This is a genomic window from Corynebacterium sp. ACRQJ (genome assembly GCF_022346045.1).
Taxonomy (GTDB): Bacteria; Actinomycetota; Actinomycetes; order Mycobacteriales; family Mycobacteriaceae; genus Corynebacterium; species Corynebacterium evansiae.
In genome coordinates this window covers 1-54,744 of sequence record NZ_JAKRMT010000015.1, presented here as the reverse complement: position 1 = coordinate 54,744, position 54,744 = coordinate 1, and the positions used below count along the sequence as shown (strand labels likewise).

At 62.7% G+C, this 54,744-nt stretch carries 44 protein-coding genes, 1 tRNA gene, 1 rRNA gene and 1 pseudogene; 24 read left to right on the top strand and 23 right to left on the bottom strand.

Annotated elements, in window-relative coordinates:
- Positions 1-171: 171 nt before the first annotated feature.
- The 6 genes from rrf to MHX52_RS08405 all read left to right on the top strand — a co-directional run bounded on the left by rrf (position 172) and on the right by MHX52_RS08405 (position 7,090).
- Positions 172-289 (top strand): 5S ribosomal RNA (rrf, locus tag MHX52_RS08430).
- Positions 290-490: 201 nt separating this feature from the next.
- Entirely contained in the window at positions 491-1,243 is a 753-nt protein-coding gene (locus MHX52_RS08425) for an ABC transporter ATP-binding protein (protein WP_239317663.1), read from the top strand.
- Between the two features lie 2 nt (positions 1,244-1,245).
- Entirely contained in the window at positions 1,246-3,885 is a 2,640-nt protein-coding gene (locus MHX52_RS08420) for an ABC transporter permease (protein ID WP_239317660.1), read from the top strand.
- Between the two features lie 41 nt (positions 3,886-3,926).
- Positions 3,927-4,913 carry an alpha/beta hydrolase gene (locus MHX52_RS08415; protein WP_239317657.1) on the top strand — a complete coding sequence of 329 codons (987 nt, stop codon included), beginning with the start codon at positions 3,927-3,929 and terminating at the stop codon, positions 4,911-4,913.
- 45 nt (positions 4,914-4,958) lie between these two features.
- Positions 4,959-6,233 carry an NRAMP family divalent metal transporter gene (locus tag MHX52_RS08410; protein ID WP_370642237.1) on the top strand — a complete coding sequence of 425 codons (1,275 nt, stop codon included), beginning with the start codon at positions 4,959-4,961 and terminating at the stop codon, positions 6,231-6,233.
- A gap of 41 nt (positions 6,234-6,274) precedes the next feature.
- Complete coding sequence (locus MHX52_RS08405; RefSeq protein WP_239317653.1) at positions 6,275-7,090, top strand: putative hydro-lyase; 816 nt, start codon at positions 6,275-6,277, stop codon at positions 7,088-7,090.
- 35 nt (positions 7,091-7,125) lie between these two features.
- Here MHX52_RS08405 and MHX52_RS08400 read toward each other — a convergent pair whose 3' ends face one another.
- The 6 genes from MHX52_RS08400 to MHX52_RS08375 form a co-directional block, all read right to left on the bottom strand.
- Entirely contained in the window at positions 7,126-7,770 is a 645-nt protein-coding gene (locus MHX52_RS08400) for a GntR family transcriptional regulator (protein WP_035005225.1), read from the bottom strand.
- Between the two features lie 14 nt (positions 7,771-7,784).
- Complete coding sequence (locus MHX52_RS08395; RefSeq protein ID WP_239317652.1) at positions 7,785-9,611, bottom strand: biotin carboxylase N-terminal domain-containing protein; 1,827 nt, start codon at positions 9,609-9,611, stop codon at positions 7,785-7,787.
- A 52-nt stretch (positions 9,612-9,663) separates the two neighbouring features.
- Positions 9,664-11,268, bottom strand: coding sequence for a 5-oxoprolinase/urea amidolyase family protein (locus MHX52_RS08390; protein ID WP_239317651.1), 1,605 nt, complete (start codon positions 11,266-11,268; stop codon positions 9,664-9,666).
- Positions 11,265-12,041 (bottom strand): LamB/YcsF family protein, encoded by a 777-nt coding sequence (locus tag MHX52_RS08385; RefSeq protein WP_239317649.1) that lies wholly within the window; start codon positions 12,039-12,041, stop codon positions 11,265-11,267. The genes MHX52_RS08390 and MHX52_RS08385 overlap by 4 nt, the downstream gene beginning before the upstream one ends.
- 138 nt (positions 12,042-12,179) lie before the next feature.
- Positions 12,180-12,935 carry a DUF3239 domain-containing protein gene (locus tag MHX52_RS08380; protein ID WP_239317647.1) on the bottom strand — a complete coding sequence of 252 codons (756 nt, stop codon included), beginning with the start codon at positions 12,933-12,935 and terminating at the stop codon, positions 12,180-12,182.
- Positions 12,936-12,968: 33 nt separating this feature from the next.
- On the bottom strand, positions 12,969-14,615 hold the full coding sequence (locus MHX52_RS08375) for a DNA repair helicase XPB (protein WP_239317645.1): 1,647 nt from the start codon (positions 14,613-14,615) through the stop codon (positions 12,969-12,971).
- 114 nt (positions 14,616-14,729) lie between these two features.
- On the opposite strand from MHX52_RS08375, the gene MHX52_RS08370 reads away from it, so the two are divergent.
- From MHX52_RS08370 to pbp2m, 3 genes are all read left to right on the top strand, one after another.
- Entirely contained in the window at positions 14,730-15,590 is an 861-nt protein-coding gene (locus MHX52_RS08370; RefSeq protein ID WP_012360809.1) for a LysR family transcriptional regulator, read from the top strand.
- The gene (locus MHX52_RS08365; protein WP_035009578.1) at positions 15,587-16,417 is read left to right on the top strand and encodes a serine hydrolase; all 831 of its coding nucleotides are present in this window, start codon (positions 15,587-15,589) and stop codon (positions 16,415-16,417) included. Before MHX52_RS08370 ends, MHX52_RS08365 begins: the two co-directional genes overlap by 4 nt.
- Before the next feature lie 113 nt (positions 16,418-16,530).
- Entirely contained in the window at positions 16,531-18,312 is a 1,782-nt protein-coding gene (pbp2m, locus tag MHX52_RS08360; RefSeq protein ID WP_011273099.1) for a penicillin-binding protein PBP2M, read from the top strand.
- A 16-nt stretch (positions 18,313-18,328) separates the two neighbouring features.
- On the opposite strand, the gene MHX52_RS08355 is transcribed toward pbp2m, so the two are convergent.
- The 3 genes and pseudogenes from MHX52_RS08355 to MHX52_RS08345 all read right to left on the bottom strand — a co-directional run bounded on the left by MHX52_RS08355 (position 18,329) and on the right by MHX52_RS08345 (position 22,627).
- A complete protein-coding gene (locus MHX52_RS08355) occupies positions 18,329-18,823 on the bottom strand; it encodes a hypothetical protein (protein ID WP_239317643.1) in 495 nt (164 codons plus the stop codon).
- 27 nt (positions 18,824-18,850) lie between these two features.
- Positions 18,851-19,908 (bottom strand): annotated as a pseudogene (locus MHX52_RS08350) (helicase-associated domain-containing protein); the annotation flags it as partial.
- 124 nt (positions 19,909-20,032) lie between these two features.
- Complete coding sequence (locus MHX52_RS08345) at positions 20,033-22,627, bottom strand: helicase-associated domain-containing protein (RefSeq protein ID WP_239317640.1); 2,595 nt, start codon at positions 22,625-22,627, stop codon at positions 20,033-20,035.
- 180 nt (positions 22,628-22,807) lie between these two features.
- Here MHX52_RS08345 and MHX52_RS08340 point away from each other — a divergent pair, with 180 nt between their 5' ends.
- Positions 22,808-22,996, top strand: a complete 189-nt coding sequence (locus MHX52_RS08340) for a hypothetical protein (protein ID WP_005294448.1) — start codon at positions 22,808-22,810, stop codon at positions 22,994-22,996.
- 188 nt (positions 22,997-23,184) lie between these two features.
- Here MHX52_RS08340 and MHX52_RS08335 read toward each other — a convergent pair whose 3' ends face one another.
- Positions 23,185-23,811 (bottom strand): resuscitation-promoting factor Rpf1 domain-containing protein, encoded by a 627-nt coding sequence (locus MHX52_RS08335; RefSeq protein ID WP_035005122.1) that lies wholly within the window; start codon positions 23,809-23,811, stop codon positions 23,185-23,187.
- 428 nt (positions 23,812-24,239) lie between these two features.
- On the opposite strand from MHX52_RS08335, the gene MHX52_RS08330 reads away from it, so the two are divergent.
- On the top strand, positions 24,240-24,623 hold the full coding sequence (locus tag MHX52_RS08330; protein ID WP_034986981.1) for a cold-shock protein: 384 nt from the start codon (positions 24,240-24,242) through the stop codon (positions 24,621-24,623).
- 81 nt (positions 24,624-24,704) lie between these two features.
- On the opposite strand, the gene MHX52_RS08325 is transcribed toward MHX52_RS08330, so the two are convergent.
- Both MHX52_RS08325 and MHX52_RS08320 read right to left on the bottom strand, forming a co-directional pair.
- Entirely contained in the window at positions 24,705-25,298 is a 594-nt protein-coding gene (locus MHX52_RS08325; RefSeq protein ID WP_239317637.1) for a DUF2771 domain-containing protein, read from the bottom strand.
- Positions 25,299-25,332: 34 nt separating this feature from the next.
- Complete coding sequence (locus MHX52_RS08320; protein WP_239317634.1) at positions 25,333-26,118, bottom strand: glutaminyl-peptide cyclotransferase; 786 nt, start codon at positions 26,116-26,118, stop codon at positions 25,333-25,335.
- Between the two features lie 135 nt (positions 26,119-26,253).
- Here MHX52_RS08320 and MHX52_RS08315 point away from each other — a divergent pair, with 135 nt between their 5' ends.
- The 3 genes from MHX52_RS08315 (at position 26,254) to MHX52_RS08305 (ending at position 29,549) form a co-directional block, all read left to right on the top strand.
- Positions 26,254-26,997, top strand: a complete 744-nt coding sequence (locus MHX52_RS08315; protein ID WP_065422286.1) for a DUF3027 domain-containing protein — start codon at positions 26,254-26,256, stop codon at positions 26,995-26,997.
- 174 nt (positions 26,998-27,171) lie between these two features.
- Entirely contained in the window at positions 27,172-28,665 is a 1,494-nt protein-coding gene (locus MHX52_RS08310) for an NCS2 family permease (protein ID WP_035005113.1), read from the top strand.
- 2 nt (positions 28,666-28,667) lie between these two features.
- Complete coding sequence (locus MHX52_RS08305; RefSeq protein WP_049049626.1) at positions 28,668-29,549, top strand: RNA methyltransferase; 882 nt, start codon at positions 28,668-28,670, stop codon at positions 29,547-29,549.
- 8 nt (positions 29,550-29,557) lie between these two features.
- Here the strand turns inward: MHX52_RS08305 and MHX52_RS08300 are convergent, their stop codons facing one another.
- The 3 genes from MHX52_RS08300 to serC form a co-directional block, all read right to left on the bottom strand.
- The gene (locus MHX52_RS08300; RefSeq protein ID WP_070487205.1) at positions 29,558-30,472 is read right to left on the bottom strand and encodes a hypothetical protein; all 915 of its coding nucleotides are present in this window, start codon (positions 30,470-30,472) and stop codon (positions 29,558-29,560) included.
- Positions 30,473-30,493: 21 nt separating this feature from the next.
- Positions 30,494-31,678, bottom strand: coding sequence for a septation protein SepH (gene sepH, locus MHX52_RS08295; protein ID WP_239317631.1), 1,185 nt, complete (start codon positions 31,676-31,678; stop codon positions 30,494-30,496).
- Between the two features lie 136 nt (positions 31,679-31,814).
- The gene (serC, locus tag MHX52_RS08290) at positions 31,815-32,972 is read right to left on the bottom strand and encodes a phosphoserine transaminase (protein ID WP_239317629.1); all 1,158 of its coding nucleotides are present in this window, start codon (positions 32,970-32,972) and stop codon (positions 31,815-31,817) included.
- A 361-nt stretch (positions 32,973-33,333) separates the two neighbouring features.
- Between serC and MHX52_RS08285 the strand changes: the two genes are divergently transcribed.
- The gene (locus tag MHX52_RS08285; protein ID WP_239202095.1) at positions 33,334-34,611 is read left to right on the top strand and encodes a citrate synthase; all 1,278 of its coding nucleotides are present in this window, start codon (positions 33,334-33,336) and stop codon (positions 34,609-34,611) included.
- Positions 34,612-34,730: 119 nt separating this feature from the next.
- Positions 34,731-35,090 (top strand): FKBP-type peptidyl-prolyl cis-trans isomerase, encoded by a 360-nt coding sequence (locus MHX52_RS08280; RefSeq protein WP_035005105.1) that lies wholly within the window; start codon positions 34,731-34,733, stop codon positions 35,088-35,090.
- Between the two features lie 4 nt (positions 35,091-35,094).
- Here the strand turns inward: MHX52_RS08280 and MHX52_RS08275 are convergent, their stop codons facing one another.
- Together MHX52_RS08275 and MHX52_RS08270 are read right to left on the bottom strand one after the other, a co-directional pair.
- Complete coding sequence (locus tag MHX52_RS08275; protein WP_035005103.1) at positions 35,095-36,315, bottom strand: ABC transporter permease; 1,221 nt, start codon at positions 36,313-36,315, stop codon at positions 35,095-35,097.
- A complete protein-coding gene (locus tag MHX52_RS08270; RefSeq protein WP_239317627.1) occupies positions 36,312-37,193 on the bottom strand; it encodes an ABC transporter ATP-binding protein in 882 nt (293 codons plus the stop codon). The genes MHX52_RS08275 and MHX52_RS08270 overlap by 4 nt, the downstream gene beginning before the upstream one ends.
- A 147-nt stretch (positions 37,194-37,340) precedes the next feature.
- Here MHX52_RS08270 and MHX52_RS08265 point away from each other — a divergent pair, with 147 nt between their 5' ends.
- Positions 37,341-38,198 carry an aldo/keto reductase gene (locus tag MHX52_RS08265; RefSeq protein ID WP_239317625.1) on the top strand — a complete coding sequence of 286 codons (858 nt, stop codon included), beginning with the start codon at positions 37,341-37,343 and terminating at the stop codon, positions 38,196-38,198.
- A gap of 67 nt (positions 38,199-38,265) precedes the next feature.
- Entirely contained in the window at positions 38,266-39,078 is an 813-nt protein-coding gene (locus MHX52_RS08260; protein ID WP_239317624.1) for an enoyl-CoA hydratase, read from the top strand.
- A gap of 12 nt (positions 39,079-39,090) precedes the next feature.
- On the opposite strand, the gene MHX52_RS08255 is transcribed toward MHX52_RS08260, so the two are convergent.
- Positions 39,091-40,620 (bottom strand): hypothetical protein, encoded by a 1,530-nt coding sequence (locus MHX52_RS08255; protein ID WP_035005094.1) that lies wholly within the window; start codon positions 40,618-40,620, stop codon positions 39,091-39,093.
- 166 nt (positions 40,621-40,786) lie between these two features.
- On the opposite strand from MHX52_RS08255, the gene MHX52_RS08250 reads away from it, so the two are divergent.
- The 4 genes from MHX52_RS08250 (at position 40,787) to glnA (ending at position 44,296) form a co-directional block, all read left to right on the top strand.
- Positions 40,787-40,859 (top strand) — tRNA-Arg (locus tag MHX52_RS08250).
- Positions 40,860-40,912: 53 nt separating this feature from the next.
- Complete coding sequence (locus MHX52_RS08245; RefSeq protein ID WP_070487198.1) at positions 40,913-41,377, top strand: hypothetical protein; 465 nt, start codon at positions 40,913-40,915, stop codon at positions 41,375-41,377.
- Positions 41,378-41,683: 306 nt separating this feature from the next.
- Positions 41,684-42,844 carry a tyramine oxidase subunit B gene (locus MHX52_RS08240; RefSeq protein ID WP_239317622.1) on the top strand — a complete coding sequence of 387 codons (1,161 nt, stop codon included), beginning with the start codon at positions 41,684-41,686 and terminating at the stop codon, positions 42,842-42,844.
- Positions 42,845-42,859: 15 nt separating this feature from the next.
- Positions 42,860-44,296, top strand: a complete 1,437-nt coding sequence (gene glnA / locus MHX52_RS08235) for a type I glutamate--ammonia ligase (RefSeq protein WP_035005088.1) — start codon at positions 42,860-42,862, stop codon at positions 44,294-44,296.
- Between the two features lie 56 nt (positions 44,297-44,352).
- Here glnA and MHX52_RS08230 read toward each other — a convergent pair whose 3' ends face one another.
- The 5 genes from MHX52_RS08230 to MHX52_RS08210 form a co-directional block, all read right to left on the bottom strand.
- Positions 44,353-45,057 carry a dihydrofolate reductase gene (locus MHX52_RS08230; protein WP_070487196.1) on the bottom strand — a complete coding sequence of 235 codons (705 nt, stop codon included), beginning with the start codon at positions 45,055-45,057 and terminating at the stop codon, positions 44,353-44,355.
- On the bottom strand, positions 45,058-45,879 hold the full coding sequence (locus MHX52_RS08225; protein ID WP_070487195.1) for a thymidylate synthase: 822 nt from the start codon (positions 45,877-45,879) through the stop codon (positions 45,058-45,060).
- Positions 45,880-46,000: 121 nt separating this feature from the next.
- A complete protein-coding gene (locus tag MHX52_RS08220; RefSeq protein ID WP_239317620.1) occupies positions 46,001-47,023 on the bottom strand; it encodes a triacylglycerol lipase in 1,023 nt (340 codons plus the stop codon).
- Entirely contained in the window at positions 47,013-47,939 is a 927-nt protein-coding gene (locus MHX52_RS08215) for an alpha/beta fold hydrolase (RefSeq protein ID WP_239317618.1), read from the bottom strand. Before MHX52_RS08215 ends, MHX52_RS08220 begins: the two co-directional genes overlap by 11 nt.
- A 28-nt stretch (positions 47,940-47,967) precedes the next feature.
- Positions 47,968-48,732, bottom strand: coding sequence for a 3'(2'),5'-bisphosphate nucleotidase CysQ (locus MHX52_RS08210; protein ID WP_239317615.1), 765 nt, complete (start codon positions 48,730-48,732; stop codon positions 47,968-47,970).
- 34 nt (positions 48,733-48,766) lie between these two features.
- Here MHX52_RS08210 and MHX52_RS08205 point away from each other — a divergent pair, with 34 nt between their 5' ends.
- Both MHX52_RS08205 and MHX52_RS08200 read left to right on the top strand, forming a co-directional pair.
- On the top strand, positions 48,767-53,851 hold the full coding sequence (locus tag MHX52_RS08205) for a DEAD/DEAH box helicase (RefSeq protein WP_239317613.1): 5,085 nt from the start codon (positions 48,767-48,769) through the stop codon (positions 53,849-53,851).
- Positions 53,844-54,689 (top strand): DNA-formamidopyrimidine glycosylase family protein, encoded by an 846-nt coding sequence (locus tag MHX52_RS08200; protein ID WP_239317611.1) that lies wholly within the window; start codon positions 53,844-53,846, stop codon positions 54,687-54,689. Before MHX52_RS08205 ends, MHX52_RS08200 begins: the two co-directional genes overlap by 8 nt.
- The last annotated feature ends 55 nt before the right edge of the window (positions 54,690-54,744 follow it).

Sequence of the window (54,744 nt, the reverse complement as noted above, 5' to 3'; positions counted from 1 at the left end):
GTACTAATTAGCCGATGTTCAACACAAAAAGCCACTTTTGTTGTGTGGTTGTTGCTGAGACGATTTCGGATTGTCGCAAAGTTGTGTGCTCGCGTCTGTTATGCAGTGTCTGGAACGGCACGACACACCAGCTGTGTTTGGTTGGGTGTGTGTTTTGTTCTGTATTGGTTTGTCGGTGGTTGTTAGCGGTGGGGTCACGCCCGGTCCCTTTCCGAACCCGGAAGCTAAGCCTACCTGCGCTGATGGTACTGCACCTGGGAGGGTGTGGGAGAGTAAGTCACCGCCGGCACTAAAACTAAAGAATGAGGCTCGGAGCCTTTCCTTGATTGGAAAGCGCTCCGAGCCTTTTTGCGTTCGCTCGTTTAGTCTCCCAGGGTGAAACGCCGGCGCATATAATTGGGTTGTCTAAATAGATGCCTAACGGCGGACAACTTTGGTTATTACCCCCACAAACAGTGGATACCTACCGGAAAACTTGGGAGCAACGCTGATGAAGCACTCTGAGAACAAACAACTAGACAGCGCCGCTCGCGCCGTAGACGTACGGAAAATATACGGTCATGGAGAGACCGAAGTAAAAGCACTGGACGGTATCTCCATCGATTTCCACGACGGACAGTTCACCGCCATCATGGGGCCTAGTGGATCCGGTAAATCCACACTCATGCACTGCATGGCCGGCCTAGATTCCATCACCAGCGGTAAGGCCTACATTGGAGACACCGACATCTCCACGCTGAACGATAAGCAAACCACGACTCTGCGCCGTGACCGCCTGGGCTTCATCTTCCAGTCCTTCAACCTGGTCCCCACCCTCACTGCAAAAGAGAACATCACCCTGCCGCTGGACATCGCCGGCCGCAAGGTCAACCAAGACTGGTTCGACGAGGTCGTCGAACGCCTCGGGCTCAAGGATCGACTAGGCCACCGCCCGTCCGAATTATCAGGCGGCCAACAGCAGCGCGTCGCCTGCGCACGCGCCCTGGTCTCCCAGCCGGAGATCATCTTTGGCGACGAGCCAACTGGCAACCTGGATTCCAATAGCTCCGCGGAAGTCCTAAGCATTCTGCGCAATGCCGTGGACAAGGACAATCAGACCGTCGTCATCGTCACCCACGACCCGAAGGCTGCCTCTTACGCCGACCGAGTCGTATTCCTCGCTGACGGACGAATCGCAGACGAGCTTAAAAAGCCCGACGTAGACGCCATCCTCGGCGTCATGGGCAAGCTGGAGGAGCACTAGTAATGCCCAACTCCACTGGTACCCGAAAGCCTCGCGGCTCGGCAGCTACTGGCAAGTCCCGCAGCAGCCATGCTCGTGCCGTCGCAAAGGTTTCCTACCGTAGCGTGCTCGCCAACAAGGTTCGCTTCCTCCTCACCATCATTGCAGTGGTGTTGGGAACCGCGTTTATCTCCGGTTCCTCCATGTTCACCGACATGATGCAGAAGTCCTTCAACGGTGTATTCGAAAACGTTTATTCCGCTGTAGACGTCGAAGTAACGCAGAAGGATCCGACCAAGCCGATCACGCAGGAAACACGAAGCAAGTTAGAGGACAACAAGGATGTCAAAAGCGTTGCCATGGCATCCGAAACCATCGCCGTCTTCGCCAAGGATGGTAAACAGCTGAGCACCGGTGGTGCTCCCTCGGTGTTGTATCCCAACGACACCGGCGAGAACGCACCCGGCCCCTCCATTACCGTGGCCGATGGCCGCGAGCCCAAGGGCGAGAAGGAGGCAATGATCAACACCCATGCCGCCGAAAAGCACGGCGTGCACATCGGTGACACTCTGAAAGCCATCGACGTCCGCGACAGCCATGACTACAAGATCGTCGGAATCTACGACACGGACTTTTCCGTGGGCGGCTACCTCGGCCTGGCTCTTGACACCCAGGTCTATATCGACCGATACACCAACGGCACCTTCCCCGACGGTTTCTGGCTGTCCGCTAACGACGGCGTGACCGCGGAGCAGCTCAAGGACTCTGTCCAGGAAGAATTCCCGGAACTCAAGGTCGTCACCGGCGACTCGATCGTCGAGCAAGTCACTAAGGAGATCCAGGACGGCCTCAGCTTCGTCAACTACTTCCTGCTGGCCTTCGCCCTGGTCAGCCTGCTGGTGGGCGCATTCATCATCGCCAATACGTTCTCCATGGTCGTCGCTCAGCGCATGCGGGAGTTCGCCCTGCTGCGCTCCCTGGGCGCTTCCCGTAGCCAGCTGACGACCTCGGTTGTCTTTGAGGCCGTTCTGGTTGGCCTCGTTGGTTCGGCCCTGGGCATCGTGGCCGGAATGGGCCTGGCCAAGGGCATCTTCGCAATCATGGACATGGCCGGGTTCGGCCTGCCAAGCACCGGCCTTAGCCTCACCCCGCAGGCGGTGATCCTGCCCCCGGTCATCGGCGTGCTCATCACAGTGGTTTCCGCATGGTCGCCGGCGCGCCGTGCCGGTCGCGTGCACCCGGTCGAGGCGATGCGCTCGGGCGATGTCTCTAGCTCGTCGCCGCTGAAACTCCGCACCATCGCCGGCGCCATCGTGTTCCTTCTCGGTGCCGCCGCCGCGGTTGTCGCTCTTGTTCTTAAGGACGCCGACACGGGCGCTCGGGCGAGCATCCTGGGCGTCGGTGCCCTGTTGGTGATTGTTGGTACTTTCCTCATTTCCCCGGCGCTATCCATTCCAATCGTCCCGGCACTGGGGCGCGTCTTGGGCGCTCCGTTTGGGGCGGTTGGAAAGTTGGCGTCCGCAAACTCGCGTAGGAACCCGCGACGCACCGCAACAACAGCGTTTGCCCTGACCTTGGGCGTGGCGCTGGTGGCGGCATTCGGCATGGTCGGCGCGACGATGAAAAACGCCATGGAGGACATGATCGGCGACACGGTGAAGTCCGACCTGGTGGTCAGTGGTCCGCAAAACCAGGGCTTCCCGCTGCCGCAGGGTGTGGAGAAGGCCGTGGACGAAGCGGACGGCGTGAGCTCGCACTCCACCCTGGGAGTGGCGCCCGTCAGTGTGGGCAGGCCCATGAGCGAGAGCAACGTGACGTATGCGGGAATGTATGCGTTCTACTTCAAGGGGCCGCTCGGTAAGTCCATGGGGCTTAGCTCGCTCGGTGAGGAGCTGAAGTCCGACGAACCGGGCTTCTACGCCTCCGAGGGTAAGGCCAAAGCTATGAAGTGGAAGGTCGGCGACGAGGTGCCGATGTATCGCGTTGGCCAGGGGGAAATGGGCAAGATCAAGCTGCTGGGCATCTACACCGAGCCGCTGCAGTCGCAGACGCTGCTCAACGAGGCTGCGCTGAAGCCCTACTTGGGGCAGGGCAAACCCCTCGACGAGACTGAGGATCTGAGCATCTTGCAGATTCTCGTCCACGGCGATGGGAATATCAGCGAGAAGGACCTGAAGGACAACGTGAGCAAGGCCGTGGAGCCGTTCATCGTGGCCGACGTGCTGACCCCCACCGAGTACGCGGGTACTGTTTCCAGCGGTATCGACCAGATGCTGATGATCCTCAACGCCATGCTGGCGCTGTCGATCCTGGTGGCGATCCTGGGCATCATCAACACCCTGGCGCTGAATGTGATTGAACGCCGGCAGGAGATCGGCATGCTGCGTGCTGTGGGCATGTTCCGCAAGCAGGTGCGCCGCATGATCACCCTCGAGGCTGTGCAGATCGCCATTTATGGCGCGTTAGTGGGCGTGCTCATTGGCGTGGGTCTGGGTTGGGTCTTCGTGAAGGTGCTGGCCTCCGAAGGTTTGGATAGCGCGGTCCTGCCGTGGCAGCTGCTGGTTGGCATGATTGTGGGCTCCGGCATCGTGGGCGTGCTGGCCGCGTTGTGGCCGGCGCACAAGGCGGCGAAGACCTCCCCGCTGGAGGCGATTGCCGACTAAAGCGGGAACCTTGTCCGGGGTCGAAACTACAATGGCTAACCATGAGCGAGCAGACCCCGAACTCCGACATTGTTAACCTGCCCGGTACTGGCGGCGACGTGCAAGCTGGCGTGGAACCGCTGAGCGTCCAGCAGCAGCTGGAGCAGCTAAACAATTTCTTTGAAGACAATTATCCGGAGATCTTCAGCTCCCTCGTCAACGACGAGGGGATTCCCTACAAGGATCAGTCCTGCCCCGTCCCCGCGGAGCTGGTGGACGAGACGGAGCGTATGTGGGCGCGAGTACCCGACCTGCTGGCGCACAGCAGCTTGCTGGTGCTGGGGGCGGGGCTGGACCACCGCATGCCACACGTCGCCTATACCTCCCAGGTTCGGGCCGAACCTTGGACGTCGCAGCACGCCGCGCTGCCGGATGGGGTTGTGGGAACGGTATTGACGCCCCCTGATCCCACCGGGGCCGTAGCCGTCAGCCTGCACGGGGGACCAGGCTGGTTCGGTGACGGTGCAAGCCACGACCAGTTCTGGCTTCCCCTCTTCGCCGCGCTCGCGGAGCGTTCCGGGGTGACCATCGTAGATCTGACGTATCCGCTGCCCGGCTACGGATCCTGGGACTTGACGCAGCAGGACGTGGCGGAAGCAGTCGCGCAGGTCAAGGCGGAGCTGTCGCCTAAGGCTTTCGGCCTGGTCGTATTCGGCAGTGGGCTGGTGGCCGCAGGTCAGGTCGTGGGGACGGCAATGAGTTCGGCTCTGGGGCCGGATTTTGAACTGGATTTCCTGGCGGCGCTTAGCCCGCGAATCCCGGAGGGATTCGCGGTGGATATTGCAGGGGTACCCACGGCAGTCTCCCTTGCGAGGTTCGACAGTAGGGGAACCGCAGGGGGCGTCATTAAGAAGTACTTCGAGGAAAGCGGCGCCGAGGTGCAGCTTTACGAGTACGACAGTGAACACATCATTGCGGCTCCCGCGGTGTGGCGGCAGCGAGTCGACGAACTGGGGGAATGGCTGCGGAAGGTAGTTGCGGATTGTTGAACAACATTCTAAAGTGATACAAATCACTCATAGAAAGGCGCCGACATGTCGAATACAGACGAGCACGAGGGCGGCACGCCCGTAGCCAGCACACCCGCAGACAGCACGCCCGTAGGCGGGAAGCCCGAAGCGGCCCGCGCGGCCACGTTCACCGCGTCGCTGGGCGCAATGTTCCTCATGGCCACCAGCGCCATCGGCCCGGGATTCATCACCCAAACCACCGTGTTCACGGTGGAGATGGGTGCGGCATTCGCGTTTGCAATCCTCGTTTCGATCCTGGTGGACATCGCCATTCAGCTGAACGTTTGGCGCGTGCTGGGCGTATCCGGCAAGCGTGCCAATGAGTTGGGCAATGAGGTTCTGCCGGGGCTCGGCTGGGTCATGGCAGCGTTCGTGTTCATCGGCGGGCTGATCTTCAACATTGGCAATATCGGCGGAACGGGTCTGGGTATCAATGCGATGCTCGGCTGGGATCCACTGCTAGGCGGCGGACTGTCCGCAGCGATCGCCATCTTTATCTTCCTGTCGAAGCGCGCGGGCATGGCTCTGGATCGCATCGTCGCCGGCCTGGGTGCCATCATGATCCTGCTGATGATTTACGTCGCAGTCGTTTCCGCACCACCGCTGGGTGAGGCCTTGAAGAACACCGTGGCACCGACCGAGGTGGACTTCCTTGTGATCACCACTCTTATCGGCGGCACTGTCGGCGGCTACATCACCTTCGCGGGTGCGCACCGCATGATTGATTCCGGGCAGACTGGCGTGCAGAACGTCAACACGATCACCAAGGTTTCGGTCTCTGGCATCATCGTGACCGGCATTATGCGCGCACTGCTGTTCCTGGCGATCCTGGGCGTGGTCGCTTCGGGCGTGACGCTGGCCGGCGACAACATGGCTGCAGACGCATTCCGTCACGCCGCTGGCGACATCGGCGTGCGCTTCTTCGGCGTGGTGCTGTGGGCCGCAGGCCTGACCTCTGTGGTGGGTGCTTCCTACACCTCCCTGACCTTCGTTACCCCGCAGTCGATGAAGAAGTCCACCTTCAACTGGCTGGTCGTGGCCTTCATCGCCGTGTGTGCTGCGATCTACCTGATCCTGAACCAGGCTCCGCAGAAGCTGCTGATCTTTGCTGGTGCATTTAACGGCCTGATCCTGCCGATCGGCTTCGCCGTCGTTCTGTGGGTGGCCTGGCGCCGCCGCGACCTGCTGCAGAACTACAAGTACCCAACCTGGCTGTTGGCGGTGGGCGTGATTACCTGGGTGTTGACGGTCTATCTGGGCTGGAACTCCATGAGCAAGCTGCCGGAAATCTGGGCATAAGAAGAATCGGAGCATAAGAGGTAGAAAAGGGAGCCACGGAAATGGCAGATGAGGTCGTAGGGCAGGAGTATCAGGGGAATCCAGGTGCGCTCTCGCCACAGCAGGCGCGTCAGATCTTCCGCGCCGGCACTGTGGCTCACACCTCGGGCTACTCGCGGGGCTATGCACAGGCGAACCTGATCACCCTGCCACAAGAGCAAGCATTCGACTTCCTGCTGTTCGCCCAGCGCAACCCGAAGCCGTGCCCGCTGCTCGGCGTGCTGGAAGCCGGACAGGTTTCCTCCGAGCTGCTGGCGGACGGGGACATCCGCAGCGACATTCCGCTGTACCGCGTGTACCGCAACGGCCAGTTGGACAGCGAGGTTCCGGACGCGCGCGACGTATGGCGCGAGGATCTGGTCAGCTTCATCATCGGCTGCTCCTTCACCTTCGAGACCGCGCTGCTTGAAAACGGCGTTCCGGTGGAACACATTGCACAGGGCAAGAACGTGCCGATGTTTCGCACGAGCATTCCTACCAACCCTGCGGGGGTGTTCTCCGGCCCGATGGTTGTCTCCATGCGCCCCATCCCAGCCGCCCAAGTGGCCGACGCAGTACGGATCACCTCCCGCTACCCGGCAGTACACGGCGCCCCGGTGCACGTCGGCGACCCCGCGGCTATTGGTATCCAGGACGTGAACCATCCGGACTTTGGCGAGGCCGTGGATATCCCCGCCGGCACAATCCCTGTTTTCTGGGCGTGTGGCGTGACCCCTCAATCGGTGGTGATGGAATCCAAGCCCGAATTCGCGATCTGCCACGCGCCTGGGCACATGTTGATCACCGATGCGCGCGACCTGCAGTACCAGGTGCCCTGAGTACACACCCCAGAGAGAAACCTCGTGCGCGTTTCTTAGCCGAAATAACGCTCGATGTTATCGCCCGTGCGCTGTAGGAACCCGGCCAGCTGGTTGGCCGCCTCCTGCCAACGCTCTTCTGCGATTAGATCCGTCACCGTGCGGTTCTGCGCAATGAACTCCACGTGGAACTCGTGGTTCAACCGGTTGGCGCGGGCAAACCCCAGGCGCATCTGCGCCAAAATGCGATCCATCGAGTGATTCAACCCCGCCGATCCAGCGCTGGCGACAATAGCGCGGTGAAAATCCTGGTTCGCATCCGCAATCGCACGGATGTCCTCCTCGCTGGCGTTCGAACCGGCGGAATCCCGCAGTTTTTCTGCGCTGGCGACAATCCCCTCCAACTCGTCCAGCCCCTCCCGCCGGCCCCACAGTAGAGCCCCCGGCTCCAGCACCATACGGGCGGCGTACATGTCGGCCAAGTCCTCGCGAGTGGGCTCCGTAATGAAAACACCCCGGTTGGGGATCCGCTCCAGCAGACCCTCCGAAACCAGGGTGGCGAAAGCCTCCCGGAGAGTGTTCCGGGAGATCCCCAGCGACTGGGCCACATTCACCTCATTGAGCTTCTCGCCCGGTAGATAGGTACCGGAGGCGATGCCGTCAAGGAGAGCTGAATGCGCGATAGCCGACTGGGAGTGCATAGCAGTACAGCTTATTACGCAATGTGCCCCAGTGCGTCACCCTTCGACACATTGTCGCCCGGATTCAGCTGCGCCAGCGTGATGGTGCCGGCGGACTTGGCCTCCACCGTGGACTCCATCTTCATGGCCTCGATGGTGGCGATCGGCTGGCCGACCTCCACAGAGTCGCCATCGGCGACCTGCCACTTCACCAGCACACCGGTGTACGGGCACACCACAGCGTTAGCGTCGGCGCTGCCACCGGCGGAGCTACCCGCAGAAGTACCCGCGCCGGAGTTGCCAGCGGCCGCGCTGGAACCGGTGGCGGGGGAGGCCGAGGTGGCGTCCGCACCGGAAGAACCAGCGGTGGCAACGCCGAAGGACGAAGGAAGGCTCACGCGGTGCAGGCGGCCGTCGATCTCCACGGTAAGAGTGGTGCGCTCGGTGTAGGCATCCTCGACATCCTCGGGGGAGGAACCGGCATAGCCCGCGCCGATGCCCGGCTCGTACTCTTTATCCACCCAGTCGGTGTAGACGTGCAGATCGTCGCCGCAGAACGCGGGGTGGGTGACGATGTCCTTGTGGAACGGCAGCACGGTGCGAACACCCTGGACACGCATCTCGGCCAGGGCAGCCTGGGCGCGGCGCAGGGCGACCTCGCGATTTGGACCCTTGACGATCAGCTTGGCCATCAGGGAATCGTAGAAGCCGGGGATGGTGGAGCCGGAACGCACGCCCGCGTCCACGCGGATGCCCGGACCCGTCGGAACCTCGAACTGGGTGACAGTGCCGGGGGAGGGGACGAATCCATTGGCGGCATCTTCCGCGTTGATGCGGAACTCGAAGGCGTGGCCGTCGCTGACTGGGTCCTCGTCGAAGCTCAGCGGCAGGCCGGCGGCGATGCGGAACTGCTCGCCGACGATGTCCACACCCGTCACAGCCTCGGTGACCGGGTGCTCGACCTGCACGCGGGTGTTGACCTCCAGGAAGCTGACGGTGCCGTCCTCGGCGACGATGAACTCCACCGTGCCCGCGCCCGTGTAGTTCGCGGCCTGGCAGATGGAGCGGGAGCCCTCGATGATGTCGGTGCGCTGCTTATCCGTCAGGAACGGCGCCGGGGCCTCCTCGACGAGCTTCTGGAAGCGGCGCTGCACGGAGCAGTCGCGCGTGCCCACAACGCGCACGTTGCCGTGCGTATCGGCCAGCACCTGCGCCTCCACGTGGCGGGGCTTGGTCAGGAACTTCTCCACGTAGCACTCGCCACGGCCGAAGGCTGCCTTGGCCTCACGACCTGCGGACTCGAAGGCGGCCTCGATGTCGTTGTAGTCGTGCACGACCTTCAGACCACGGCCACCGCCGCCGAATGCGGCCTTGATGGCGATGGGCATGCCGTGCTCGTCGGCGAAATCGCGGGCCTGCTCCCAGTTCGGGATCGGATCCGGGGTGCCGGGTGCCAGCGGGGCGCCAACCTCGGTGGCCAGGGCGCGAGCAGCGACTTTGTTGCCCAGGGTCTCGATGGCCTCCGGTGCAGGGCCGACCCAGGTCAGGCCAGCCTCCGCGACAGCGCGCGCGAAATCCGCATTCTCGGACAGGAAGCCGTAGCCGGGGTGCACGCAGTCCGCGCCGGCGCGTAGGGCGATGTCCAGCAGAGCCGGGATGTTCATGTACGTCTCGGCGGCGGTGTTGCCGGGCAGCGTGTAGGCCTCGTCGGCGATCTTGGCGTGCAGGTTGTCCACGTCCGCCTCGGAGACAACGGCGATCGAGCGGATGCCGAGGTCCCGGGCGGCGCGGGCAATGCGAATGGCGATCTCGCCGCGGTTGGCGATGAGGACGGTCTGTAGCGGGAAGGTCTCTTGGCTCATGGGTTCGTTCCTTGTCGTTGTGTTGTTTAGGGTCTGTGGTCGCGCCTGCAGGCTATTCGAAGTCGATCAGCTCGAAGCGCACTTTATCCCCCGGCCCCAGCTGGCCGGCCTTGTCTAGGTCCTTGTCGATGACGGTGGCGATCACGGGGTAGCCGCCGGTTACCGGGTGGTCTGCCAGGAACACCACGGGCAACCCATTCGGCGGAACCTGGATGCTGCCGCTGACCATGCCCTCGCTGGCCAGCTCGCCGTCGTGGCTGCGCTGCAAGGGTTCGGGCGATTCGTCACCTTCCGCCAGCGCCAGCCGCAGCCCCACGCGGTTCGACTGCCCTGTCACGGTCCATTCGATCTCGGTGAATCGCTGCAGCTCTGCCTCGCCGAACCAATCGTCGCGCGGTCCGGCCACGCAGCGCAGCACGTTTTCGCCGTCAAAGGGGTTAGTGGTTGCGGTGCCGACGGATGCCCGGGCGGTGCGGCGCCCGGCCTTCAGCACATCGCCGGTGGCCACGGGCTGCGGCCCCAGGCCGGAAAGAATGTCGGTGGAGTTGGAGCCCAGGACCTCGTCCGTCACCAGACCGCCGCGCACGGCCACGTAGCTGCGCAGGCCATTGCCCGCCCCGCCGACGGGTTCGATCGTGAGAGTCTGTCCGGCCTTGACCTCCACGGGCGCCCCCAGCTCGAAGTTGCGCCGGCCGATCGATACGTTCGCGCGCGCACCGGTCACGCACACTGCGGTATCCACCAGTGCTTCCAGTTCAATGCCGCCGATGTTCTCCAGCACGGTTGCACTCGAGGCGTTGCCGACCACGTCGTTCGCCGCCCAGGCGCTCGCCCGATCGACCGCGCCGGAGCCGTTCACGCCGATGTCGCCGTGGCCCGCGCGTCCCGTGTCCTGAAACAGGGTCTGCAGCCCTGCATCCAGGACCTTTACGCTCGGGCGGGCTGGGACGATATGTTTCTTGTTTTGTGACGCCCCCACGCCCGCGCCGGCCGTGGCCTCCTTAGCGGAGCCAGACTCAGCGCTGATGGATTCGCGCACCTGGTGATAGCGCACGGTATCGCCCGGCTGCAGCAGCGCGGGCTGCTCTGCATTCGTATCCCACATTGGCTGCGTGGTGTGGCCCAGTAGTTGCCAGCCGCCGGGGGAGGTGCGGGGATAGACGGCGGAGAACTGTCCGGCCAAGCCCACCGCGCCCGCCGGTACGGCAGTGCGCGGGGAACTGCGACGAGGTACGTCCCATGTGTAGGACTGGTCGCCTGCAGCCGGAACGCAGTAGGTAAAGCCCGGGGCGAAGCCGCCGAAGGCCGCCAGCCACTGCTGTTGGGTGTGGCGGGTGATGAGTTCCTCGGTGGAGATGCCCATCAGCTCCGCGACGTCCGCCAGGTCCTCGCCGTCGTAGACGACGTCGATGGTGACCTCCCGCGGGTTGGCCTCCGCAGAGCTTTGCGGTTGGAAGTCCCGCAGGGTGTTCAAGCCGGCGATGGCGGAGGAGTGGGCGTCAAAACAAACAAGCACAGTGCGCGCCGCGGCGATGGCCTCTACCTGACCGGGTAAGGGGCTGGCTACGAGCGAGGCGTGCCAGGACATCACTGTGTCCAGGTCGGGCAGGTCTACGATGACGGCGCGGGTGCCGACGGGGGAAACGGTGTGGCTCACAGGAAGCTCCCGATGGTGATGTTGTTGGACTGCAGTTCGGCGGCGATGCGCTCTGCCATGGCGACCGCGCCGGGGGAATCGCCGTGGACGCACACGGAATCGGCGGCGGTGCGGATGGTGGAGCCGTCGATGGCCTCGATCGTGCCCTCCTCGGCCATGCGCACCACGCGGCGGGCAACGACCTCCGGGTCGTGCAGAACGGCGCCGTTCTCGCGGCGGGAAACCAGGGTGCCGTCCGGGTTGTAGGCGCGGTCGGCGAAGACCTCGTTGATCACGCGCAGGCCGGCCTTCTCCGCGTAGTTGGCGGCAACCGCGCCGGGCAGCAGCATCACGGGCAGATCCGCGCCGAAGGCCTTGATGCCCTCGATGACGGCCTTGGCCTGGGCCTCGTGGTGGACGATGGTGTTGTACATCGCGCCGTGGGGCTTGACGTAGCGCACCTGCGTGCCTCGCGCTTTAGCCAGCGCGTCGAGGGCGCCGATCTGGTAGAGAACCTCGTCAGCCAGCTCGGCGGGGGAGTAGTCGATAAAACGGCGGCCGAAACCAGCCTGGTCGTTGTAGCCGACGTGTGCGCCGACGGTGACGTTGTTCTCCGCGGCGGCGGCCAGGGTGTTGGAGATCGCGTGGGCATCGCCGGCGTGGAAGCCGCAGGCGACGTTGGCGCTGGAGACGATGGCCACCATTGCGGCGTCGTCGCTGACGGGGTTGCCGCCGGTCGTTTCTCCGAGGTCGGCGTTCAGGTCGATGGAAAGCGGACTGCGGGTGGTGGACATGTGATCGTCTCCTTGTGTGGCCGGGAGTGAGGGAAAGCCGCACCTCCGGCCGGATTGTTCAACAATGTGCGTGCCAGTTTAGTGACCTACACAACCATTGTGAAATCAATCACCCGCCTGTCGCAACGGTGACCTGCGTTATTTTTTACCCTTTTTGGCTTTCGTGTCCTGCTTGTCTTGCTTGTCCTGCCCGCCTTGCTTGCTCGCCGGCTTGGCGTCAGCCTTGCCGTCTTCCAGGACGTACACGCTGCGGTTGGCCTGCTTGGCCTTGTCCACCTGGTCCAGCAGCCCCTCCAGGCGGTTCCACAGGTTCGTGCTGATTGCTCGCTCCGCGCGCTTCCACACCTTCGCATCCCCAGTGCCCCACGCCACCGGCATGGGAGAGATCTCCTCGTATACCTTCGGGCCACGCGTCGGGCGGTAGCCAGTGACGGCCATGGATGGCACCCGCGCACCGACCTCCCGAGGAACGCCCGGCACAGAGGTGACAGTGCGATATGCCAGCGCGGGAACGGTTTTCGCTGGCTCGGTAGAGGCGTCCACAAGCATCAGCAGCACCATGTCGCGCGCGTTGACCTCCGCGATCATCGCCGGGGCGAGCTGGTACATATCGAAGTACTGCTGCGGGGATCCCATCTTGCGCGGCAGCACCGGGATCAGGATTAGACACAGTAGAGCGAACACGCCCAAAGCGAAGCTAATAGCAAGGGCCCACCACTGAGAGCCCGCGGTGAACAGCAGCACGGCGACGATCACCGCCAGGACGGCGGCCAGCACACCCGCCGACACCTGCATTCGCTTCGCATCGCGCAGGAACTCGTTGTGCTTGCGGGCATACTCCTCGTCGACATCGAAGTGGAAGTCAACCTGCATCGGTTGCTGGGCGGCGGACATGGGGCTCCTTAAAACAGAGGGGTCTTAAAAATTCTAAAGGTCGAAAGAGTCGACGATGCGGTAGCCGTAGCCCTGCTCAGCCAGGAAGCGCTGGCGGTGCGCGGCATAATCTGCGTCTAGTGTGTCACGCGCGACGATGGAGTAGAAAAACGCCCCGCCTCCGTCCGGCTTCGGGCGCAGAATGCGGCCCAGGCGTTGCGCCTCCTCCTGCCGCGAGCCGAACGTGCCGGAAATCTGGATGGCCACGGACGCGCCGGGCAGATCGATGCTGAAGTTCGCCACCTTGGAAACCACCAGCGTCTTCAGCTCACCATCGCGGAACTGCTGGTACAGCTTCTCGCGCTTGGCATTGCCGGTCTTGCCGTCGATGACGGGCACATCTAGCTCCTCAGCGATCTCCTCCAGCTGGTCGATATACGCGCCGATGATGAGCGTCGGCTCGTCCGGGTGCATGTCCATGATCTTGCGCACCACCTTCGTCTTCGTCGGGGTGGTGGCGGCTAGGCGGTATTTGTCGGATTGCTCAGCGGTGGCATAAACCATCCGCTCGGCTTCGGTCAGCTGCACGCGCACCTCGGTGCAATCTGCCGGGGCGATCCAGCCCTGCGATTCGATGTCCTTCCACGGGGCGTCATAGCGCTTCGGCCCGATCAGGCTGAAGACGTCACCTTCGCGGCCGTCCTCGCGCACCAGGGTTGCGGTCAGCCCCAGGCGACGGCGGGACTGCAGGTCGGAGGTCATGCGGAACACCGGGGCGGGCAGCAGGTGCACCTCGTCGTAGATGATCAAGCCCCAGTCGCGGGAGTCGAACAGCTCCAGCGCCCGGTATTCGCCCTTCGACTTGCGGGTGACCACCTGGTAGGTGGCGATGGTCACGGGGCGGATCTCCTTTTTCTCTCCGGAGTATTCGCCGATCTCCTCCTCGGTCAGGGAGGTACGGCGCACCAGCTCGTCCTTCCATTGCCTGCCCGCGACGGTGTTCGTCACCAGGATCAGGGTGGTGGCCTTTGCCTTCGCCATAGAGGCCGCGCCGACCATCGTCTTGCCCGCACCACATGGCAGCACTACCACGCCCGAGCCGCCTTCCCAGAAGCTGTCGGCCGCCATCTCCTGGTAGTCGCGGAGCTGCCATTCTTCGTGTTCCTGCGACAGCTCGATGGGGTGTGCCTCGCCGTCGACGTAGCCCGCCAGGTCCTCTGCGGGCCAGCCGACCTTCAGCAGTTCCTGCTTGAGCCTGCCGCGCTCGGAAGGGTGTACAACGATCGAGTCCTCGTCGATGTCTGCGCCCAACATGGGCTTTATTTTTTTGTGACGCCGGATCTCCGTCAGCACAGCCCTGTCCGTCGTCTCTAGCACGAGCCCGTGCGCGGGGTGCTTGATGAGCTTCAGCCGCCCGTAGCGATCCATCGTGTCGGCAATGTCGATGAGCAGTGGCTGCGGGACGGGGAACCGCGAGTAAGTTTCCAGCACGTCCATGACCTGTTCCGCGTCGTGCCCGGCGGCACGGGCGTTCCACAGCGCTAGCGGGGTGATGCGGTAGGTGTGTACGTGCTCGGGTGCGCGCTCCAACTCCGCGAACGGCGCCAGCGCGGTGCGCGCCTCTTGCGCCTGTTCGTGGTCGATTTCCAGCAGCACTGTCTTGTCCGACTGCACAATGAGCGGTCCGTTTCCAATGCCCACGCTGTGTGTCACTTCCTTTTTGTTTATCGACGCCACCGCGACGGTGTTGCTCAAGCCAAAGACATCATTTTACGCTGCAGTGGTGCGAACTCGTGCTCCACTATGCTGAGACCCATGATTGCTCAGACGGGAAATCTGCGCCAATGGCAGTATTTCGTGGCTTTAGCGGAGACCGGTAGTTTTACAGCGGCGGCAGCGCGACTGGGAGTGAGTCAGCCGCCTGTCTCCAATGCCATTAAGCGCTTAGAAGCTGGTGTAGGTACACCGCTATTTATCCGAGGGGCGGGGGAAGTGAAACTAACCGAGGCAGGGTTGACCTTGCTTCCATATGCCCGGGTGATTAATCGCGATCTTCAGACTATGCATTCGATGATTGACGGTATCCGAAGTGGTGCGCAAAGCGGGTTTCGTTTGGCCATCAGTAGTGCGCTTCCAAGCGAGATAGGATCGCGTATTGCAGCAAAGGCACAGCAGCATGATGGAGTAGTTTTGTCGTCACTGCCTTCTGTTGAGATTCTTGCCCGTGTTGAAGAAGGCGCTATTCATGCGGGGCTTGTTCAAGCTCCGGTTCCCTTGGGTACTCACCGCAGTGCGAGGCAGTTTTCTCTGTCACGTGATCTAGTGGTGCCGCCGGGGTATTCAAGGTTGGATAAGACCTTGTCTCAATTGAATCTGCTGGTGGAGAACCTGAATGACAATTCAAGTGCAGCCAGTGGTTTGGCGAGAGAGCTATTTCGGTCGGGTGTGTCTTGCGAAATTAATGATTCAGAGGATGCTCTAGGTAGGGGCTTATTGATTGGAAGAGGGGAGGGGATGTCTTTGGTATTTCGCGGTTTTCACCAGTTTGACAATGCTATTGAGCTTCCTTCCCGTTTCGATTTTTCCGTGGATGTAGTGGTTCGCCGAGGTGGGATGGACAATGGCGCCGAGGCCATGGCGGTCGCCGAAAGAATTTGTCGAAGGATTAACCAATGACTGCACGGATGGAGATGGCCCTGGAAAACGTGTTGACGCGGTCGGGGTGTGAGGGATGGTGGTGTGCATCGCGACTGCACGATGGGGTGACTATCGGACGCAAACAAGACGAGAAAATTCCGGTGGCATCCTTATATAAAATCCGGCTCCTCCACCTCACTTTGGAAGCGATTCAACGAGGTGATCTGGATCCTCGTCTTCGTGTTGACGTTGCACCGTCCAAAGGAACTTACGAAGGGTATGGGTTCGCTGCCTTTGATGACGCAGTGAACGTGAGTCTCCGAGACTTAATGAAACAAGTCGCATCGGTGTCAGATAACGTGGCCGCCCACGAGATTTTGCGTCTACTGCCTGCGTGGGCTCGAGAAGCATTTCTTAAACGGTTTCCACCTCATTATGACTTGCAAGATCGGAATAGCTTAGTGACGGCGGAGAAACAATTGCGTCAATATGTTCAATCCCAAGGGGGGAGAAGTACAGATATAGCGTTTTCTGCAGTCTCTTCGTTGGCGGAAATAACTAATGACTTGGAACAGGTTTGGAAAGACGATAGTGCAGCGGTACGTCGATCTATGTGTGAACTCTTGGGGTTGCAGGTGTGGCGTCACCGTGTTCCTTCAGGCTTTCCTCCAAGCGGCGTTGATATCTATGGAAAAACGGGCACTGTAGGACTTCTCCATGGTGAAGCTTCGATTATCCAGGTTGAGGGCGAGGAGCCCATTGTGGTGTCCATCATGCTGAAACAGGTGGTGCCAGAACAAGCAATGAGTACTCACGATGGTGCTATTGGCGAAGTGGCTAGACTGCTCGTGGACGCTCTTCGTTAGAATTTCTGCCACTTGAATACACACTTCTACCATCGCCTATATGTGAATGAAATGAGACAATTGCATTATGTGATATTGGTGGCATCCAATGCGTCTCACTTAACGTCACTCCCATGATGACTAAGCACAATCGTTTCCGTCAGTCGGTGATTGCACTCTGTTCGCTCTCCGCAGTGATGTTGAGCAGCTGTTCAGCTCTACCGTGGGAATCAGACTCAGACGTATTTCTCAAAGCTTTCAACGCGGGAGATGACAGCAAGGCTGCACGGTATCTGGATCATCCAGACCCGGAGCGCGCCCTTCATGAATTTCGGCAGTCACTACATGGTGTGAAGGTCAACATCGAAAAATCTGATATTTCCAATGGAAAGCAGAATACTCATGTGACTTGGTCCAAAGATGGTGTGGAGTTGGAGAGCAATGGTCGGCTCGTCCTTAGTGGACAGGATGGTAAGCCTCAATGGTTGCCTTCGATCTTCGAAGCTCAGTTGAGCGATGATTCCGCACTCTTTTTTGCTGAAGATAAACAGTACGATCTTCCAATTAAAGATCGCTTGGGCAATGAATATATGACCTGGACGAAAGTTATTCAGGTACGAGGTCGCAAAGACATAGCCTCTAGAGCGCAGGAATTGGCCCAGATTTTTGCACCAGTGTCTCCCACAACGACTAAGGAGTGGATCGAGCAGACCTTGGGAGAGTCTCAGGATGAAGACACCGTGCTCCTCACTTTGAGGCAGGAAGAATTCCGGAAGATACAAGAGCAACTTAGGACCTTTGAGGGAATTTCCACTGTGGAGCAGGGGCGTCTCTTAAGCGTGTCCAAAACTCTTAACTCTCCGCTGGATGCTGAATTGAACAAATATTGGGAGTCAGTGCTCGATGCTAATTCAGGATGGTCGATACGCGCTGAGAGTTCACAAGGTATGACGACGGTAGCCTCTGAGCCGCCTCGCCGAGTTCAGCCAATCGCAACCACTCTGGATAACACACTGCAAAGCGCAGCAAAACAAGCAGTGGACAGTGAGCAACGTGCCGCAGTTCTAGTCGTGCTCAATCCTAGAACAGGAGGTGTCCTTGCCGTTGCACAAAATGACAAGGCAAATAACCAAGGGCCAATCGCACTCACCGGGCTATTCCCACCGGGATCGACGTTCAAAACTGTGACCACAGCGGCGGCACTAGAGGCAGGGGTAGTCAGCATGGATGAGGAACTACCTTGTCCTAGCAATATCACCGTCGCTGGACGCAAGATTCCCAACGATCATGACTTCGATCTAGGTAGCGTTCGACTGGAAGAAGCTTTCGCCCAATCATGTAACACAACCCAAGCGGTCATTTCGGATCGTTTGGGAGAAGATGATCTGCAACGGACTGCTTTAGAACTCGGAATTGGCTCCGACTTCGACGTACCAGGGATGACCACACTTACTGGTTCGGTGCCGCGGACACCGGCTGGACCTCCTCGTGTGGAGGCTTCTATTGGACAGGGCGAGGTTCTAGCTAGTCCATTTGGGATTGCGCTCATGCAATCGACTGTCGCTAACGGCGGCTTGCTTGTTCCTCCACAGCTCATTCAAGGCGAACAGACAGTAGTGAATAAACAGGCAGACCAGCATGTCAGCGATACAACTATTCAAAGCCTCCGGACGATGATGAAATCAACAATTGACCACGGTTCAGCTAGGTCGTTGAGTGATCTTAGTGCACTTGGCGGAAAGACTGGTACAGCAGAAATTGATGGCAAGCTTTCCAATGGCTGGTTCGCTGGAACGACAGGGGAATTGGCGATTGCGTCCCTTGTAATCGAAGGAGATTCTTCTCAGCCAGCTGTGGAAATGGCCGGGCGTTTCCTTCGCTCGCCGGATGTTCAGAAATTCTCTGGAATTCAATAAACTTGCGTCATAACCTCTAGCACGGCACGTCCACCGCAGCGATGCGGTGGGGTTGGATCGTGAGGCTCTCCCCGGTGGATTCGAGCACCGCGGAGATGGTGGAGGGGGTCATCATCACGATGGAGATCCAGTCATGGCTGGTGGCACCCGCATAGTCCACGTAGTGCAGGCGCACCTGTGTGCCCGCGGTATAGGCGCGGCGCAGCTCGGACATGATCTCCCGCGGCGAGCGGAAGGTCCGGGTGTCCGAGGCCTTCGTGCCGTCCGCCGGGTCCACGGCGATGGCCTGGTCGTGGGCGCGGCGAAAACCCTCCACGGCGCCGTCGATCTCCGAGGCGATCTCGGTGGAGTCCCCAGTGATGTCCATGATGTTGCGCTGGGGAGTATCCACGCGAGACGGGACACGAGCCGAGTGGGGTTCGGTGGCGGAGCCCTGCTGGAATGCCCTGGTGGCGTCGTCAATCAAATACCGCAGGGACTGGGGAACGGACGAGAGACCGCCGGGGGACATGCGATCCAGGAAGGCCTCGATGTCCTACCATGGGGCGTCATAGCGCTTCGGCCCGATTAGGCTGAAGACGTCGCCTTCGCGGCCGTCCTCGCGCACCAGGGTGGCGGTGAGCCCCAGGCGGCGGCGGGACTGCAGGTCGGAGGTCATGCGGAACACCGGGGCGGGCAGCAGGTGCACCTCGTCGTAGATGATCAAGCCCCAGTCGCGGGAGTCGAACAGCTCCAGCGCCCGGTATTCGCCCTTCGACTTGCGGGTAACCACCTGGTAGGTGGCGATGGTCACGGGGCGGATCTCCTTCTTTTCTCCAGAGTATTCGCCGATTTCGTCCTCGGTCAGGGAGGTACGGCGCACCAGCTCGTCCTTCCACTGCCTGCCCGCGATGGTGTTCGTCACCAGGATCAGGGTGGTGGCCTTTGCCTTGGCCATCGAGGCCGCGCCAACCATCGTCTTTCCCGCACCACACGGCAGCACTACCACGCCCGAGCCGCCTTCCCAGAAGCTGTCGGCCGCCATCTCCTGGTAGTCGCGGAGCTGCCATTCTTCGTGTTCCTGCGACAGCTCGATGGGGTGCGCCTCGCCGTCGACGTATCCCGCCAGATCCTCTGCGGGCCAGCCGACCTTCAGCAGTTCCTGCTTGAGCCTGCCGCGCTCGGAAGGGTGTACAACGACCGAGTCCTCGTCGATCTCCGCGCCCAACATGGGCTTTATTTTTTGTGACGCCGGATCTCCGTCAGCACAGCCCTGTCCGTCGTCTCCAACACGAGCCCGTGCGCGGGGTGCTTGATGAGCTTCAGTCGCCCGTAGCGATCCATCGTGTCGGCAATGTCGATGAGCAGCGGTTGCGGGACGGGGAACCGCGAGTAGGTTTCCAGCACGTCCATGACCTGCTCCGCGTCGTGCCCGGCGGCGCGGGCGTTCCACAGTGCCAGCGGGGTGATGCGGTAGGTATGCACGTGCTCGGGCGCACGCTCCAGCTCCGCGAACGGTGCCAGCGCGGTGCGCGCCTCTTGCGCCTGTTCGTGGTCGATTTCCAGCAGCACTGTCTTGTCCGATTGGACGATCAGGGGGCCGGTGCCGATGCTCACTAGCTGGATACTCCTCACAAGGGGGTCGGGGTTGCTCTAGTTTGTCTTGTTTTTAGGACAACCTTCTACTGTAGTCGCCCTGTGGTCACACAGTGGTCGCCCGCAGCAGCCCTTCTGCAGCGCGCTAGTATTCGACGCTGCTGAGACGGTGTGGCTGCACGGTGAAGCTTTCGCCACTGATCTCGGAGACCACAGCGATGGTGGACGGGCGAATCATGACGATTGAGACCTGGTCGCTGGTTTGCTTGCCTTCGTTGTTTACATAGCTAATCCGCACGATGGTGCCGGCGGAATACGCCCGCGAGATCGCGGCCATCATCTCCTCGGCGGTGTGCACCACGCGGGTATTGCCGTGCTGGCCTGCCCCTGTGCCCGTAGTGCTTGCGTCGGCCCGATCTGCGTTGTTGTGGCTACGCCGGAAGCCCTCGATGGCGCTGGCAATCACTTGGGAGTCCGCACCTGCGCCCTCATCTGCTCCTGAGTGCGGGCTCGAGTGCAAGGTTGCGCGTAGTCCCTCGCGCGGGGGCGTGGCCACCCGCGAAAGCACTGGGGCATCCGCGTGTGCCTGCCCGCCCTCCAAGCGCAGCTGCACGCCCATCGCCTCTAGCCGATCTGTCACAAAAGATAGCTGTGCTGCGGATACCGCTACCGTGGGCGCGATCTTCCGCAGCCGCAGGCCGTCAATGTCCGGCAGCGCCAGGATCCGGTCCAGCGCCTCGGGTTCCGTCACGCTCAGATACATCTGCGCCACCCCGGCCGTCGCTTGCGAGAGGCTGCGCTCCGCATCGTGCAGCATGTAGCGCAGCGCCTGCGGGACGTTCTCCGCCCCGCCCAGCGCGCGGGCCTCCAGGAACTCCTCAATTTCCGCAGCGCCCAGCCCCGCCCGCAGCGCCCGCTCCACCGATTCCTTGGACATTCGCCAGACGCTGGCCATGCCCCCGGATTCCTGATCACTGAACTTCGCCAGCATCGCCTGGTCGGCCGGGCGCAGCAGCCCCGGCGCCATGATCGTGTGATCTGCCTGCACAATCAGCTGCTCCACCGGGGCGGGCAGGATCTCCGCCAGTGCGTCGGCGAGATCCGCCACGGGGTTTGCCGCAGGGTTTGTTCTGTCGCTCAGCACGTCGTGCAGCGCGCCCATCGCCCGGGTGGGCACTGTGTCTCTTCTTAATGACGCCAACACGCCGACCTCTTTAGCCTCCTCCCACACCGCATTCCAGGCGGTGTGCGTGGTGCGCCAGGCTTCGCCGGGCCGCACGCGCCAGAGTTCTCGCTGAATTTCGGCTGGCTGGGGCGTGGGGGCGTCATTACCAAGAGAGTCAAGATCAGCGAACAGCGATGGGAATGTTCGGCGCAGGCCGCGAGCGGCGTGGGATGCCGTGCCGGCTTCGAAGGGGCGGACGTCGGGCTCGTCGACGAACCACGGGGCGTAGGCGCTGCCGGCCCAGCCGACTAGCAGGATCGCCCAGGCGGTGGCGGGGGAGGCCTCCAGAAAGTCGAGGGCGAGCTCCGTGGGCGCCCAGTAGTCGCGCGCGGGCTGGCCGGCCGGGGTGGGAGTAGCCCGACCGCGGCCGATGAGGTTCGCGTGGGCGAGCCAGGTCAGCAGGTGGAGGGTGGTTTCGGCGGGCTCGCCGCGGCGGCGGGCGACCTTGTTGACCTCGCGGGTGCCGATGCCGCCGGAGGAAAGGGGGACGATCGGGTTGCGGCCGAGATCCTCGATGAGGTGGCCGAGGTCTTGGATTAGCTGGATGGCCTGGGCCGCGCCAGCGTCGTCCGCACGGGAGTTGGTGGTGGAGTCGTCGGCAGAGTCAGCGGCGGCAGTGCCCGAAGCATCGGTGCCGGCTTGGGATGCGGCGGTGAAGTGCCCGCCCGGGGCGGCGATCAGCGTGCCTCGCAAGAGCTGCTGCACACGGCCGGTCAGGCGAGCTGTCGTATCGTCCAGCTGGTCCAGAATGCCCTGGCGCACGAGGGTGGGCAGGGGCTTAGAGGGATCCGCGCCTTCGTGCAGGGAGGCGGAGTGCCCCACGCCGCCTCCGTTGGCCATGGTGGAAAGCAGGCGGCGCTGGCGGGGCGGGAGTTCGTCCACGACCTGCGGAAGTTCACTGGTGGGGATGGAACAGCGGGTGGAATCGACCAGCCGCCAGAGCTGTTCCGTGGATGGCTCGAACATGCGCGGCAGGTGGGGCGGAATCTTCAGCGGGGTTTGCGTGCCAGGCAGCTCCGGGTGGGGGAGAGCGAAGTCCGGCCCGAACACCAAGCCCCAGTGGCAGAGGGATTTCACGGCAGCGCGGACCTCGTCCTCGTTCGGGCGTTGCGTAGCTGGCGTGCCGGCGATGTCGAAGAGCTCGCCAAGCATGTCGATCAGCTCCGCCACCGTGCGTGGGTGATGAACCGCATCGAGTTCACAAGCTGCATGGCAGACGGCAAGCTCGAGGGTGTTCAGGTGGAGCAGAGCCGGGTCGGGGGAATCAGCGAATAACTCCGAGTGGCGGCTACGTCCGGGGGTGGAAACTGCAGCGGAGAGGTTATCGAGCGCGGCATTGCTGCCGGTGAGGTTCTCCACGAACGTTGCGGGGTTCGATGCCAGCAGGCGAGTGAGCAGGTCCGCGAGCGCTTCATCCGTCTGTGCGAACAGCCAGTCCCCGTAGGAGGGAAACTCGCTGCGGAGAGAGGCAGGGGAGCCGCCATCAGCGGTGGAGTTCGCGGAGTTGTGATGCATAATCGCCCTATTTTAGCTGGAAACTTAGCGTTTTTGGGATGCGGTACATGGCGTGGCCTAGGCGGAGAGTGGCCGAGTGGCGGTTTGGGACGTGGGGAAATGCGGCGGAACGGGTGGGGATGTGGGTGGAAATCAGCACTTCGTGTGTCCTTTTCCCTTGCGATGTGCAAAGATACAACTATGGCTAACGTTGAGAAGAAGGGCTATGTCGACGCAGGCTGGCCGACCGATATTCCAGAGGGCCGTCACGCTGTTACCGAGCTGGTGGCTGATACCGCGGGTGCTCTGAGCCCCTACGGTGACATCGAGTTCCCCGTCGATGCTTCCGAGCTTCCGTACGTGCACTCGTTCACCGTTATTAACAAGTAACTGAACTAGCAAACTAGTAAGGTGGTGCGCCTCCCCATATGGGGAAGCGCGCCACCTTTTCTTTAATTAACCCTGGTTTGCCTTGTTTGCCCCTCATGGCTTCTCATCGGAGCGCCTAGCCAGCGGCCACGAAAAAACCGGGCTGGCACGCTGTTGCGCGCCGACCCGGTTCTTAGCCAGACCTGCTCTTAGTGAGGCAGAACAGCCTGCAGCTGAGCGGAGTACTGCTTGTAGGTGTGGTTCAGGGAGTGCTTGTTGGCGTTGTAGTAGTCGGTGACTTCCTTCGGTACGGAGAAGCCGCGCGCCTCGATGCGCTTCACCAGTTCATCGTAGAACTTGTCCACAGCCAGGGCATTGGAGTTGCGGGACAGGTCGCGGGCGGCCTGCTGTACAACCGGAGCCGGTGCGGCCGGCTTAGCCTTCGGCTTAGCTGCAACGTTGCGCGGGGTTGGCTTGGAGTTCAGGCCCAGCTTGGCGGAGCAAGCCGGCCATGCGCCCCAACCCTGGCCAGCCAGAACGCGCTCTGCGACGGCGATCTGCTGCTCACGAGTGGCCTGGTATGCGTAAGGTGCGTACTGCTTGCCGCCGTAGCCAGCCCAGGTGGACGGGCTGAACTGCAGGCCGCCGTGGTAGCCGTTGCCGGTGTTGATGGACCAGTTGCCGCCGGACTCGCACTGAGCCAGGCGATCCCAGTCGGAATCCGGTGCCGCGGAAGCGGTCGGTGCCAGCAGTGCAGAGGTAGCTGCAACTGCTACGCCTGCGACGGACAGGCGGGCTGCGGTGGTGAAAGAGCTGGTCTTTGCGTGACGTGCCATGTTTGCTGAGTTTCCCTTCGGGCGCCTTGTCTTAGCTATGGCGCCTTTTGTTTCGTTATCTCTCGAAGATCTCTTGGTCTTTTCGGATCTCTTCGATCCTCTAAGTTCAGTGATCTTCTTGCTTTTGTGACGTCGAGCCGTTTGCTCGTTCGCCTTAAGGTCATGGGCTACCGTACTGGTTTGTCACGTTTGTGTCACGTTTCTTGCAAGATTCGAAACTTATACAACGTTAAGGCGGGTTTTCGAAACGCTTATTGACCTGGAATTTATAGGAATGAATCCATTTCGTTACGATTTCGTAATGTGACTAAGATCACAATTTGCATGTAACGCCTGTGGCTTATGTGATTAGCGAGTGGGATTTGCTCTACCCTTGCATTCTCGCTAACCTAGGTCATTCTATTGACATCAAGGAATAGGGTGATCCCATGCCAACCGGAAAAGTGAAGTGGTACGACGCAGACCGCGGCTACGGCTTCGTCAGCAACCCTGGGGATGAGGACGTCTACGTCGGTTCCCAGGTGCTGCCCGACGGCGTCACCGAACTGGTCAAGGGTCAGCGCATCGAGTACGAGTTCATCGCTGGCCGCCGTGGACCGCAGGTTCACACCATGACGGTGCTGGACAATGGCCCCCGCCGTGCGCAGCACAAGTACAACCCCGAGCAGCTCCACCAGATGGTGCAGGATACGATCACACTGCTAGATAGCAGTGTGCTGCCGGTACTGCAGTCCGGTCGCCGCCCAGAGCGCAAGGAGGCCCGCCAGGTGGCGGAGATCCTGCGCACCATCGCGCGCGAGCTCGACAACTAGCGGTCGCACCCCGCACTTCATTCAGACAAACCCCCTCGCACCCACCCCTAAAGACAGGGAGCTCCCCCTAAGCAAAGGGAGCTACTGGGCGATCTCGATCGACCAGATGGTTGCGTAGGGGGTTTGCTCGTCGTTGTCGTCCAAGCCGACCAGCATAGAGTGCAGCTCCAAGACCTTTAGCTGAGGGGTGCTGCCATCATCGGCCTTCATGGAAGCCTCAAGGTCCAGCGTGACTTCTTCACGCTCGTAGCCCTTGTAGTAGTTGTCCTGGTTAGCGCCCGGCTCGTCGAAGATCTGCAGCAGAGACCAGTCGTGGTCGTACACATCCTCCGGCGGCTTGATCGTTACTTTCTTGGCGTCCCCTACCTGCAGCTTGTAGGGCTCAGAGGGCTCACAGTCCGGATCATCCAGCTCGCAGACAGAGTAAGGTGCGATCTCGTGCTCCTCACCATCGACCACAGCGGTGATGTGTTGATCCTGCGGCAGCGTTTCGACCTTCCCGTCCTGCCAGCGGTTGTAAAGCAGCACGCCGCCGATGACCACCACCACGAGGGCGACGATTGCCCCCATCGTCATCAGTTGCTTGCGCTGGGCGCGCTTGCGCTGCTGCTTCTTGGAAAGCTTCGGCGCGGGCTTGGCAGAAAGCTTTGGACTGGTTTTCTCTTGCTCGCTCACGCCTCCCGATCCTAATTCACTGGCCGGACAAGCCCTAACCCTCCGGCTCCTTGAAGCGCACCTCGTACATCTCGTCCCACAGCTTGCCGGTCAGGTAGAAACGCCGATCACTCGGGGAACTGCCCGGCACCACAGCAATGCCATTCAGCACGTCCGCGCCGTCTCGCTGTGCCGCGGGGAATAACCCGGCGGTGTCCACGACATGCGTGACCTTCCCGTCCTCCGGGTCAATCTCCAGGATCGTATCGGTCTGCCACACGTTGGCCCATACCTTTCCGTCGGCGGTGCACTCCAGCTCGTTGAGCTGGTCGGTGCCCTCCATCTCCACGGAACCGGTCTTGGCAAATGTCTCGGGATCGCGGAAGGTCAGTGTTCCCGTGCCGTCGCTCATCACCAGCCGATCCTGCTGCGAACACAGGCCCCAGCCCTCTGTCTCGTAGTCGGCCCGGTCCACTTCCTCGAGCGTGCGGGCATCGCGCTTGATCGCGGTGTGTTCCTTCCACGTCAGCTGCCACGCCGTATCGCCGTGAATCGCCACGCCCTCGCCGAATAGGTCCTTGCTTAGGCTCTGTTCGTCCGACTTTTCGCCTTCCAAGTCCGTGTAGTAGATCTGCGATTCGCCGTACAGTCCCGTGCCGACCAGCAGCCGCCCATCGTCGGCCGTCTCTAGTCCCTGGGTAAACGCACCCTCGTCCCATGGGTGTACCTCATCCACCGTGACCTCGAGCATCGGCGCATCGCCGTACTCTTTCGCTGTTGTTCCTGGTTTTATTGGTGACGCCCCGTCGTCCGCACCACACGCCGATAACGCACACGCCATAGCCGCGGCTCCTACAGCTGCGAGCGCCTGGGAAGTAACCCGCCCCTTTCGAGGCTGGGGGAGGGATGCGTGAGGGTGGCGTCGATAAGAGAACATGCAACCATCATGCATCACAGCGAGTGGGCGGCAGGCATAATGGTTCAGGTGAGTAAGAAGAAAAAGGCAGATCCGATTCTTTTTTCGGCGGAGGCGAAGGAAACGGCCCGCGCCGCGGTGGAAGAGGTAGGCGGCGACGAGGTGGGGAAGGCCCTCGGCATCGCGACGGACGGCGAGGGTTTGGGGATTTACCGCTACGCCAGCCGAGTGCCCGGCTACCGCGGCTGGGAGTGGGTCGTGGTGCTGGTGACAGTGCCGGGCAGTGGGGTCCTCACTATTAACGAGGTCAGCCTGCAGGCCGGAAAGCATGCCTCGTTGGCCCCGGAGTGGGTGCCCTATGAGGACCGCGTGCAGCCTGGCGACCTGGGGCCGGGCGATACCCTCCCGCCGCGCCGTGACGACGAGCGGCTGACCGTGTGGGCCAAGCTGCAGGACGGTGATGGCTTCCTGCGAAACCCGCAGGCGGGCAACACGCTTTCGCACGAGGGGTTGCGCCAAGCCCGCAAGCGCTGGCGGGAAGGGGACTACGGGCCGCGCTCCGAATTTGCGAAGAAGGCAGACCTCCAGTGCGAAACCTGCGCGTTCTACCTGCCTATTGATGACGTGGAGAATGGCGTGGGCGTGTGCGCGAACGAGTACTCCGCCGACGGGCGCGTGGTACAGCGGGATTATGGCTGCGGGGCGCACTCGGCGACGGTGGAGGAATCCATTGGTGAGGAGCTCGGGGAGGGCACCAATAATTACGGCGTGTACGTCGACGAGGGGTTCTCGCGTTTCGAGTAAATAGGGCGCCAGTGCTGGCCCCCTTGGGATGCCCCGAACGGGTACCTAATAGTTGCATAAATGCCCTGCGGGGTGGTTACTTATACCTTGACGTTTCAAATTGTGGTGGCTGCCTACGGTTCTGCTGAAGGGTAGCTTCCGCGCTCGGACCGAACCGGTAGGGGAGAATTCCGCATGGCAGATGCACAGGCCGCCAAGGCCGCAGAGACAAAAACTGGGGAACCGCAGGATCGTGGCTTCCTAGACCGCTTTTTCCACATCTCGGAGCGCCACTCGACGGTGGGCACCGAGGTCCGCGGTGGTGTGGTCACGTTCTTCGCGATGGCTTACATCATCATCCTGAACCCGCTGATTCTGGGCACCAGCGCGGACATCAACGGCGACGAGCTGGGCACTGCCCGCGTGGCCGCGGTTACCGCCTTGGCGGCGGGCGTAATGACCATCGCCTTCGGCATCATCGCCCGCTATCCCTTCGGCATCGCCGCTGGTCTGGGCATTAACACCCTGGTGGCGGTCACCTTCGTCGGCACAGAAGGGCTGACCTGGCCGGAGGCCATGGGCCTGGTGGTTATTGACGGTGTTCTCATTGTGCTGTTGGCCATCACGGGCTTCCGCGAGGCCGTGTTTAACTCGATCCCCAGCTCGCTGAAGGCGGCAATCGGCGTGGGCATCGGCCTGTTCATTGCGATGATCGGCTTGGTGGACTCCGGCTTCGTTCGCCGCATTCCGGATGCCGCGGGCACGACCGTCCCGGTTGGCCTGGGCATTAACGGCTCAATTGCCTCTTGGCCCACGTTCGTCTTCATCATCGGTCTGCTGATCTGCGGCACCCTGGTTGTCCGCAAGGTCCGCGGTGGCCTGTTCATCGGTATCGTCGCCAACACCATCATCGCCATGATCGTGGAGGCAATCACCCACACCGGCCCATCCTTCGTTGACGGCGAGCCGAACCCGGCAGGCTGGAACCTGGCGGTGCCGCAGAGCCCGGATTCCCTGGGCGGTATGCCGGATCTTTCCCTGGTTGGCGCCGTGGATCTGTTCGGCGCTTTCACCCGCGTGGGCGTACTTGCTGCCTGCATGCTGATCTTCACCCTGGTGTTGGCGAACTTCTTCGACGCTATGGGAACCATGACCGCGCTGGGCAAGCAGGCTCAGCTGATGGATGAGGAAGATCGCCTGCCGAACCTGCGCACGGCCCTGATCGTCGAGGGCGGCGGCGCGATCGTCGGTGGCTCGGTCTCCGGTTCCTCGAACACTGTATTCGTGGATTCCGCGGCGGGTATCGCCGACGGCGCCCGCACGGGCCTGGCCAACGTGGTCACCGGCCTGCTGTTCATCCTGGCGATGTTCTTCACCCCGCTGTACGAGGTCGTGCCGATCGAGGCCGCCGCACCGGTCCTGGTGATCGTGGGTGCGATGATGATGGCGCAGATTAAGGACATTGACTTCACGCGCTTCGACATTGCCCTGCCGGCCTTCCTGACCATCGTGGTCATGCCGTTTACTTACTCCATCGCCAACGGCATCGGCGTGGGCTTCATCACCTACGTCGCCATGGCGCTGGTTGGCGGCCGTGCAAAGAAGGTCCACCCGCTGCTGTACCTGGTGGCTGCGATGTTCGTGGTCTACTTCGCCGCCGATCCGGTGATGGATCTGCTGCGAGGCTAACCATGGCCGACTTTTCGCCCATTCGGATCGATGACCCGCGCGACCCGCGCCTGGATGACTTTCGGAACCTCAACGCTTCCGACAAGAAGTCCGGCGAGCAGCTGATCATCGCCGAGGGCACCTTGGTCGTCCCGCGCCTGCTGGCCAGCCCCTATCCGACCCGCGCGGTCGTGGGGTTCCCGGGGAAGCTGCGGGCGATCGAGGAGGAGCTGTCTTGCTTTCTTTCTGGTGATGACGCCACCTTTTCCGTGTTTGAGGTTTCCCGCGAGGTCTTGAAGGAAGTCGCGGGCTTTGATATGCACAGGGGACTGGTCGCGTCGGCGGATCGACTGCCGACGAGCGCTGCCACAGGGGACGCAGGAACCAGCGCCGTGGAGGCGGTGCTGGACCGCTTGGAGGAAAACCCCGAAGCCAGCGGAGTGATCGCCGTGCTGGAGGGCGTGGGGGACCACGAGAATATCGGCTCCATTTTCCGCAACGCAGCGGGGCTCAACGTGGATGCCGTGCTGTTCGGCGCGGCCACCGCCGATCCGCTGTACCGGCGCAGTGTGCGTGTCTCCATGGGCCACGTCTTGCGCCTGCCGTGGGCGAGGTTCCCCGGTACGACGACCACCTGGCAGCGGGATCTGGAGCTGCTGCAGAGGCGCGGATACGAGGTGGTGGCGCTCACGCCAGCGGGGGACGTCACGCTGCGTGAGGCCACGGAGGCCGCCCGGGGACGGGGGAAGAAAGTGGCGGTGATGGTTGGCGCGGAGGGACCCGGCCTGACGGAGCACGCCATGCGCGCCGCGGATGTGCGCGCCAGCATCCCGATGGCCCGCGGAACCGATTCGCTGAACGTGGCCACGGCGGCTGCCATCGCCTTCTACGAGGCGGTGCGCTAAGCGGGGAGCTACTCCCCGCCGGTGCGGCGGCGCACCTCGTCGCCGATCTTTTTGGAGGCTCCGCGTAGCCCCTTCAACCCAGCGGAAAGCCCCTTGCGAGCCCCCTGGCCCAGGGAGCTCAGCAGGTTCTTGGCCACCTCGGCTCCGCTGGGTTCGCTTTCGCGGGACGGGGCGGCGTAATCGTCGTAGCCTTGCTCGTCGTCGTAGACGGAGACCATGTCGTCCGGCTTGGGGCGTCCATGCGTTAGACCGTCGTACTCGGAGGACTTCGCCTCCGGCCGGCCGTCGACGGCGAAGGCGGCAATGGGCAAAGCCGGGCCGGAGGCGCAGACGGAAAAGCCCAGCCAGGCCTCGATGGCCGCGGCAGCCAGCTCCGCGGGGATGAAAGGCAGTTGGATGCCGCTGGCCTCGGTGTTGCCGGCCCAGTAGTCGGCCTCGAACTCGCCAGGCAGGCCGATGTCCTCGAACACGGTCTCGCGGGTGGCGCAGAAAGAGCGCTTGAGCTGGCCGCCCGACCAGTGGGCGAAGCCCCCAAAGGTTTCGTCGACCTCCTTGGAAGCCGGATCCCCACCATCCCCGGGCTTCGTCGAGGCCGCGGTTTCCGGGTCCGCCACCACGCAGGAGGCGTACACGTCGGCCGCACTGACTAGCGTGCGGTAGCGCTCCGGCAGTTCGGAGAGCTTCCGCAGGTCGGGGATTACCGTCTGCACTACCGATAGCCCCGGGTAGCCACCGATGTAGAACTCATCGGTGCCAGGGGTTGCACTGCGGGTCATGTCGAAATCACCGATGTGCGTCAGCGGCCAGGCCGGATTCAGCTGTGCCAGGTACTTGCGGGCGAAGCCACGGTCGACCTTATGCTCCTGGTTCACCACGGTGCTGGGGTTGGCAGCATTCACAAACCAAAGGGTCACCAGGGTCACAGCTGTGGCTCCTTCTATCGCCTAGTTCTTCTTCTTGGGGTTGGTGCGCACACCCAACAGGACGTCCTCCCAGTGCGGGGTGACGGCCTTGCGCTTCCGCTTCGGCTTCGCAGCCTTTGCGTCGGGGTGCATTAGGAATTCATTATCGCCGCGGTCGCCCCGCTCCGCAGGGGAATCGTCGCCGGCGGGGGGAGTGCCCTGCGTGGCGGGCTCCCCGGGAGCCCCAGGAGCCCGAGACCCAGCGGATCGGTCGCTCTGTTGGTTCTGATCGGCCTGGTCGTCCTCCCAGTACTGTTCCTCGGGATCCTGCGTTGGGTGCAGCAGGGGAGTCACCGGGGAAACGCTGCGCACCGGCTGTCCGTAGCGCGGGTTCACCAGGTCGCCAGCGATGCTGTTGTGCGGGTGTGCCAGCGCCTTCTCCGAGCCGCGCAGCTCGATGATGAATTCCGCGACGTGCGTGTTGGTGCGCCCGGCGGCGTCCTTTTCCCAGGATACGGTGACGATCCACTGCTTGGTGGAGTTCTGGTAGGCATCCCACTCGGCGTCCGAAAGAGACTCCCCGTGCGCCGCCAGAGCCGTCGCCAGAACCTCCCACAGGGGTTGGTTCGATACACCGTCTCCGTTCACCGGCAGCGCCGCGTGCGCGAGCTCCGCGATGCGTGCGCGCTCCTGCAGGATCGGCCAGGCGTAGGGCTCGATGCGGGACTCGTCCGTGTCCGCCTCGTCTGCCAGTTCGGCGACGGTAGCGCCGTGGCGGATGCGATCCTGGATCACGCGCGGGGACATGGAGATCCGGGTGCGGTGCGGACGCGCGTTAGGGCGGTCCTGTCCGCGCCCCTGGAACAGCGACGCCACCTCGGCCTCCACCGCTTCCTCCTCAGCGCGGGTTGCCGCTTGCTCCTCCTCGCGGTGTGCCTCTGCGGGATCCGTGGCGGCGTCGGTAGAGCCGCCAGGGCTGGACGTGCTGGTGGTGCTGGCCGTGCTGGCCGTGTCGGAACCTTCGGATGCCCCGGAGCGAGCATCGCCCTCGGCTTCTACGGAAGCGCTGTCCGCGCTGGCCGTGGGGGCGTCATTAAGAAAGGAGCGCAACTCGTCGGTGACGGGCAGAAAGTACTCGGCGATGGGGCCGCCGACGGCGGGGTCAACGGCGCGCAGCACGAGCGACGAGGCATCGCTATCGGCGACGACAAATTTCAGCTCTTGCAACGTGGCCTCCTGACGGATGATGCGGCAAATGACGGCGGTGTTATTAACATCACCCTCCAACCTTAGCTAAAAGCTCGGTTGGAGGGTGAGCGGATTCAGTCGCTAGATGATGGCGAAACAGTAACTGGATAGTGCCTTACTTGGTAGCGTGGCCGCCGTCGAGGATGAAGTCGATAGCGCCGGTCAGCTTCTTGACATCCTCCGGGTCGATGGCCGGGAACATGCCGATACGCAGCTGGTTACGGCCCAGCTTGCGGTAAGGCTCGGTATCCAGAATGCCGTTGGCGCGCAGGATCTTGGCGATCTTGGCGGCGTCGATGTTCTCGTCGAAGTCGATGGTGCCGACAACGAGGGAGCGGGCATTCGCATCCTGCACGAACGGGGTGGCCTCTGCGCGGGCATCGGCCCAGCTGTACAGGGTCTTGGAGGACTCGGTGGTGCGAGCCACCATGCCGTCCAAGCCACCGTTGGCGTTCATCCACTTCACCTGGTCGTCCAGCATCAGCAGGGTAGCGACGGCCGGGGTGTTGTAGGTCTGGTTCTTGCGGGAGTTATCCACGGCGGTCTTCAGATCCAGGAAGGCCGGGATGTAGCGGTCGGAAGCGGCGATCTCTTCCACACGCTCCAGGGCGGCAGGGGAGAAGGCTGCCAGCCACAGGCCACCGTCAGAGGCGAAGCACTTCTGCGGGCTGAAGTAGTAGACATCGGCCTCGTTGAGGTCGACGGGCAGGCCGCCGGCGCCGGAGGTTGCATCGATGGCGACCAGAGTGTCGTCCGAAGCTGCCTTCGGGCGGGTGACCGGAACCATTGCGCCGGTGGAGGTCTCGTTGTGCGCCCAGCCGATCAGGTCGGCATCGGTTCCATCCAGCTCGCTCGGGGACGGAGCGGTGCCCGGCTCGCCCGCGACGATCTGCGGCTCGTCCAGCCATGGGGCCTTCTTGGAGACGCTGGCGAACTTGGAGGAGAACTCGCCGTAGGTCAGGTGCGCCGACTTGCTGCGGATCAGGCCGAAGGAAGCGGCATCCCAGAAAGCGGTGGCGCCACCCAGGGAGAGAACGATCTCGTAGCCCTCCGGCAGGTTGAACAGCTGGGACAGACCCTCGCGTACGGAGCCGACGACGTCCTTCACGCCAGCCTGGCGGTGGGAGGTGCCCAGGATGGCTGCGTTGTCTTGGATTGCCTGCAGCTGGGCTGGGCGAACCTTGGACGGGCCACAGCCGAAGCGGCCATCGGCGGGAATGAACTCCGCGGGGATGGTGGGCAGGGTGTTTAGGTCGTTGGCAGGTGCGTTCATCTTTCCCTCTGATCGCTCGTATTTTTTGCGCTTGACTTTATAGGGTAGACCCTCGCGCGGACCGCTTGGCCTAAAGGTGTCAAAAATATAAGAATCGCGGGTGGTGAGACTGTGTTTTACCCCCGCTTAAGCTAGGCAGTCTGTCATGCGCGTCACATAGGCACTACAGTGTGCCGTATCCCCCCGTGGGCCTAACTATGCAAGTAACGCCATACGGGGAAGCCCTAAAGCGGCTACAATTTACAAATGAAACCGTGAATCTGTGTTCCGCTCCATCGGTGCCGGCGCAAGCTTCTACCAAAAGTAATCGCTACAACATTCGCTGCGGGCAGGCACGTGAACATTTCAGAAAGGGATGTCAATGGCTACTGATAATCAGGACAAGGCCGTTCTCCACTACCCAGGTGGAGAGTACGAGATGGACATTGTCCACGCCACCGAAGGTAACGACGGTGTTGCACTGGGTAAGATGCTGGCAGAAACCGGCTTGACCACCCTGGATCCCGGCTACGTGAACACCGGTTCCACCAAGTCCGCTATCACCTACATCGACGGTGCAAACGGCATCCTGCGTTACCGCGGCTACGACATCGCCGACCTGGCTAACAACGCAACCTTCAACGAGGTTTCCTACCTGCTGATCAACGGTGAACTGCCGAACAAGGAGCAGGCAGAGGAGTTCAACACCAACATCCGCAACCACACCCTGCTGGATGAGGACTTCAAGGCGCAGTTCCGCGTGTTCCCGCGCGACGCTCACCCGATGAGCGTTCTGGCTTCCTCCCTGAACATTCTGTCCACCTACTACCAGGACTCCCTGGATCCGCTGAATCCGGATCACCAGAAGCTGAACACCTACCGCCTGATGGCGAAGGTGCCGATGCTGGCTGCTTACGCTTACCGCGCTTCCAAGGGCAAGCCGTACATGTACCCGGATAACTCCATGAACGCGCGCCAGAACTTCCTGCGCCAGATGTTCGGCTACCCGACCGAGCCTTTCGAGGACGACCCGGTGGTCACCAAGGCTCTGGACAAGCTGCTGATCCTGCACGCTGACCACGAGCAGAACTGCTCCACCTCCACCGTCCGCATGGTTGGTTCTTCCCAGGCCAACATGTTCGTCTCCATCGCCGCAGGTATCAACGCACTGTCCGGTCCGCTGCACGGTGGTGCTAACCAGGCCGTTCTGGAGATGCTGGAGGAGATCCACGCTAACGGTGGCGACGCTACCGAGTTCATGAACCGCGTGAAGAACAAGGAGCCGGGCGTTAAGCTGATGGGCTTCGGCCACCGCGTCTACAAGAACTACGACCCGCGCGCGGCCATCGTCAAGGAGTCCGCACACGAGATCCTGGATCACCTGGGTGGCGACCACCTGCTGGATCTGGCTATGAAGCTGGAAGAGATCGCGCTGGCTGATGATTACTTCATCTCCCGCAAGCTCTACCCGAACGTTGACTTCTACACTGGCCTGATCTACCGCGCCATGGGCTTCCCGACGGACTTCTTCACCGTCCTGTTCGCCATGGGCCGCCTGCCGGGCTGGATCGCTCACTACCTGGAGCAGGTCAACGATCCGACCGCGAAGATCAACCGTCCGCGCCAGATCTACACCGGCGAGGGTGCGCGCAAGCTCTAAACCCTTTTTGGTGACGCCCCCTTGGGCTGGCTACGCAATGCGTATGCCCCCAAGGGGGTGTTTCGCGTTTTGCTAGGGTGGGGGTTCGAGAAGCTATCAGTTTTCAAAGGAGACTTCCCATGAGCAAACCGCAGATCGACCTCTCGAATGGCCCCGCCCCGCAGGACCTGGTGATTGAAGATTTGGTGGTCGGCGAGGGTGCAGAGGCCGTGCCGGGCGGCATGGTTGAGGTGCACTACGTGGGCGTGGACTTCGAGACCGGCGAGGAGTTCGACTCTTCCTGGGATCGCGGTGAGTCCATCGAGTTCCCCCTCTCCGGCCTGATCGAGGGCTGGCAGGAGGGCATCCCGGGCATGCGCGCCGGTGGTCGCCGCAAGCTGACTATTCCCCCGGAGAAGGCGTACGGTCCGGCCGGTATGGGGCACCAGCTGTCTGGCCGCACGCTGGTCTTCATTATCGACCTGATCGCCGTGAACTAAGGCGCTAGGCGCCCTTCAGCGCCTTGGCCCAGCTCATCTTCTTACCGTTGTTCAGAATGGAATTGCGGTAGACGCGGGCCACCAGCAGAATCACCAGAACCGTCGCAACGGTGGCGATGAGGAAGCTCAGCAGAACCTGCGGCAGGCTCATCGTGCCCGCCGCCATGTTCATCGGGGCGACCGTCAGGCTAAACGGCGGCACCCAGCCCAGCACCTGCATAAACGTCGATTCCATGTTGCTGAGGCCGAACAGTGGGGCGTAGGTCATACCCATAATGAACAGCAGGATCGGAGCCTGGGTGGACTGCAGATCCTCCGTACGGGAAACTAGAGAGCCCGCTGCCGCGTACAGGCTGCCGAAGAACAGCATGCCGATGCAGAAGGCCAGCAGCATCAGAGCCACCACTGTGTAGTCGAAGTCCACGTCCCCCAACAGCCCGGAGACGGAAACTGCAACCGCGCCGATGACCAGGATGATTGCGGTGCCGATGAAACCGAAGATAGTGTTGCCGATGATCTTGCCAGCCAGGAAATCCATCGGGCGGGCGGAAGCCAGGATGATCTCCACCACGCGCGAGGACTTCTCCTCCGTGATGCGCCCGCCGACGTTCGCGGCGAAGAGGATGATGAAGTAGGCCATCAGCATCACGCCGACCATGGCGGTGACAATCTGCGGCCCGTTGGCCTCCATCGCGTCATCTGCCTTCAAGTCCACGGTCTCCAGCTGCACGGAGGGCGTGGCGTCGGCGAACTCCTCGGGGGAAACTCCCACCTTGTTTAGCGCTTCGGATTGCGCGTGCGCATTGATCGCAGCGCTAACAGTGCTGAGGATCGCGGGGTCGGGCTTTCCTTCCGCGAGCAATTCGTAGCCCGAATCAGTTTTCACCAGGGCTGCATCGAGGTCCTCGTCAGTCACCTTAGAGGAAGCCTCATCGCGGGAGGCCACGGTTTCCGCCTCCACGCCACCGGAACCTTCAGTCCCCTCTGAGGCACCTTCGGTGGAGGCTGGGGCGGCGTCAATAAACTCCTTCTCAATCCCCACAAGGCCGAGCTTCGGGGTTTCGTTGTCGTCGTCCTTGTTGGCGAACCATGCGCCGGCAAACACGCCGATGAGCATGACGGCGATGACGACAATCAAGGAGAACATGATCGCCTTGCTGCGGGAGGCCACCTGGATCTCGCGCTTGGCGACGGTGGCGATGGTGTTCGGGGAAGAATAACTCATGATTCGACGACCTCCTGGAAGAGCTCTGCAAGGTGCGGGATACGGCGGGAGAACGAGTGGACCGGGCCGACAGCCATCGCAGCCTGCAGGATCTGCTGATCCAGGTCCGTAGTTTCGGCCTCGAGCAGCACGCCCTCGCCAAAGTCCTCTACCAAGCGGGTGCCCTGGGGGTACCAGCCGCGCGCCGGAGTGCGCACCTCGTAGACGATGGGGCCGCGGGTACGCAGCTCGTCGACGGTGCCTTCGGCTTTCATGCGTCCCGTGGCGATGATGCCCACGCGGTCGCACAGGCGCTGCACCAGATCGAGCTGGTGGGAGCTAAACAGCACCGGCACGCCTGCGTTGCAGCGCTCGACAAGCAGGTCGCTCATGACGTTCACGGCTACGGGATCCAGGCCGGAGAAAGGCTCGTCCAGGATCAGCAACTCCGGATCGTGGATCAGCGAGGCCGCCAGCTGGACGCGCTGCTGGTTACCCAGCGACAGCTCCTCCAGCTTGTCGTCCGAGCGCTCGGCCAGGCCGAGCTGTTCCAGCAGGCCTTCTGCGTTCTTCCGAGCCGCTTTGTCGCTCAAGCCGTGGAGGCGGGCGAAGAAGCGCAGTTGGTCACCGATCTTCTCCTTCGCGTACAGACCGCGCTCTTCCGGCATGTAGCCAATGCGGCGGCGCAGATCATCGTCGATCGGCCGATCCCCCAGAAGCACCTCGCCGCTGTCCGCCGCGAGCACCCCCAGTGCGATGCGCATGGTGGTGGATTTGCCGGCGCCGTTGGAGCCTACGAAACCGTACATTTCACCAGGCTGTACCTGGAGTGTCATGTCGTGGAGGACTTGGTGGTCCCCGTAACTCTTATTGAGGTTGTTGATATAGAGAGCTTCCATATATTCCTTGTGAGTCTTTACAACGTGAACCCTTGATCGAATAAGAAGGATCCTGAATATTGTCTCACATGCGAAAGGATTAGGTCGGCGAAGAAGTTTTTAACAGCGCCGTCGCGAGAACGAGCTAGGTGGCGTACAAAAGAGGCCATGAGCGAAAAGAACGATGCAGTAGCGACCCTTGAAATGAACGACGGCAAGACCATTCCGCAGCTGGGGCTGGGCGTCTGGCAGTTGAGCGACGAGGACACGTACACCTCGGTGCGCGCCGCGATCGAGACCGGCTACCGCCACATCGATACCGCCGCGATCTACGGTAATGAGGAAGCCGTGGGCCGTGCCGTAGCTGACGCAGTGAAGGCAGGGGATGTGCAGCGCGAAGAGCTGTTCATCACCACCAAGCTCTGGAACGCCGACCAGGCGCGTGGCAAGGAGGCTTTCGCGGAATCTCAGAAGAAGCTGGGGATGGATTATGCGGACCTTTATTTGCTGCACTGGCCGTGCCCGAAGGCCGACAAGTTCGTGCAGGCATACGACGCTATGGCGGAGATCCAGCAGTCCGGTGGTGCTACCAGCATCGGCGTGTGCAACTTCTACCCCGAGGCACTGGATGCCTTGAAGCAGGCCGGCCACACCCCGGCTGTGAACCAGATTGAGATCCACCCGGGCTTTAGCCAGGCTGAGCAGCGCGCGGACAACCGCGACCGCGGAATCGTCACCGAAGCTTGGTCGCCGCTGGGGCAGGGGCAGAACCTGACCGATCCGACCATCGCGAAGATCGCCGCCGAGCATGGCGTGAGCGTGGCACAGGCCATTATCCGCTGGCACATTCAGCGGGGAGACGTGGTGATCCCGCGTTCCTCCAAGGTGGAGCGCGTGCGCCAGAACTTCGACGTCTTCGGTTTTGAGCTTTCCGCTGACGAGGTCTCCGCCATCGAGGCTCTGGACGTGGAGGACGGCCGCATCGGCGGTGATCCGCTGACCTTCCACGCCGGCCTAGAGGGCTAGGGAAACTCCGCGCGGGTTACCGCGAAACACCCGCGTATGGCACCGCCCCTGCGGTACATTGCTAGCCATGAGCGCAGGGCACGTCATCACCCATCTCGAGACCGTCGGGGCAGCCAAAGCAAGGGATGCCAGTAGTGCAAGCGATGCTGGTAGTGCAAGCAATGCCGCCGCCCCGCAGGTCGGCGTGATCACCCTAAACCGCCCGGAGAAGCGCAACGCCCTCAACGCCGCCATCGCCACCGCCGTCGCCGAGGCCGTCCGCGCCCACACTGCCGCCGGGGTGCGTGCCATCTTGATCCGCGGCGAGGGTCCCGTTTTCTGCGCCGGGGCGGACCTTTCGGGTGGCGTGTACGCCGATGATTTTTGGTCCGCCATGGAGGACATGCTCTCGGCCATCCAGACCACCCCGGTGCCGGTGATCGCCGATATTCACGGCCCGGCGGTCGGCGCGGGCTGCCAGATTGCTTTGGCCTGTGACCTGCGCGTATTCGCCGACGAGGGTGCCTGCTGGGCGCCTGTCGCCGAGCACGGTTTCGCCCTGGATCTGTGGACCCACGCCCGCGCCCGCGAGCTGATGGGCGGCGCGCTGGCCCGCAATGTGTTCTTGGCGGGTGCCCGGGTAGGTGCCGAACAAGCCCGGGCAACGGGTTTTTCTGTGGTTCTTGATGACGCCACCCCGAATGCCACCGCCCTCGCGCATCGGGTGGCGCGCCAGGCTCCGCTGTCCATGGAGCATTCGAAGCGCGTGTTCAACAGCCCGGACATGCACGCGGATGCGGAGCTGCAGCAGATGATGGTGGACATCTGGGCCAGCGAGGACGTGCAGGAGGCGCGCCGGGCTCGCGCCGAGAAACGCGCGCCGCAGTTCAGAGGCCGCTAAATCCCAGCTGTTCTAGCCGCGGCCTTCCACCGACCAGGTGTGCACCGGCTGGCCGCTGGCCTGGTTAGCGAGGTAGCGCTGCATCATGGTGGCCAGCGCCTCGGCGCGTTCCGCGGATTCCGGTTCGCTATTCGGGGCCAGCCGGTTCAAGGTATCCAGCTGCCATGTTGCACCGTTTTGTCCGCTGCGGGCGCGGCCTTCGATGATCCCCAGGTACGTGTCGATCAGTTCGGAATCCACGTCCAGCAGTTCCAATCCCTCGCGGGCTTGGTCGAGTAGGTGCTCGGTAATCAACTCCCGAACCGGCACGGTCCCTACACGCGGCCAGCGCATGCTGGCGCGCAGCCCTTCGCGGGCGCCGGCGAGGAAGTTACTGTGGGCGTCCTCAAAAGAAAGCCGCGACCACACGGGGCGATTTTGCGTGCCCAAGAACTTGACGAGCCCGTAGTAGAAGGCGGCGTCCGCGACGATGTCGGCGGTGGTGGGGCCGGCGGGCAGCAGGCGGTTTTCCACGCGGATGTGGGAGAGTTCCAAGTTCGGGTCATAGATCGGGCGGTTCCAGCGCCAGATCGTGCCGTTGTGCAGGTTCATGTAGTGCAGGCCGGGGCTGTCGCCGGACATGATGGGTGTGCCGGCCTCCAGGCGATCCTCGGGTAGGAGAGGGGAGAAGTAGCGACCGTTTTCCTCGAAGAGGTCGAATACGCTGGTGATCCATCGTTCGCCGAACCACACGCGCGGGCGCACGCCCTGGTTGACGAGCTCTGCCGTGCGCGTGTCGATGGCCTGCTCGAAGACGGGGATGCGTGATTCGTGCCAGAGCTTGTGCCCGACGAACAGTGGGGAGTTGGCGCTGAGCGCCGCCTGCACACCCGCGATGGCTTGGGAGGCGTTCCAGGCGTTGGCGAAGAGGTTCGGCGCGATCTGCAGGTGCAGCTGCATGGAGGTGCAGGCGGATTCCGGCGCGATGTCCTCGAAGTCGTGCCTATAGGAATCGACGGTGCCGAGCACCCGACCGGGCAGGGCGCCTTCGAGTTCGATGCGGACCAGCTCGCCGCGGGATTCGAGGATGGCGTTGTTGAGAGCCTTGTAGCGGTTTTCGTCGGTGATCCAGGCAGGATCGCTGAGGAAGTCGGTGGTCAGGGTAGGCAGCGTGCCGATCATCACGGCGTGGGAGCCGAGTTCTTTGGCGGCCTTCTGCACCGCGCGCAGACGCTCGTCGAGGCCTTCCTGCAGCTGTTCCAGCCCGCGACCGGTGATGGCCAGCGGGGGATGGTTCATCTCCACGTTGAAGGAGCCGATCTCGGACTGGTATTCGCCCGGGTGGGTTTCCTCCAGCTTCTCCAGCACGCCGACGTTGCAGCGCTTGGGCTGCATGTCGTCGCCGACGAGGTTCATCTCTAGCTCCAGGCCGATGGTGCCTTGGCTGATGAAATCTGCGTTCTGCAGGTGCTTGTCGAAGACCTCGAGCTCGGCGTTGAGGCGCTCTCGGAAGCGGGTGCGTTGTTTCGGTGTGTAGGTATCTTTAGATACTGCTTCGCCCATGCTTCTCAATCGTAGCCTCGCGGCGGGTGCGGTGTGGGGGTTCTTTGATAGGGATGCCCACACGTTCCGGAGCGCTGAGGGACTGGGGTGCGGTGACCAAAAGGGCTGGTTAACGGGGAGCGTTGACGGGCTTGTATTATGTACCTCGCACGGTTTCCGTGCGACTGCCCTAGTAGCTCAGTGGATAGAGCACGGCTCTCCTAAAGCCGGTGTCGGAGGTTCGATTCCTCTCTGGGGCGCTTTTTGTTTTGCAACCCTAAGGGGGTGCGGAATTCAGTTAAGCTCGGCGGGTATGAATCTGAAAGGCTTTCAGTTAGACACCTTCCTAGCTCTAGTGATGGTCCTTGGCTCGGCGGCGTTCCTCGGGGTGGGGCGCATGCTCTTCGGCGCCCTTGGGTGGTACATGCTCGTGACCATCCCCCTCTCGTTTGTATTCGCTGTTGCGCTTTACGCTCTCTGGAAGGTTCCCGTGCGCATCGACGCGGAAGATTCTTCGGGAGTGTCGCACAAGGTCTTCGACTGGAGAGAGTCGTGGGCTCTCATTATCGTCAGCACGTTCCTAGTTCTAACTGGCTTCTTCCTGGTGGACTTCGACGATACCGACCATGGGACGAAATCTATGTTCACGGTGCTTGTCGGGCGGCAAGCGAACAAAGTATCTGAAGTGCTTTGTCTGCTCAGTTTTGTGGGTGCGATCTTGTCCTACATTGTGGCGCTGGTCGTTGCGGTAAGGGGCCGGAAAGCATCGCAGGACTAACTGCGACTGAGTGAGGTGCGGGTGGCCGCCTTCGGGGCGGTTACCCATTTGGGGGTGAAAAATTGGCCGTATATCTTGCTTAATTATTTATATGAAGCCCAGGGGGTTTGCCAGACTCATAGGTTTGCTCGACCGTATTGAAAACGTTGTTTCATTAAAATATTCGCGCGGGTTTGTATCGTTGAAGATGTACCGGTTTCCAAAAACCGGAGCGTACAGCGCTTGCGGCTAGCGCCCCAGCGCGTTATTTGATCTAGAAAATTTCAGATCCAACTAATCGAGAATCTTCGAGGAGAGATTTCGCCGATGACCCAGTCCACCGGCTCTACCGACACCAGCATCGACTTCCTGTGGCTTTCCGAGCCCGACATGATTGAAGCGGGGGTGACGGACTCTGCTCGTTGCGTCGACGTCATGGAAGAAACCCTGATCCTTCTGGATAAGGGCGACTACCGCATGGCCGGCGCTTCCGGAAATTCCCACGGCGCCCAGGTCAACTTCCCCGACAACCCCGAGCATGAGGGCATGCCCGCCAACGGCCCCGACCGTCGCTTCATGGCTATGCCCGCCTACCTTGGCGGCCGGTTCAAGGGCGCTGGCGTGAAGTGGTACGGCTCGAACGCCGAGAACCGCGCCGCAGACCTGCCACGCTCCATCCACGTGTTTGTCCTCAACGATGCCGTCACCGGCGCCCCGAAGGCCATCATGTCGGCCAACCTGCTGTCTGCGTACCGCACTGGTGCGGTTCCGGCTGTGGGCGTCAAGCACCTCGCCGTAGAGAACGCAGAGACCGTAGGCATCATCGGACCGGGCGTCATGTCCCGCACCATCCTGGCCTCCTCCATCACCCAGCGCCCCAGCATCAAGACCGTAAAGATCAAGGGCCGCAGCGCTGGTTCCACCGAAAAGGCAGCACAGTGGATCCGCGACCGCTTCGAGAACCTGGACGTGCAGGTCGTCGACAGCGAGCAAGAGGCCATCGAGGGCAGCGACATCCTGATCGCCGGCACCTCCACCTCCCCGGACGGCCCGCAGGCCTTCCCGTACTTCAAGCGCGAGTGGCTCAAGCCCGGCGCGCTGGTGCTGTGCCCCGCAGCGGCCCGCTTCGATGACGACTTCATCAAGTCCGAAGAATCCAACCTGGTGCTGGACTACGACGGCCTGTACAAGGAATGGTTCCAGGAAAACGGCCCGGACGTCACCTACGAACGCCTGCTGGGAATCCCCGGTAACCGCTGGTGGGACATGGTCGAGGAAGGCACCCTGCCGAAGGAGAAGCTGCACAACATCGGTGCCATCGCCGCGGGTAAGACCCCAGGCCGCGAGAACGACGAGCAGATCTTCTTCTACTCCATTGGCGGCATGCCCGTCGAGGACGTTTCCTGGGCCACCGAGGTGTACGAAAACGCCCTGGAGAAGGGCATCGGCACCACGCTTAACCTCTGGGATACCCCGGAGCTAACCTAGGAGCCTGAACGAACCATGGAGTTCAAAAACATCGACCAGGTCATCGACTTCATTAAGTCGGAAAACATTCGCTACCTGGACATTCGCTTTACCAACATGTTCGGCCTGGAACATGGGCTGACTGTCCCGGCGCGCGAGCTAACTCCCAAGGCGGCGGAGGACGGCTTCGCCTTCGACGGCTCCTCCATCCCCGGCTTCTCCACCGTGGATAAGTCGGACATGGCGCTGATCCCGGATCCGACGACCGCCTACGTGGATCCGTTTCGCGAGCACCCCACGCTGAACATGCAGTTCTTCGTGCAAGATCCGCTGACTCGCCAGCCGTACCGCCGCGACCCGCGCACCATCGCGCGCAAGGCGGAGAACTACCTGAAGGAAACCGGCGTGGCGGACACCTGCTCGATCGGTGCGGAGGCGGAGTTCTACGTCTTCGATTCCGTCCAATACGCCTCCGACACCAACATGTCCTTCCACCGCGTGGATTCGGACGAGGGGTGGTGGCGCTCCGGCGAGGAGACGATGATGGACGGCTCGCCGAACCGCGGTAACCAGATCCGCATCAACGACGGCTACTTCCCAGTCGCCCCGTACGACAAGACCATCCCGGTGCGCGACGATATTGCGTACAACCTGGAGAAGGTCGGCTTCGAGATCGAGCGCTTCCACCACGAGGTCGCCACCGGCGGCATCCAGGAGGTCAACTATCGCTTCGATACCCTGCTGGCCGCCGCGGACGACCTGCAGACTTTCAAGTACGTGGTGAAGAACACCGCCGAGCAGCACCGCAAAACCGCCACCTTCATGCCGAAGCCGCTGGCCGGCGATGGCGGTTGTGGCATGCATGCCCACCAGTCGCTGTGGAAGGACGGCAAGCCGCTGTTCTACGACGAGACGGGCTATGCGGGGCTCTCCGACATGGCGCGCTATTACATCGGTGGTCTGTTGCACCACGCCCCGGCGGTGCTCGCCTTTACGAACCCCACCGTTAACTCTTATCGACGCCTATATTCCGGCTTCGAGGCACCCGTCAACTTGGCCTATTCGCAGTCCAACCGCTCGGCCGCCATCCGCATTCCGCTGACCGGCGATAGCCCTGCGGCCAAGCGTATTGAGTTCCGTGCGCCGGACCCGTCCTCGAACCCCTACCTGGGCTTCGCAGCCCAGCTGATGGCGGGGCTGGACGGCATTCTGAACCGCATTGAGCCGGGCGAGCCGACAGATAAGGACCTCTACGAGTTGCCGCCTGAGGAGGCAAAGAAGGTTCCGAAGGTGCCACACTCGCTGGAGGCCGCCCTGACGGCCATGGAGGAAGACCACGACTTCCTGACCGCCGGGGGAGTCTTCGACGAGGACTTCCTGCAGGCCTATGTGCGCCTGAAGTACGAGCTGGAGATCCAGCCGCTGCGCCAGGGACCAAGCCCGAAGGAGTTCGAGCTGTACTACAGCGTGTAGTTAGCTGCGCGCTACGGCGCGGACCTGGCCACGCGCTAGAGCGCGGAGCTAGTTGACTAGCGCCGCGTCCAGGTGCAGAAGCGGTAACGCAGGGGCTGCTCGGGATTGACCTCTTGGTCGACCGGGTGGCCCTTTAGCGATTCCTGCCACTCCTCGGCGTGCTCTTCGAACTCTTCGGTGGGCACCAGAGGTGCGTACACCTGGAAGCGCTCGGGGGCCTCCATGTCGATCTCCGTGATGACGATGCGATCAGCCACGGGCATGCACTGGGCGTACACCTGGCCGCCACCTAGTACCCATACGGTGGGGGTGCGCTCGTCTGCAGTGCCCTCAGCGCTAGCGCTGTCTTTCAACTCGTTGAGGATCTGCTCCGCGGCGTTCGCCAGGGCACTCGGGATCGAAGGCTCGATGATGCCACCGGGGGCGTCATAGTCATCCTGCCGAGTGATCACATAGTTCGTGCGCCCCGGCAGCGGGCGGAAGCCATCGTCGAGCGCTTCCCAGGAGGTGCGCCCCATGACGACGGGGTAGCCGGTGGTGGCGTTCTTAAAGTGCTTCAGGTCCTCCGGCAGATACCAGGGCATGTCCGCGCCATCGCCGATCACACCGGCGGTGGTTTGCGCCCAGATCATGCCGATCTCCACCTGATCGCGGGAAATCCCCTTGGCCTCTAGGGCATAGCTGACCGCGGCGGCGGTGAGTTCCGGGTAGTCGCCCGGCTCGTAGCCGGTCGGGCGGTGGGGTTGGTTGTTGGAAGTCATTTATACGGCCACCTTTGCCTTGATCACCGGGTGTGGGTCGTAGCCGGTGAACTCGATATCGGAGAAGTCGTAGGAGAACATGTCCGCAGCCTTGTTCAGCTGCAGCTGTGGGTACGGGCGGGCATCGCGGGAAAGCTGGAGCTTTACCTGCTCCACGTGGTTGTCATAGATGTGGCAATCGCCGCCGGTCCAGATGAATTCGCCGACCTCTAGCCCCGCCTGCTGGGCGAACATGTGAGTCAGCAGCGAGTAGCTGGCGATGTTGAAGGGCACGCCCAGGAACATGTCTGCGCTGCGCTGGTACAGCTGGCAGCTCAGCTTGCCGTTGGCCACGTATAGCTGAAACAGCAGGTGGCAGGGTGGCAGGGCCATGTTGTCCAGTTCCGAGACATTCCAGGCACTCACGATATTGCGGCGCGAGTCCGGGTTAGTCTGCAGAGTTTCCAACGCACCGGCGATCTGGTCGATGTGCTGTCCGTTCGGGGTCGGCCAGCTGCGCCACTGCACGCCGTAGACCGGCCCCAGGTCACCGTTCTCGTCGGCCCATTCGTTCCAGATGCGAATGCCGTTTTCCTGCAGCCAGCGCACGTTGGAATCTCCGCGGAGGAACCACAGCAGTTCACCCACCACGGACTTCACGTGGACCGACTTGGTGGTGATCAGCGGGAAGCCTGCGGAGAGGTCATAGCGGATCTGGCGGCCAAACAGGCTGGTGGTACCCGTGCCGGTGCGGTCGCCCTTGGGGGTGCCCGTTTCGAGGATCTCCCGCAGAAGGTCCTCGTAGGGGGTGGGGATGGAACTCGGCTGCTGCTGGGGTGCCACTGCTCGCCGCCTCCTTTCACGCTCGAAGCTTCTTGGGGTTTGAAAGTCCCACATAGTCTACGTCGGCTATCAAGCGGTGGCACCCGCGGGGCTGGCAAGCCCGGCTGGGGACAAGCCGAGACTAGGAACCGGCAGCGGCCCCAGAAGCGGAACCGGCAGCGGATCCGCGCGCCGGGTTAGAGCAGTGCTCGGCGGTTGGCGTGTGGTCGCCTGCCTCGCGGGTCAGGCCCCACAGGATCAGCCCGATGGTTGGATCGTGCTGGGGTAAGGCAGCGTGCGCCGGCGGAATGGTGATCTTGCAGGCAGCGCCTACCTCCACGTTCGCCACATCCGCACCGTCGATCGATTCCAACATGGAGGTCTTGTTCGGTGTGGCGGTGGTATCAGCGGAAGAGTAGAGGTTGGTGTACTGCACGCGCTTGTCGGTATCCGGCAGTTTGTTCAAGCGATCGATGAGTTCCGAACCGACCAGCTGCTGCACGCCAGCCTTACCTGCGACGGACTCTGCAAGCTTCGGGTTCCGCTCAATGATCGGGCGCAGCATCTTATCCATACCGGCCAGAGTGGTGCCGTGGTAAGTCGGGGCCACACCAACCGCACGGCCGACCTTATCGCCGCTGCCGTTCTCCGCGATGTACTTCTTCAAGTGCAATCCACCCTGGGAGTGGCCCACCAGGTCGACCTTCTCTGCGCCCGTCACGGACAGGATGTAGTCGATAGTCGAAGCGATCTCCTTAGCGGAATCATCGATGTCCGTCATCGCGTAGTGTCCCAGCAAATTCGGCTTGCCGTCCGTGGGTTTGCCGTAGTTGAAGGCCCACGTGCAAAAGCCCTCCTTGGATAGAGCGTTGGCGGCCTTCTGCCAGCGCGTCGAGTTATCGGACGTGCCGTGGATGAAGACGACGGGGTTCGGGTGCTCCGGGGAGGGGACACAGGTGGGATTGTTCACAGGTGCCTTGGCCACATGCTTGCCTTCTAGACCGGCGGGGACTGCGGCGTCCGGAATAGCGCTAGAAGCATCGGCATCAGCAGCTAGGGCAGAAGGGGTGAGGGAAGAGAGGGTAGAGAGGGCAACGCTCAGCGCTGCAGCGCCGGCGAGGATGGATCGGCGAGCCCGACCCAGATTGCGAGAGTCAGTTTTCATGGAAGAAACGATAGCCTAACTTCCAGCGCTGTCCGCCATTACATCCAGAATGCACGGGCGTGTGATCACCCCGATCGCGAGTCAAACCCCACTCGATCAGGCCAATGATGTGATCATTTTCGGGAAGCGATGCATGCCCCGGCGGAAGCAGCAGACCACAGACCTCGCCGACCTCCGCGTCGGCCACATCCGCCCCGCCGATGGACTCCAGCTGAGACGTGGAATTTGGCGTGGCCGTCAGATCCTTCGAAGTGAAGATGTTCGTGTACATCACGTTCGGGTGGGTATCCGGCAGCTCGTTGAGCCGACTGATGAAATCCGAACTACTCAGCTGTTGAATCGCGGCCTTGCCCGCCACCAGATCCGCGAATTCGGGGTTGCGGTCCACTAGGTTCTGCAGGATCGAGGACATCCCGGTCATCGTCGTGCCGTGATACGTCGCGGCCACTCCCACCGCGCGGCGCACCGTATCCTGCCCACCGTGCTCTGCAATGTACTTCTTTATGTGCAGCCCGCCCTGGGAGTGGCCCACCAGATCCACCTTGCTGGCGCCGGTGACCTCCAGGATGTAATCAATCGTCGCCGCGATCTCCAGGGCGGATTCGTTGATGTCGTTCACGGCAAACACACCCGGGATCGCCGGGCGGCCCTCCTCCGGCTGGCCGTAGTTGAAAGCCCACACCGAATAACCCTGGGCGGCGAAATACGTTGCGGCTTTCTGCCAGCGGAAAGTGTTATCCGTCGTGCCGTGGATAAACACCAGGGGGCAGGGGTGCTCCTCCGTAAGCTCCTTCCGCGGATTATTGGCGGGCGCGCCGATAACATAGCGCCCCTGCAGCGTGGCGGGAATGTCCGCGTCCGGCTCCAGCTGCGCGCGGGAGGCGGGGCGGGGCGTCAAGAAGGAAAAAGGGAGCATGCAGTGCTAGGAGCAGGGCTAGAGAGGGCTACAGAGAGTAAGCGCCGTGCTTGTCGTGGAACTTCGCGGCGGAGGCCAGGATCTCGTCGGCCATGTCGGGGCGGGAGATCACCAGATCCGGCAGGTACGGCGACTCGCAGTTGTAGCACAGTTCCGTGCCATCCAGGCGGGAAGTGTGCAGGCCAGCGGCCTGGGCAATGCCGACGGGGGCTGCGTTGTCCCACTCGTACTGGCCACCGGCGTGGACGTAGGCATCGTTATCGCCCAGGATCACGGAGACGGCTTTAGCTCCGCAGGAACCCATGGTTACCAGCTCCAGGCCCAGATCCTCGGCGATGAACTCAGCGATCGCCGGGGTGGTGTTCTGGCTGATCACCAGGCGGTTCGTGCGGGAGCCCTCGACGGCGCGGACCTCCGAACTGCTGAACACGCGCCCCAGGTCCGGCATCCCCACGGCGGACTCGACGATCTTGCCGTTCTCCACCAGCGCAATGTGCACGGCCCAGTCCTGGCGGCCGCCGGCGTACTCCCGGGTTCCGTCGAGCGGGTCGATGATCCACACGCGCGAGTTATCCAGGCGTGCAAGGTCGTCCTCTGCCTCTTCCGAGAGCATTGCATCGTTCGGGCGGTGTTGTACGAGGGAGCGGGCGATCCAGTCCTGCGCCAGCGCGTCGCCGGCCTTGCCCAGCTCGGTGCCGCGGAGCAGACCTACGTTCCTTACGCCTTTGAGGATCTCTCCGGTGCCCTGCGCGAGTCTCTGGGCCAGCGTCGCATCATTGAGTTCAGCCGTCATAGTTCTTACTTTAGCGGTCTGTTTAAATGGTCACATGGCTGATGACCCGCTGGATTCCTTTTATGCCCCCGTTGCAGCGTGGTTCAGAGACGTTTTCGCCGAGCCGACGATTGTGCAAACGCAGGCATGGCGGGCTATTTCCGCAGGTCAGAATGCTTTAGTGGTGGCGCCGACGGGGTCGGGTAAAACCCTGGCTGCTTTTTTATGGTCGCTGTCGCGACTTTCTGGGGGATCTTTTTTTAATGACGCCCCCACGCCTGAAAAATCCAGTCCCACCAAGGTTTTGTACATCTCCCCGTTGAAAGCATTGGGCGTGGACGTCAGCCGAAACCTGGCGGCTCCGCTGGCAGGCATTGCGCGGGTGGCCGACGCGATGGGGGAGACCGCCGCCCCGGTGCGGGTGGGCGTGCGCAGCGGGGACACCCCGCAGTCGGAGCGATCCAAGCTGCTGCGCAACCCGCCGGAGATTCTGGTGACCACGCCCGAGTCGCTGTACCTGATGCTGACCAGCAAGGCGGCGGCCACGCTGGCGAATGTGGACACCGTGATCGTGGACGAGGTACACGCGGTGGCCGGCACGAAGCGCGGCACACACCTGGCGCTGTCGCTGGAGAGGTTGGAGATGCTGACGGGTCAGGCGGTGCAGCGCATCGGCCTGTCGGCGACGGTTAACCCCGTGGATAAGGTGGCCAGCTTTTTGGGAGGCGATCGCCCGGTGACGGTGGTGAACCCCGAGCAGCCGAAGTCTTGGGATGTGCAGGTGACCAGCGTGGTGGAGGACTTCCAGGATCCTCCATCGACAGAAGACGTCGCGTTGGCGGAGTATGAGGTGACGGAGTCGGAGGCGGCGTCAGAAAAAGAAACAGAAGAACCGATAGACGAGGCACTGCTTGGCCCCAGCCTCATCGGCGAAGGGGTGGGCGGCAGCACCCAGGCCGGGTCGGGGGCGCGCGTGGCGAGCGGGGTGGATAAGGAATCTGCACTGCCGCAGCAGAAAAGCGTGTGGCCGCACGTGCAGCGCGCGATCTACCGGCAGGTGATGGAGAACCGCTCCACGCTGGTGTTCGTGAACTCCCGGCGCGCGGCGGAGAGGCTGACCGGGGCGCTGAACGAGGAATGGGCCAAGGAGCACGATCCGGATGCGCTGGCCGCCCCGACCCGGCGCGACCCGGCGCAGATGATGGCGCAGTCCGGGGCTGTGCGGGGGATGGACGGTGCAGGTGTGGCGCGGGCGCACCACGGTTCGGTCTCCAAGGACGAGCGCGCCGACATCGAGGCGGCGCTGAAATCGGGAGAGCTGCGCTGCGTGGTGGCGACGAGCTCCCTGGAGCTGGGTATTGACATGGGTCTGGTAGATCACGTGGTGCAGGTCGGCGCGCCGCCGTCGGTGGCTTCGGCGGTGCAGCGGTGCGGCCGCGCCGGACACACCGTGGGCGCGACCAGCCACGCGACCATCTACCCGCTGCATAAGCAGGACGCCGAAGCCGCGGTGGTTGTTGTGGATCGGCTGCTGAAGGGGGAGCTGGAGCCGCTGCACGTGGTGCATAACGCGCTGGACGTGTTGGCGCAGCAGACCGTGGCGGCGAGTGTGCAGGCCGGCGCGGTCGGCGCCAGTGGCACAGACGGCTCGGGCGCGCTGGACGTCGAGGAGTGGTGGCGCGTCGTCCGCCGCGCTCATCCCTACGCCACTCTGCCTCGCGAGGCCTTCGACGGCGTGATCGAGATGATCAGCGGCCGTTACCCATCCACCGACTTCGCGGACCTGAAGGCCCGCGCGATCTACGACCCCGTGGCCGGCACTCTGGAAGCCCGCCCCGGCGCGCAACGCCTGGCCGTAACCAGCGGCGGCACCATCCCGGACCGCGGGATGTTCGGAGTGTTCCTGGCCGCCGGGGAAAACGACGGCGCGCGCCGGGTCGGCGAGCTGGACGAGGAGATGGTCTACGAGTCCCGCGTCGGCGACGTATTCACCCTGGGGGCGAGCAGTTGGCGCATCCTGGAAATCAACCGCGACCAGGTGATTGTTGCCCCCGCAGCAGGTCACACCGGTCGTCTGCCGTTCTGGGTGGGCGATGCCGCAGGCCGCCCCGTGGAGCTCGGTCAAGCCATCGGCGAGAACCGCCGTACTTGGGGCTCTGGCACGTTGGAGGACATTCGCTCGGCCGTTTTTTTGGACGCCCACACCCGCACCAACCTGGATGCCTACTACCAGGAGCAGAAGCAAACCGCCGGGATCATCCCGGACGAGCGAACCGTGCTGATCGAGCGCTTCCGCGACGACATCGGCGACTGGCGCGTAGTGGTGCACACTCCCTTCGGCCGTGGAGTGAACGCGCCGTGGGCGCTGGCGCTGGGGGCGGAGCTGAACCGCCGGACGGGGATTGATGCGATGGCCGTGGCCGGCGACGACGGTATGGTGCTCCGCCTGCCCTATTCGGACGAACCTCCGGGGATGGAGCTGCTGCTGGGCGAGGGGTACAGCGGTGCCGAGCGGGCGGAAGCGACGCTGGCGGATGTGATGGAGGAGGTAGGCTCCTCTGCGTTGTTTGCGGCTCGCTTCCGCGAGTGCGCCGCCCGCGCTTTGCTGCTGCCGCGCCGCAACCCCGGTAAGCGCCAGCCGCTGTGGCAGCAACGCCAGCGGGCCGCCCAGCTGCTGGACGTTGCCCGGGAGCACCCGGAGTTTCCGGTGATGGTGGAGACTATGCGCGAGTGCGTGCACGACGTCTACAACCTGGACTTCCTGAAGGTGCTGGTAGCAAACCTGGGGCAGCGGGATGTGCGCCTGGCGGAGGTCACCACCGAGGCTCCGAGCGCGTTTGCCGAGTCTCTGCTGTTCACCTACACCAGCGCCTTCATGTACGAGGGCGATTCCGCTGAGCGCGCAGCCGCCCTGGCCGTGGACCCAGCGTTGTTGGCGAAAGTGCTGGGCACCCGGGAGGAGGGCATGGCCCTGGACCCAGCTGCGGTCCGCCGGGTGGTGGATGCCGCCCAGTGGCTGGCCGAGGGGCGCCAGGCCACCAGCGTGGAGCAAGCCGTGGATATGCTGCGTGCCCTCGGGCCGCTGAGCCTGGATGGCGTGCGCGAACGTATCGAACCCTGGGCTGGGACGGTGGAGGATAGCCTCGCGCAGCTGCGGGAGTTGGTTCCCACGCGCCTGATGGAGGTGCACTTCGGCGGGCAGCTGAAGCTCGGCGCGGTCGAGGACATGCCCCTGCTGCGCGACGGCCTGGGCGTGCCCGTACCGCCCGGCGTGGCCATTGCCGCCGAACAGGTGGACCAGGTGGACAATGCCATCGACCAACTGTTGCTGAGGTGGATGAAGAATCGCGGGCCCACGACCGCCACCGAGACCGCCGCCGAGTTTGGCCTGGGACGCACGACCGCCGACGCGCTGTTGGCCCGCTGGGCTGAGGGCAAGCAGCGCCGCTTGAGCGCAGGGCACTTTGTCTACCTTGGTGATTCTTTCAGTGGGCCTAGTAGCTCCGGCGACTCTCGTGGCTCTAGCGGAGGCACGGCATCCACTACTTCGCACGACACGAGCGCGGATCCCCAGGGGGAGACTCAGGCAGACCCCCGAGGGGAGATGCAGTACGTGGATACGGGGATGCTCCGCCGCCTCCGATCGGCAACCCTGGCCGCCGCGCGCGGATCGCTGGAACCGGTGACCCAGCAAACCTACGCACAGTTCCTAGCCGACTGGCACGGCCTGGGCCAGATGCAGCGCGAGGAGCTCGCCAGCGCCCTGGAACAACTCGCCGGGGTGCCGATCCCCGCCAGCGCGTGGGAAACCCTGGTGCTGCCCGCACGCATCCCGGACTATCAGCCGGGAGACCTGGACGAGCTGCTCAGCACCGGCGAGATTCTCGCCGTCGGTGCCGGGCAGGCCGGTGCCAAGGATGCCTGGGTGAGCTTCGTGCCCGCGGACATGGTCGAGTACCTGCTGGAAGACGGGGAGGGGCTGGAACGTGGCGTCCATAAAGAAACAGCGACCACCTTGGGCATGGTGGCCACACAGATCCTCGAGCACCTGCAGCGTGGCGGCGCGTTTCTGGCGGCCGAGTTGCAGGCGGCGACGGGCGCGGATCACGCGGAGGTAGATGCGGCGCTGTGGGAGCTATTCGATGCCGGGTTGGTGGCGCCCGATAGTTTCGCGGCTGTGCGTGCGCGGCTGGTGGAGGCCGGCTCCACGGGTAAGCAGGCTCACCGTGCGCCCCGGCGGAACCAGGGGCGCGGGTCGGCGCGCCGGGTGCGGATGGGGCGCAGCGGATTTGCGCGGGCGGCGCGGCGGTCGATGAACGCGCACTCTTCGGTGCCGGGGCGGTGGTCGGCGGTGTACGGCGCTGGTGCTGGTGTTGCAGGGGAGCTAGAAGCTCCTGCCGACGCCGCGGAGCTGGCCCTGGTGCGCTCCGAAGCATGGATTGACCGCTACGCCGTGGTCACCCGTGGGGCGGTCGTAGCGGAAAAGGCCGCCGGGGGTTTCGCCGAGGCCTACCGGACGTTGAGCGCCTGGGAGGATTCCGGTGAAGTGTTGCGCGGTTACATCGTCGAAGGCTTGGGCGGGGCACAGTTCGCCCCGCGGGATGTAATTTCCCAGCTCCGGAGGGCACAGGACGGGCGCGGAAACGGGCTCGGCGGTGCCAGCTCGGCTGCTGGCGGTGTTGGCAGTGGCGCTGCGGGCATTGGTACCGGCAAAATGGCCGCCTCCGAGCATGCACCCCAGCTGCTTTCCGTCCTGGACCCCGCGAACCCTTTCGGCTCCACGCTGCCCTGGCCGGAGGTTTCGCACTCGGCCACAGAGGGCATGGCACCTACGCGAGCAGCGGGTGCCATGATCATCATCGCCGCCGGTCGCGCAGAGGCTTATGTCACTCGCGGCGGTAGAAACGTGGTTCTTTTTGCTCGGCCCGATTTTGGTGACGCCACGTCTGCCGAACTCGGCGCCTCAGCTCCACAGATCGAACTGGTGGTCGGGATTCTCAAGGAGGCCATCCGCGCCGGACGTTTGAGTCCCGTGACCATCGAGAAGGTCAACGGTTCCTCGGTGATGGACATCGCCACGACAGATTGGGTGGCTGCAGGTGCACGCCTGACTCCGAAGGGGCTGAGCATCCGTGCCTGAGGGTGACTCTGTACTCCAGCTTTCCAACCGCCTGCAATGGATGACGGGGCGGACGGTGCGCCATACCGACATTCGGGTGCCCCGCTTTGCCACGGAGAGCTTCGACGGCGAAGAAGTCATACGAGTGTGGCCCTACGGCAAGCACCTATTCATGCACATTGGCGACCGGGTGATCCACACGCATCTGAAGATGGAAGGCGTGTGGGCGATCCACCGCGCGGGGCAGCGTTGGCGCAGGCCAGGCTTTAGCGCACGCATCGTGCTGCGCTTTAGCCCCCAGCACGCCGGCGGCGAGGAGATCGAGATCGTGGGGCACGACCTCGGCTTCGTGCGGGTGTTCAAGTTCGCGGACTACCCGCAGGTTATTGCGCACCTGGGGCCGGACATCCTGGCGGAAGACTGGGAGGCAGACGGTAGGGACGAGGCCATTGCGCGGATCATGCAACGTCCGGAAAGAACGCTGGGTGCCGCGCTGCTGGACCAGAAAAACGTAGCTGGGATTGGCAACGAATACCGCGCTGAGGTGATGTTCCTAGTGGGAATGCACCCGGAGGTGAAGGTGGGGCAGGTGGGAGAAGTGGGCGTCACAAAAACAATAGACCTGGCGCGAAGACTGATGTGGGACAACCGCCTTGAGCCGCACCGCGTTTTCACTGGCGACCGGCGGACCGGGCAGGGCAACTGGGTGTTCGGGCGTGCGGGCAAGGCGTGCCGGCGGTGCGGGGCGGCGATTCAGCAGGCGACGCTGGGTGGGCGCTGGGCTGGTGGGGATCCGGACTTGGATTCGGCGGAGTTGGAGCGGATCATCTGGTGGTGCCCGAGCTGCCAGGAGCGTTGAGCCTCCTTTGAAAGGCAGGGAACGTGGCAGGGGGGGGGCGGTCAGAGAGTGTGGC

Bases quoted from the DNA above. Each gene is read 5' to 3' on its own strand.
- MHX52_RS08415 (WP_239317657.1), top strand. From the start codon at position 3,927: ATGAGCGAGCAGACCCCGAACTCCGACATTGTTAACCTGCCCGGTACT.
- MHX52_RS08270 (WP_239317627.1), bottom strand. From the start codon at position 37,193: ATGGAAGCTCTCTATATCAACAACCTCAATAAGAGTTACGGGGACCAC.
- MHX52_RS08395 (WP_239317652.1), bottom strand. From the start codon at position 9,611: ATGAGCCAAGAGACCTTCCCGCTACAGACCGTCCTCATCGCCAACCGC.
- MHX52_RS08285 (WP_239202095.1), top strand. From the start codon at position 33,334: ATGGCTACTGATAATCAGGACAAGGCCGTTCTCCACTACCCAGGTGGA.
- MHX52_RS08425 (WP_239317663.1), top strand. From the start codon at position 491: ATGAAGCACTCTGAGAACAAACAACTAGACAGCGCCGCTCGCGCCGTA.
- MHX52_RS08240 (WP_239317622.1), top strand. From the start codon at position 41,684: ATGACCCAGTCCACCGGCTCTACCGACACCAGCATCGACTTCCTGTGG.
- MHX52_RS08340 (WP_005294448.1), top strand. From the start codon at position 22,808: ATGGCTAACGTTGAGAAGAAGGGCTATGTCGACGCAGGCTGGCCGACC.
- serC (WP_239317629.1), bottom strand. From the start codon at position 32,972: ATGAACGCACCTGCCAACGACCTAAACACCCTGCCCACCATCCCCGCG.
- MHX52_RS08255 (WP_035005094.1), bottom strand. From the start codon at position 40,620: ATGGGCGAAGCAGTATCTAAAGATACCTACACACCGAAACAACGCACC.
- MHX52_RS08370 (WP_012360809.1), top strand. From the start codon at position 14,730: ATGATTGCTCAGACGGGAAATCTGCGCCAATGGCAGTATTTCGTGGCT.
- MHX52_RS08345 (WP_239317640.1), bottom strand. From the start codon at position 22,627: ATGCATCACAACTCCGCGAACTCCACCGCTGATGGCGGCTCCCCTGCC.
- MHX52_RS08385 (WP_239317649.1), bottom strand. From the start codon at position 12,041: ATGTCCACCACCCGCAGTCCGCTTTCCATCGACCTGAACGCCGACCTC.
- MHX52_RS08315 (WP_065422286.1), top strand. From the start codon at position 26,254: ATGGTTCAGGTGAGTAAGAAGAAAAAGGCAGATCCGATTCTTTTTTCG.
- MHX52_RS08380 (WP_239317647.1), bottom strand. From the start codon at position 12,935: ATGTCCGCCGCCCAGCAACCGATGCAGGTTGACTTCCACTTCGATGTC.
- MHX52_RS08410 (WP_370642237.1), top strand. From the start codon at position 4,959: ATGTCGAATACAGACGAGCACGAGGGCGGCACGCCCGTAGCCAGCACA.
- MHX52_RS08420 (WP_239317660.1), top strand. From the start codon at position 1,246: ATGCCCAACTCCACTGGTACCCGAAAGCCTCGCGGCTCGGCAGCTACT.
- MHX52_RS08365 (WP_035009578.1), top strand. From the start codon at position 15,587: ATGACTGCACGGATGGAGATGGCCCTGGAAAACGTGTTGACGCGGTCG.
- MHX52_RS08305 (WP_049049626.1), top strand. From the start codon at position 28,668: ATGGCCGACTTTTCGCCCATTCGGATCGATGACCCGCGCGACCCGCGC.
- MHX52_RS08280 (WP_035005105.1), top strand. From the start codon at position 34,731: ATGAGCAAACCGCAGATCGACCTCTCGAATGGCCCCGCCCCGCAGGAC.
- MHX52_RS08320 (WP_239317634.1), bottom strand. From the start codon at position 26,118: ATGGCGTGTGCGTTATCGGCGTGTGGTGCGGACGACGGGGCGTCACCA.
- MHX52_RS08220 (WP_239317620.1), bottom strand. From the start codon at position 47,023: ATGAAAACTGACTCTCGCAATCTGGGTCGGGCTCGCCGATCCATCCTC.
- MHX52_RS08215 (WP_239317618.1), bottom strand. From the start codon at position 47,939: ATGCTCCCTTTTTCCTTCTTGACGCCCCGCCCCGCCTCCCGCGCGCAG.
- MHX52_RS08400 (WP_035005225.1), bottom strand. From the start codon at position 7,770: ATGCACTCCCAGTCGGCTATCGCGCATTCAGCTCTCCTTGACGGCATC.
- MHX52_RS08245 (WP_070487198.1), top strand. From the start codon at position 40,913: ATGAATCTGAAAGGCTTTCAGTTAGACACCTTCCTAGCTCTAGTGATG.
- MHX52_RS08335 (WP_035005122.1), bottom strand. From the start codon at position 23,811: ATGGCACGTCACGCAAAGACCAGCTCTTTCACCACCGCAGCCCGCCTG.
- MHX52_RS08310 (WP_035005113.1), top strand. From the start codon at position 27,172: ATGGCAGATGCACAGGCCGCCAAGGCCGCAGAGACAAAAACTGGGGAA.
- MHX52_RS08275 (WP_035005103.1), bottom strand. From the start codon at position 36,315: ATGAGTTATTCTTCCCCGAACACCATCGCCACCGTCGCCAAGCGCGAG.
- MHX52_RS08260 (WP_239317624.1), top strand. From the start codon at position 38,266: ATGAGCGCAGGGCACGTCATCACCCATCTCGAGACCGTCGGGGCAGCC.
- MHX52_RS08355 (WP_239317643.1), bottom strand. From the start codon at position 18,823: ATGTCCCCCGGCGGTCTCTCGTCCGTTCCCCAGTCCCTGCGGTATTTG.
- glnA (WP_035005088.1), top strand. From the start codon at position 42,860: ATGGAGTTCAAAAACATCGACCAGGTCATCGACTTCATTAAGTCGGAA.
- MHX52_RS08405 (WP_239317653.1), top strand. From the start codon at position 6,275: ATGGCAGATGAGGTCGTAGGGCAGGAGTATCAGGGGAATCCAGGTGCG.
- MHX52_RS08230 (WP_070487196.1), bottom strand. From the start codon at position 45,057: ATGACTTCCAACAACCAACCCCACCGCCCGACCGGCTACGAGCCGGGC.
- MHX52_RS08210 (WP_239317615.1), bottom strand. From the start codon at position 48,732: ATGACGGCTGAACTCAATGATGCGACGCTGGCCCAGAGACTCGCGCAG.
- MHX52_RS08265 (WP_239317625.1), top strand. From the start codon at position 37,341: ATGAGCGAAAAGAACGATGCAGTAGCGACCCTTGAAATGAACGACGGC.
- MHX52_RS08205 (WP_239317613.1), top strand. From the start codon at position 48,767: ATGGCTGATGACCCGCTGGATTCCTTTTATGCCCCCGTTGCAGCGTGG.
- pbp2m (WP_011273099.1), top strand. From the start codon at position 16,531: ATGATGACTAAGCACAATCGTTTCCGTCAGTCGGTGATTGCACTCTGT.
- MHX52_RS08330 (WP_034986981.1), top strand. From the start codon at position 24,240: ATGCCAACCGGAAAAGTGAAGTGGTACGACGCAGACCGCGGCTACGGC.